Origin of the sequence: Acidovorax sp. JHL-9 (genome assembly GCF_000426205.1) — a bacterium.
Classification (GTDB): domain Bacteria; phylum Pseudomonadota; class Gammaproteobacteria; order Burkholderiales; family Burkholderiaceae_C; genus Acidovorax; species Acidovorax soli.
Window position 1 is genome coordinate 1 of sequence record NZ_AUEX01000031.1, and the last position, 47,660, is coordinate 47,660.

Annotated in this window: 60 protein-coding genes, 1 tRNA gene and 1 pseudogene; 40 read left to right on the forward strand and 22 right to left on the reverse strand. The window is 60.7% G+C overall.

Annotated elements, in window-relative coordinates; genetic code table 11:
• The 13 genes from tuf to K225_RS0116370 all read left to right on the forward strand — a co-directional run.
• The coding region (tuf, locus tag K225_RS0116310; protein WP_026436684.1) for an elongation factor Tu at positions 1–1,049 on the forward strand (1,049 nt) is incomplete at its 5' end.
• A 26-nt stretch (positions 1,050–1,075) separates the two neighbouring features.
• Entirely contained in the window at positions 1,076–1,387 is a 312-nt protein-coding gene (gene rpsJ, locus K225_RS0116315; protein WP_026437399.1) for a 30S ribosomal protein S10, read from the forward strand.
• A 212-nt stretch (positions 1,388–1,599) separates the two neighbouring features.
• A complete protein-coding gene (gene rplC / locus K225_RS0116320; RefSeq protein WP_015012188.1) occupies positions 1,600–2,274 on the forward strand; it encodes a 50S ribosomal protein L3 in 675 nt (224 codons plus the stop codon).
• Positions 2,274–2,894: a 50S ribosomal protein L4 gene (gene rplD / locus K225_RS0116325; RefSeq protein ID WP_008906425.1), complete on the forward strand. Its 621-nt coding sequence runs from the start codon at positions 2,274–2,276 to the stop codon at positions 2,892–2,894. The genes rplC and rplD overlap by 1 nt, the downstream gene beginning before the upstream one ends.
• On the forward strand, positions 2,891–3,205 hold the full coding sequence (gene rplW, locus K225_RS0116330; protein ID WP_007847815.1) for a 50S ribosomal protein L23: 315 nt from the start codon (positions 2,891–2,893) through the stop codon (positions 3,203–3,205). Before rplD ends, rplW begins: the two co-directional genes overlap by 4 nt.
• A gap of 2 nt (positions 3,206–3,207) precedes the next feature.
• Complete coding sequence (gene rplB / locus K225_RS0116335; protein WP_026437400.1) at positions 3,208–4,032, forward strand: 50S ribosomal protein L2; 825 nt, start codon at positions 3,208–3,210, stop codon at positions 4,030–4,032.
• Positions 4,033–4,042: 10 nt separating this feature from the next.
• Positions 4,043–4,321 carry a 30S ribosomal protein S19 gene (gene rpsS / locus K225_RS0116340; RefSeq protein WP_005796963.1) on the forward strand — a complete coding sequence of 93 codons (279 nt, stop codon included), beginning with the start codon at positions 4,043–4,045 and terminating at the stop codon, positions 4,319–4,321.
• A 9-nt stretch (positions 4,322–4,330) separates the two neighbouring features.
• Positions 4,331–4,663 carry a 50S ribosomal protein L22 gene (rplV, locus tag K225_RS0116345; RefSeq protein ID WP_005796970.1) on the forward strand — a complete coding sequence of 111 codons (333 nt, stop codon included), beginning with the start codon at positions 4,331–4,333 and terminating at the stop codon, positions 4,661–4,663.
• Between the two features lie 14 nt (positions 4,664–4,677).
• Positions 4,678–5,559 carry a 30S ribosomal protein S3 gene (rpsC, locus tag K225_RS0116350; RefSeq protein WP_026437401.1) on the forward strand — a complete coding sequence of 294 codons (882 nt, stop codon included), beginning with the start codon at positions 4,678–4,680 and terminating at the stop codon, positions 5,557–5,559.
• Between the two features lie 2 nt (positions 5,560–5,561).
• On the forward strand, positions 5,562–5,978 hold the full coding sequence (gene rplP / locus K225_RS0116355; RefSeq protein WP_005796975.1) for a 50S ribosomal protein L16: 417 nt from the start codon (positions 5,562–5,564) through the stop codon (positions 5,976–5,978).
• Positions 5,979–5,994: 16 nt separating this feature from the next.
• The gene (gene rpmC / locus K225_RS0116360) at positions 5,995–6,189 is read left to right on the forward strand and encodes a 50S ribosomal protein L29 (RefSeq protein WP_024813779.1); all 195 of its coding nucleotides are present in this window, start codon (positions 5,995–5,997) and stop codon (positions 6,187–6,189) included.
• A 9-nt stretch (positions 6,190–6,198) separates the two neighbouring features.
• The gene (gene rpsQ / locus K225_RS0116365) at positions 6,199–6,468 is read left to right on the forward strand and encodes a 30S ribosomal protein S17 (RefSeq protein WP_026437402.1); all 270 of its coding nucleotides are present in this window, start codon (positions 6,199–6,201) and stop codon (positions 6,466–6,468) included.
• Between the two features lie 115 nt (positions 6,469–6,583).
• Positions 6,584–7,090 (forward strand): peroxiredoxin, encoded by a 507-nt coding sequence (locus K225_RS0116370; RefSeq protein ID WP_026437403.1) that lies wholly within the window; start codon positions 6,584–6,586, stop codon positions 7,088–7,090.
• A gap of 62 nt (positions 7,091–7,152) precedes the next feature.
• Here the strand turns inward: K225_RS0116370 and K225_RS0116375 are convergent, their stop codons facing one another.
• On the reverse strand, positions 7,153–7,644 hold the full coding sequence (locus tag K225_RS0116375; RefSeq protein WP_026437404.1) for a GNAT family N-acetyltransferase: 492 nt from the start codon (positions 7,642–7,644) through the stop codon (positions 7,153–7,155).
• Positions 7,645–7,953: 309 nt separating this feature from the next.
• Positions 7,954–8,457, reverse strand: coding sequence for a peroxiredoxin (locus tag K225_RS0116380; protein WP_026437405.1), 504 nt, complete (start codon positions 8,455–8,457; stop codon positions 7,954–7,956).
• 180 nt (positions 8,458–8,637) lie between these two features.
• Here K225_RS0116380 and K225_RS0116385 point away from each other — a divergent pair, with 180 nt between their 5' ends.
• From K225_RS0116385 to ptsP, 4 genes are all read left to right on the forward strand, one after another.
• The gene (locus K225_RS0116385; protein ID WP_026437406.1) at positions 8,638–9,165 is read left to right on the forward strand and encodes a hypothetical protein; all 528 of its coding nucleotides are present in this window, start codon (positions 8,638–8,640) and stop codon (positions 9,163–9,165) included.
• An 84-nt stretch (positions 9,166–9,249) separates the two neighbouring features.
• On the forward strand, positions 9,250–9,699 hold the full coding sequence (locus tag K225_RS0116390) for a PTS sugar transporter subunit IIA (RefSeq protein ID WP_026437407.1): 450 nt from the start codon (positions 9,250–9,252) through the stop codon (positions 9,697–9,699).
• On the forward strand, positions 9,668–9,937 hold the full coding sequence (locus tag K225_RS0116395) for an HPr family phosphocarrier protein (protein ID WP_026437408.1): 270 nt from the start codon (positions 9,668–9,670) through the stop codon (positions 9,935–9,937). Before K225_RS0116390 ends, K225_RS0116395 begins: the two co-directional genes overlap by 32 nt.
• A gap of 97 nt (positions 9,938–10,034) precedes the next feature.
• The gene (ptsP, locus tag K225_RS0116400; protein ID WP_026437409.1) at positions 10,035–11,786 is read left to right on the forward strand and encodes a phosphoenolpyruvate--protein phosphotransferase; all 1,752 of its coding nucleotides are present in this window, start codon (positions 10,035–10,037) and stop codon (positions 11,784–11,786) included.
• A gap of 80 nt (positions 11,787–11,866) precedes the next feature.
• On the opposite strand, the gene K225_RS0116405 is transcribed toward ptsP, so the two are convergent.
• From K225_RS0116405 to K225_RS0116425, 5 genes are read right to left on the reverse strand one after another with little or no spacing between them, the layout of a single operon-like run.
• Positions 11,867–12,700: a DMT family transporter gene (locus K225_RS0116405; RefSeq protein WP_026437410.1), complete on the reverse strand. Its 834-nt coding sequence runs from the start codon at positions 12,698–12,700 to the stop codon at positions 11,867–11,869.
• A gap of 53 nt (positions 12,701–12,753) precedes the next feature.
• Positions 12,754–13,464, reverse strand: coding sequence for an AraC family transcriptional regulator (locus K225_RS0116410; RefSeq protein ID WP_026437411.1), 711 nt, complete (start codon positions 13,462–13,464; stop codon positions 12,754–12,756).
• A gap of 34 nt (positions 13,465–13,498) precedes the next feature.
• The gene (lipA, locus tag K225_RS0116415; protein ID WP_026437412.1) at positions 13,499–14,479 is read right to left on the reverse strand and encodes a lipoyl synthase; all 981 of its coding nucleotides are present in this window, start codon (positions 14,477–14,479) and stop codon (positions 13,499–13,501) included.
• Positions 14,480–14,502: 23 nt separating this feature from the next.
• The gene (lipB, locus tag K225_RS0116420) at positions 14,503–15,198 is read right to left on the reverse strand and encodes a lipoyl(octanoyl) transferase LipB (RefSeq protein ID WP_026437413.1); all 696 of its coding nucleotides are present in this window, start codon (positions 15,196–15,198) and stop codon (positions 14,503–14,505) included.
• Positions 15,199–15,201: 3 nt separating this feature from the next.
• Positions 15,202–15,519: a YbeD family protein gene (locus K225_RS0116425; RefSeq protein ID WP_051249025.1), complete on the reverse strand. Its 318-nt coding sequence runs from the start codon at positions 15,517–15,519 to the stop codon at positions 15,202–15,204.
• Between the two features lie 288 nt (positions 15,520–15,807).
• Here K225_RS0116425 and K225_RS0116430 point away from each other — a divergent pair, with 288 nt between their 5' ends.
• The 9 genes from K225_RS0116430 to K225_RS0116470 all read left to right on the forward strand — a co-directional run bounded on the left by K225_RS0116430 (position 15,808) and on the right by K225_RS0116470 (position 22,974).
• Positions 15,808–16,281 (forward strand): ATP synthase subunit I, encoded by a 474-nt coding sequence (locus K225_RS0116430; RefSeq protein ID WP_026437415.1) that lies wholly within the window; start codon positions 15,808–15,810, stop codon positions 16,279–16,281.
• Between the two features lie 19 nt (positions 16,282–16,300).
• Positions 16,301–17,179, forward strand: a complete 879-nt coding sequence (atpB, locus tag K225_RS0116435) for a F0F1 ATP synthase subunit A (RefSeq protein WP_026437416.1) — start codon at positions 16,301–16,303, stop codon at positions 17,177–17,179.
• A 55-nt stretch (positions 17,180–17,234) separates the two neighbouring features.
• Entirely contained in the window at positions 17,235–17,504 is a 270-nt protein-coding gene (gene atpE, locus K225_RS0116440) for a F0F1 ATP synthase subunit C (protein WP_007847749.1), read from the forward strand.
• Positions 17,505–17,538: 34 nt separating this feature from the next.
• Positions 17,539–18,009 carry a F0F1 ATP synthase subunit B gene (locus tag K225_RS0116445; RefSeq protein ID WP_024813794.1) on the forward strand — a complete coding sequence of 157 codons (471 nt, stop codon included), beginning with the start codon at positions 17,539–17,541 and terminating at the stop codon, positions 18,007–18,009.
• A gap of 9 nt (positions 18,010–18,018) precedes the next feature.
• Complete coding sequence (locus K225_RS0116450; RefSeq protein WP_026437417.1) at positions 18,019–18,561, forward strand: F0F1 ATP synthase subunit delta; 543 nt, start codon at positions 18,019–18,021, stop codon at positions 18,559–18,561.
• A 42-nt stretch (positions 18,562–18,603) separates the two neighbouring features.
• Positions 18,604–20,157, forward strand: coding sequence for a F0F1 ATP synthase subunit alpha (gene atpA, locus K225_RS0116455; protein WP_026437418.1), 1,554 nt, complete (start codon positions 18,604–18,606; stop codon positions 20,155–20,157).
• Between the two features lie 18 nt (positions 20,158–20,175).
• Entirely contained in the window at positions 20,176–21,042 is an 867-nt protein-coding gene (gene atpG, locus K225_RS0116460; RefSeq protein WP_026437419.1) for a F0F1 ATP synthase subunit gamma, read from the forward strand.
• A gap of 33 nt (positions 21,043–21,075) precedes the next feature.
• Positions 21,076–22,482: a F0F1 ATP synthase subunit beta gene (gene atpD, locus K225_RS0116465; protein WP_026437420.1), complete on the forward strand. Its 1,407-nt coding sequence runs from the start codon at positions 21,076–21,078 to the stop codon at positions 22,480–22,482.
• A 75-nt stretch (positions 22,483–22,557) separates the two neighbouring features.
• Complete coding sequence (locus tag K225_RS0116470) at positions 22,558–22,974, forward strand: F0F1 ATP synthase subunit epsilon (protein WP_026437421.1); 417 nt, start codon at positions 22,558–22,560, stop codon at positions 22,972–22,974.
• A gap of 101 nt (positions 22,975–23,075) precedes the next feature.
• On the opposite strand, the gene K225_RS0116475 is transcribed toward K225_RS0116470, so the two are convergent.
• From K225_RS0116475 to K225_RS0116485, 3 genes are read right to left on the reverse strand one after another with little or no spacing between them, the layout of a single operon-like run.
• Entirely contained in the window at positions 23,076–23,579 is a 504-nt protein-coding gene (locus tag K225_RS0116475; RefSeq protein WP_238323253.1) for a TPM domain-containing protein, read from the reverse strand.
• 23 nt (positions 23,580–23,602) lie between these two features.
• Positions 23,603–24,511, reverse strand: coding sequence for a YgcG family protein (locus tag K225_RS0116480; protein WP_026437423.1), 909 nt, complete (start codon positions 24,509–24,511; stop codon positions 23,603–23,605).
• A gap of 13 nt (positions 24,512–24,524) precedes the next feature.
• The gene (locus tag K225_RS0116485) at positions 24,525–25,118 is read right to left on the reverse strand and encodes a LemA family protein (protein ID WP_026437424.1); all 594 of its coding nucleotides are present in this window, start codon (positions 25,116–25,118) and stop codon (positions 24,525–24,527) included.
• 271 nt (positions 25,119–25,389) lie between these two features.
• Between K225_RS0116485 and K225_RS0116490 the strand changes: the two genes are divergently transcribed.
• Positions 25,390–26,436 carry a YheT family hydrolase gene (locus tag K225_RS0116490; protein WP_238323254.1) on the forward strand — a complete coding sequence of 349 codons (1,047 nt, stop codon included), beginning with the start codon at positions 25,390–25,392 and terminating at the stop codon, positions 26,434–26,436.
• On the forward strand, positions 26,429–26,959 hold the full coding sequence (locus K225_RS0116495) for a DUF2946 family protein (RefSeq protein ID WP_026437426.1): 531 nt from the start codon (positions 26,429–26,431) through the stop codon (positions 26,957–26,959). The genes K225_RS0116490 and K225_RS0116495 overlap by 8 nt, the downstream gene beginning before the upstream one ends.
• An 84-nt stretch (positions 26,960–27,043) precedes the next feature.
• Here the strand turns inward: K225_RS0116495 and K225_RS0116500 are convergent, their stop codons facing one another.
• Positions 27,044–27,841, reverse strand: coding sequence for a cytochrome c5 family protein (locus K225_RS0116500; protein WP_026437427.1), 798 nt, complete (start codon positions 27,839–27,841; stop codon positions 27,044–27,046).
• Between the two features lie 382 nt (positions 27,842–28,223).
• Here K225_RS0116500 and K225_RS0116505 point away from each other — a divergent pair.
• Positions 28,224–28,299 (forward strand) — tRNA-Arg (locus tag K225_RS0116505).
• Between the two features lie 302 nt (positions 28,300–28,601).
• Here K225_RS0116505 and K225_RS0116515 read toward each other — a convergent pair.
• The 3 genes and pseudogenes from K225_RS0116515 to K225_RS21855 all read right to left on the reverse strand — a co-directional run.
• A complete protein-coding gene (locus K225_RS0116515) occupies positions 28,602–29,090 on the reverse strand; it encodes a DUF4124 domain-containing protein (RefSeq protein WP_238323255.1) in 489 nt (162 codons plus the stop codon).
• Between the two features lie 23 nt (positions 29,091–29,113).
• Positions 29,114–30,034 carry a restriction endonuclease gene (locus tag K225_RS0116520; protein WP_026437429.1) on the reverse strand — a complete coding sequence of 307 codons (921 nt, stop codon included), beginning with the start codon at positions 30,032–30,034 and terminating at the stop codon, positions 29,114–29,116.
• A gap of 371 nt (positions 30,035–30,405) precedes the next feature.
• Positions 30,406–30,623 (reverse strand): annotated as a pseudogene (locus tag K225_RS21855) (phage integrase N-terminal SAM-like domain-containing protein); the annotation flags it as partial.
• A gap of 164 nt (positions 30,624–30,787) precedes the next feature.
• Between K225_RS21855 and K225_RS22270 the strand changes: the two are divergent.
• Positions 30,788–31,216 carry a hypothetical protein gene (locus K225_RS22270; RefSeq protein ID WP_155885295.1) on the forward strand — a complete coding sequence of 143 codons (429 nt, stop codon included), beginning with the start codon at positions 30,788–30,790 and terminating at the stop codon, positions 31,214–31,216.
• Between the two features lie 141 nt (positions 31,217–31,357).
• Entirely contained in the window at positions 31,358–31,837 is a 480-nt protein-coding gene (locus tag K225_RS22275) for a hypothetical protein (protein ID WP_155885296.1), read from the forward strand.
• Positions 31,838–32,061: 224 nt separating this feature from the next.
• Here the strand turns inward: K225_RS22275 and K225_RS22610 are convergent, their stop codons facing one another.
• Entirely contained in the window at positions 32,062–32,292 is a 231-nt protein-coding gene (locus tag K225_RS22610; RefSeq protein WP_238323256.1) for a hypothetical protein, read from the reverse strand.
• A gap of 23 nt (positions 32,293–32,315) precedes the next feature.
• Entirely contained in the window at positions 32,316–32,513 is a 198-nt protein-coding gene (locus tag K225_RS22615; protein ID WP_238323257.1) for a pyridoxamine 5'-phosphate oxidase family protein, read from the reverse strand.
• A gap of 416 nt (positions 32,514–32,929) precedes the next feature.
• On the opposite strand from K225_RS22615, the gene K225_RS21860 reads away from it, so the two are divergent.
• Positions 32,930–33,970, forward strand: coding sequence for a DUF262 domain-containing protein (locus K225_RS21860; RefSeq protein WP_081679717.1), 1,041 nt, complete (start codon positions 32,930–32,932; stop codon positions 33,968–33,970).
• A gap of 8 nt (positions 33,971–33,978) precedes the next feature.
• Positions 33,979–34,632 (forward strand): hypothetical protein, encoded by a 654-nt coding sequence (locus K225_RS22280; RefSeq protein ID WP_155885297.1) that lies wholly within the window; start codon positions 33,979–33,981, stop codon positions 34,630–34,632.
• Positions 34,633–34,989: 357 nt separating this feature from the next.
• Here the strand turns inward: K225_RS22280 and K225_RS0116535 are convergent, their stop codons facing one another.
• The 5 genes from K225_RS0116535 to K225_RS0116555 form a co-directional block, all read right to left on the reverse strand.
• Entirely contained in the window at positions 34,990–38,154 is a 3,165-nt protein-coding gene (locus K225_RS0116535; RefSeq protein WP_026437430.1) for a type I restriction endonuclease subunit R, read from the reverse strand.
• A gap of 31 nt (positions 38,155–38,185) precedes the next feature.
• Positions 38,186–38,626: a hypothetical protein gene (locus tag K225_RS0116540; RefSeq protein ID WP_026437431.1), complete on the reverse strand. Its 441-nt coding sequence runs from the start codon at positions 38,624–38,626 to the stop codon at positions 38,186–38,188.
• Complete coding sequence (locus tag K225_RS0116545; protein ID WP_026437432.1) at positions 38,623–39,948, reverse strand: restriction endonuclease subunit S; 1,326 nt, start codon at positions 39,946–39,948, stop codon at positions 38,623–38,625. The genes K225_RS0116540 and K225_RS0116545 overlap by 4 nt, the downstream gene beginning before the upstream one ends.
• Positions 39,945–41,690 carry a class I SAM-dependent DNA methyltransferase gene (locus tag K225_RS0116550; RefSeq protein ID WP_026437433.1) on the reverse strand — a complete coding sequence of 582 codons (1,746 nt, stop codon included), beginning with the start codon at positions 41,688–41,690 and terminating at the stop codon, positions 39,945–39,947. The genes K225_RS0116545 and K225_RS0116550 overlap by 4 nt, the downstream gene beginning before the upstream one ends.
• Before the next feature lie 62 nt (positions 41,691–41,752).
• Positions 41,753–41,974, reverse strand: coding sequence for a helix-turn-helix transcriptional regulator (locus K225_RS0116555; protein ID WP_026437434.1), 222 nt, complete (start codon positions 41,972–41,974; stop codon positions 41,753–41,755).
• Between the two features lie 148 nt (positions 41,975–42,122).
• Between K225_RS0116555 and K225_RS22620 the strand changes: the two genes are divergently transcribed.
• The 6 genes from K225_RS22620 (at position 42,123) to K225_RS21865 (ending at position 45,566) form a co-directional block, all read left to right on the forward strand.
• Positions 42,123–42,362, forward strand: a complete 240-nt coding sequence (locus K225_RS22620) for a hypothetical protein (RefSeq protein ID WP_026437435.1) — start codon at positions 42,123–42,125, stop codon at positions 42,360–42,362.
• Positions 42,355–43,626, forward strand: coding sequence for a site-specific integrase (locus K225_RS21040; protein ID WP_051249027.1), 1,272 nt, complete (start codon positions 42,355–42,357; stop codon positions 43,624–43,626). The genes K225_RS22620 and K225_RS21040 overlap by 8 nt, the downstream gene beginning before the upstream one ends.
• A 122-nt stretch (positions 43,627–43,748) precedes the next feature.
• Entirely contained in the window at positions 43,749–44,366 is a 618-nt protein-coding gene (locus K225_RS0116570; RefSeq protein ID WP_026437436.1) for a hypothetical protein, read from the forward strand.
• 20 nt (positions 44,367–44,386) lie between these two features.
• Positions 44,387–44,641: a hypothetical protein gene (locus K225_RS21045; RefSeq protein WP_155885298.1), complete on the forward strand. Its 255-nt coding sequence runs from the start codon at positions 44,387–44,389 to the stop codon at positions 44,639–44,641.
• Positions 44,642–44,784: 143 nt separating this feature from the next.
• Entirely contained in the window at positions 44,785–45,129 is a 345-nt protein-coding gene (locus tag K225_RS21050) for a type II toxin-antitoxin system HicB family antitoxin (protein WP_202900056.1), read from the forward strand.
• Between the two features lie 236 nt (positions 45,130–45,365).
• A complete protein-coding gene (locus tag K225_RS21865; protein WP_238323258.1) occupies positions 45,366–45,566 on the forward strand; it encodes an alpha-hydroxy-acid oxidizing protein in 201 nt (66 codons plus the stop codon).
• Between the two features lie 115 nt (positions 45,567–45,681).
• Here the strand turns inward: K225_RS21865 and K225_RS21870 are convergent, their stop codons facing one another.
• A complete protein-coding gene (locus tag K225_RS21870; RefSeq protein ID WP_081679719.1) occupies positions 45,682–46,230 on the reverse strand; it encodes an SOS response-associated peptidase family protein in 549 nt (182 codons plus the stop codon).
• A 20-nt stretch (positions 46,231–46,250) separates the two neighbouring features.
• On the opposite strand from K225_RS21870, the gene istA reads away from it, so the two are divergent.
• Positions 46,251–47,660: IS21 family transposase (istA, locus tag K225_RS0116585; RefSeq protein ID WP_034713121.1), on the forward strand; the 1,410-nt coding region annotated here is incomplete at its 3' end.

Genomic DNA, 47,660 nt, shown 5'->3' on the forward strand with positions numbered 1-47,660 from the left:
ACCAGATCGACGCGGCACCTGAAGAAAAGGCCCGCGGCATCACGATCAACACCGCCCACGTGGAATACGAGACGGCCAACCGCCACTATGCCCACGTGGACTGCCCCGGCCACGCCGACTACGTGAAGAACATGATCACCGGCGCAGCCCAGATGGACGGCGCCATTTTGGTGTGCTCGGCCGCTGACGGCCCCATGCCCCAGACCCGCGAACACATCCTGCTGGCCCGCCAGGTGGGCGTGCCCTACATCATCGTGTTCCTGAACAAGTGCGACATGGTGGACGACGAAGAGCTGCTCGAACTCGTCGAAATGGAAGTGCGCGAACTCCTCGACAAGTACAACTTCCCTGGCGACGACACCCCGATCATCCGCGGTTCCGCCAAGCTCGCCCTGGAAGGCGACAAGGGCAAGCTGGGTGAAGAAGCCATCATGAAGCTGGCCGAAGCCCTGGACACCTACATCCCCACGCCCGAGCGCGCAGTGGACGGCTCCTTCCTGATGCCCGTGGAAGACGTGTTCTCCATCTCCGGCCGCGGCACCGTGGTGACCGGCCGTATCGAGCGCGGCATCATCAAGGTCGGCGAAGAAATCGAAATCGTCGGTATCAAGGACACCGTCAAGACCACCTGCACCGGCGTGGAAATGTTCCGCAAGCTGCTGGACCAGGGCCAGGCTGGCGACAACGTGGGCCTGCTGCTGCGCGGCACCAAGCGCGAAGACGTGGAACGCGGCCAGGTGCTGTGCAAGCCCGGCTCGATCAAGCCCCACACCCACTTCACGGCTGAGGTGTACGTTCTGAGCAAGGATGAAGGCGGCCGCCACACCCCCTTCTTCAACAACTACCGCCCTCAGTTCTACTTCCGCACGACCGACGTGACCGGCGCCATCGAGCTGCCAGCCGACAAGGAAATGGTCATGCCTGGCGACAACGTGTCGATCACCGTCAAGCTGATCAACCCCATCGCCATGGAAGAAGGTCTGCGCTTCGCTATCCGTGAAGGCGGCCGTACCGTGGGCGCGGGCGTCGTGGCCAAGATCATTGCTTAATTCATAAGCAGAACAAGGAACTTGCCATGTCCCAGCAAAAAATCCGCATCCGCCTGAAGGCGTTTGACTACAAGCTGATCGACCAGTCGGCTGCCGAGATCGTTGATACCGCCAAGCGCACCGGCGCCATCGTCAAGGGCCCCGTGCCTCTGCCGACGCGCATGAAGCGGTTCGACATCCTGCGCTCGCCGCACGTCAACAAGACCAGCCGCGACCAGCTCGAAATCCGCACGCACCAGCGTCTGATGGACATCGTGGACCCGACGGACAAGACCGTTGACGCCCTGATGAAGCTCGACCTGCCCGCTGGCGTGGACGTCGAAATCAAGCTGCAGTAATGGCTGTTGCCTGAGGGGCCAGCCCCTCAGGCAATGTCTCGATAACGCGAACTTGCTTGAAAAAGCAGTTCGCGTTATACTTTAGGGCTTCGCTTGATTTGCGCCTTTCATGGGCGTTCTTCGTGTGGAGTTTTATTAACCGTCTTTCATGCACGCGAGTGCAAACGCTGCAGCCAATTGAAGTTGCGGCGGTGGAAGTTTTGGAGAAACAAATGAGTCTGAGCAACTCCCTCGGGTTGCTGGGTCGCAAAGTGGGCATGATGCGTCTGTTCACCGATGATGGGGACGCAGTGCCTGTCACGGTGGTGGATGTGTCCAACAACCGCGTTACCCAGGTCAAAACCCAAGAGAACGATGGCTACGTGGCCCTGCAGGTCACGTTCGGTTCGCGCAAAGCATCGCGCGTGACCAAGCCAGAAGCCGGCCACCTTGCCAAGGCAGGTGTGGAAGCCGGTGAAATCATCCAGGAATTCCGCGTGACCGCAGAAACCGCTGGCAAGTACGCCGCCGGTGCTGCAGTGCCTGTGGCGGATGTCTTTGCTGTCGGCCAGAAGGTGGACGTGCAGGGCACCTCCATCGGTAAGGGCTACGCCGGTACCATCAAGCGCCACAACATGAGCTCGCAGCGCGCGTCGCACGGTAACAGCCGTTCGCACAACGTGCCTGGCTCGATCGGTATGGCACAAGACCCCGGTCGCGTGTTCCCCGGCAAGCGCATGACGGGCCACCTCGGCGACGTCACCAAGACCACGCAAAACCTCGATGTCATCCGCATCGACGAAGCGCGTCAACTGCTCTTGATCAAGGGCGCCATTCCGGGCTCCAAGGGTGGGTTCGTGACCGTGCGTCCCGCCATCAAGGCCAAAGCCTCCAAAGGAGCGAACTAATGCAGCTCGAACTCCTGAATGACCAGGGCCAAGGCGCATCCAAGCTGGATGTTCCCGAAACCGTGTTCGGTCGTGAATACAACGAAGATCTGGTGCACCAGATCGTGGTGGCCTACCAGGCCAACGCACGCCAAGGCACTCGCGCCCAGAAGGACCGCGAGCAAGTCCGTCACTCGACCAAGAAGCCTTTCAAGCAAAAGGGTACGGGTAACGCACGTGCAGGTATGACTTCCTCGCCACTGTGGCGCGGGGGCGGTCGGATTTTCCCGAACATGCCTGATGAAAACTTCACGCAGAAGATCAACAAGAAGATGTACCGCGCTGGTATGTCTGCCATCTTGTCGCAGCTGGCCCGCGAAGGCCGCCTGGCGGTGGTCGATTCGCTGAAGCTGGATTCGCCCAAGACCAAGGTCCTGGCCGACAAGTTCAAGGCGATGAACCTGCAATCGGTGATGGTGATCGCCGATGAAGTCGATGAAAACCTGTACCTGGCTTCGCGCAATCTGGTGAACGTGCTCGTCGTCGAGCCCCGTTACGCCGATCCCGTGTCGCTGGTCCGTTTCAAGAAAGTGCTCGTCACCAAGGGTGCAATCGACAAACTCAAGGAGATGTTCGCATGAGCACACTCAAGTTTGACGAAGGTCGTCTGATGCAAGTATTGGTCGCTCCCATCGTGTCCGAAAAGGCCACCATGGTTGCCGAGAAGTCCAATGCTGTGACGTTCAAGGTGCTGCAGAACGCAACCAAGCCAGAAATCAAGGCCGCTGTGGAATTGATGTTCAAGGTCGAGGTCAAGGGCGTTTCTGTGGTGAACACCAAAGGCAAGACCAAGCGCTTCGGCAAGACCGTTGGCCGCCGCGACAATGTTCGCAAGGCATACGTCACGCTGCAGCCAGGTCAAGAGCTGAACCTGTCCGGGGAGGCCGCGTAATCATGGCTGTCATCAAGATGAAACCCACTTCGCCCGGCCAACGTGCTGTGGTGAAGGTCACGCGTGACCACCTGTACAAGGGTGAAGCGTACGCCCCTCTGCTGGAGCCTCAGTTCCAGAAGGCCGGTCGTAACAACAACGGTCACATCACGACGCGCCACAAGGGCGGTGGTCACAAGCACCACTACCGCGTGGTGGACTTCAAGCGCAACAAGGACGGCATCGCCGCCAAGGTTGAGCGCATTGAATACGATCCGAACCGTACGGCCCACATCGCCCTGGTGTGCTATGCCGACGGCGAGCGTCGTTACATCATTGCCCCCCGTGGCCTGGAAGCCGGCGCAACGCTGATGAGCGGTTCGGAAGCCCCGATCCGCGCAGGCAACACGCTGCCTATCCGCAACATCCCTGTGGGCTCGACCATCCACTGCATCGAGCTCAAGCCCGGTGCCGGTGCCCAGATCGCCCGCTCGGCAGGTGCTTCGGCAACGCTGCTGGCCCGTGAAGGCATCTACGCCCAGGTGCGCATGCGTTCCGGTGAAGTCCGCAAGATCCACATCGAATGCCGCGCCACCATTGGCGAAGTGGCCAACGAAGAGCACAGCCTGCGCCAACTGGGCAAGGCCGGTGTGAAGCGCTGGATGGGTATTCGTCCTACGGTTCGCGGCGTGGCCATGAACCCGGTGGATCACCCTCACGGTGGTGGCGAAGGCCGCACCGGCGAAGGCCGCCATGCAGTCGATCCTTGGGGCAATCTGACCAAGGGTTATCGCACCCGTAACAACAAGCGCACACAGGTCATGATTGTGTCGCGTCGCAAGAAGTAAGGGGTAACAGATGACTCGCTCTCTTAAAAAGGGTCCATTTGTTGACCATCACTTGCTGGCCAAGGTCGAAAAGGCCGTTGCCACCAAGGACAAGAAACCAGTGAAGACCTGGTCGCGTCGCTCCATGGTTCTGCCCGAGTTCATCGGTCTGACCATCGCCGTGCACAACGGCAAGCAGCACGTACCTGTCTACGTCACCGACCAGATGGTGGGCCACAAGCTGGGCGAATTCGCCCTGACGCGCACCTTCAAGGGTCACCCCGCGGACAAAAAAGTCCAGAAGAAATAAGGAACGACCATGTCTGAAACACGTGCAGTCCTCCGGGGCGTCCGTCTGTCGGTCGACAAAGGCCGTCTGGTCGCTGATCTGATCCGCGGCAAGAAGGTGGACCAGGCCCTGAACATCCTGACGTTCACGCAGAAAAAAGCTGCGGGCATCGTCAAGAAGGTTCTGGAATCGGCGATCGCCAATGCCGAACACAACGATGGCGCCGACATCGACGAACTGAAGGTCAAGACCATCTACGTCGAACAAGGCACCACGCTCAAGCGCTTCACCGCGCGCGCCAAAGGCCGCGGCAACCGCATCAGCAAGCCCACGTGCCATGTGTACGTGACGGTTGGTAACTGAGGCCAAGGAAGACTATGGGACAGAAAATCCATCCTACCGGCTTCCGCCTCGCGGTCAGCCGCAACTGGTCCAGCCGCTGGTACGCCAGCAACCGCGATTTCGCGGGCATGCTGGCCGAAGACATCAAGGTGCGCGAGTACCTGAAGGCCAAGCTCAAGAACGCGGCTGTGTCGCGCATCCTGATCGAGCGCCCCGCCAAGAACGCCCGCATCACCATTTACTCGGCACGTCCGGGCGTGGTGATCGGCAAGAAGGGTGAAGACATCGAGAACCTGAAGAAGGAACTCGCGTCGCGCCTGGGCGTGCCGGTCGCAGTGAACATCGAAGAAGTGCGCAAGCCTGAAATCGATGCCAAGCTGATCGCCGACAGCATCACGCAGCAGCTCGAAAAGCGCATCATGTTCCGCCGCGCCATGAAGCGCGCCATGCAGAACGCCATGCGTCTGGGTGCCCAGGGCATCAAGATCATGTCGTCCGGTCGTCTGAACGGTATCGAAATCGCTCGCTGCGAGTGGTACCGCGAAGGCCGCGTGCCACTTCACACGCTGCGTGCCGATATCGACTACGGTACCTCCGAAGCCAAGACCACCTATGGTGTGATCGGCGTCAAGGTCTGGGTCTACAAGGGTGACACCCTGGGTCGCAACGATCTGCCCGCCGTGGAAACCCCACGTCCGGAAGAAGAGCGTCGCCCACGTGGCCCGCGCCGTGATGGCCGCCCAGGTGGCGACCGTCCAGGTGCAGGCCGTGGTCCCCGTCGTCCCATGGGTGCCAACAGCGCCCCTGCCGATGGCAGCGACAAGCCCGTCGGCGCCGGTGGTGCCGATGCAACCGCCGTTAAGCGCGTTCGTAAAGTTGACGCGCCCGCTACAGCAGCGGACGGCAAAGGAGAATAAAGATGCTGCAACCTGCTCGCCGCAAATACCGCAAGGAGCAAAAAGGCCGTAACACCGGCGTCGCAACGCGGGGTGCCTCCGTTGCGTTCGGTGATTTCGGTCTGAAGTGCACCGATCGTGGCCGTCTGACGGCCCGCCAGATCGAAGCTGCACGCCGTGCGATTTCCCGTCACGTCAAGCGTGGCGGCCGTATCTGGATCCGCGTGTTCCCGGACAAGCCCATCTCTACCAAGCCCGCAGAAGTGCGTATGGGTAACGGTAAGGGCAACCCCGAGTACTACGTGGCTGAAATCCAGCCCGGCAAGATCGTTTTTGAAATCGTGGGTGTGCCTGAAGAACTGGCCCGTGAAGCGTTCCGCCTGGCTGCCGCCAAGCTGCCGCTGCGCACCACCTTTGTCAGCCGCCTGATTGGCTCGTAATTCAGGAGAACATGCAATGAAAGCTACTGAACTGCGCCAAAAAGACGTTGCCGGCATCGAAACCGAAATCAAGGCCTTGCAAAAAGCCCATTTCGGTCTGCGCATGCAGAAGGCTACGCAGCAACTGGGTAACACCAACACGCTGCGTACCACCCGTCGCGACATCGCTCGCGCCAAGACCATTCTTGCTGAAAAGCAAGCCGCCAAGTAAGGAGCCATCATGACGGAACCTAAAAAATCCCTCAAGCGCACCTTGATTGGCAAGGTGGTCAGCGACAAGCGTCAAAAGACCGTGACGGTGCTGGTCGAGCGCCGTGTGAAGCACGAGCTCTACGGCAAGATCGTTGCCAAGTCGAGCAAGTACCACGCCCACGACGAAAACGGTGACTTCCATATCGGCGACGTGATCGAAATCACCGAGAGCCGTCCGCTCTCCAAGACCAAGAACTGGGTCGCGACCCGTCTGGTGCAAAAGGCCGGCCTGCTCTAAGCCCTAAGGGCGCAAGCCTGCAAGGACCTTCAAAACGACCCACAATGTGGGTCGTTTTGCTTTGTGGGGTGCACATTGCACCCCGGCGGACTGCCCCAGTTTCTTGGAGATGAAGATGATCAAAGTCGGTGATACCCTGCCTGCCACCACCCTGATGGAATACTCGGAAGTCGAGGGCGAAGGCTGCAGCATTGGCCCCAACCCCGTGCCCGTGGACAAGGCCACCGCCGGCAAGACCATTGCACTGTTTGCCCTGCCTGGCGCCTTTACGCCCACCTGCTCGGCCAAGCATGTGCCCGGTTATCTGGCGAAGGCGGCCGAGTTCAAGGCGGCTGGCGTGGATGAGATCTGGTGCGTGAGCGTCAACGACGCCTTTGTCATGGGCGCCTGGGCCCGCGACCAGAAAACCGGCGACAAGGTGCGCATGCTGGCCGACGGTGATGCCGCCTTCGCCAAGGCCACGGGCCTGACACTGGATCTGACGGGCAAGGGCCTGGGGTTGCGCAGCAACCGCTATTCGATGCTGGTGCGCGACGGCAAGGTCGTCACGCTCAATATCGAAGCGCCTGGGCAGTTTGCCGTGAGCGACGCCGACACGCTGCTGGCGCAAGCCAAGGGTTGAAGGTTGCTATAAAATAAATAGCTGCTGGCGTTTGGTTTATAAGCGCTGGCAGTCTATTGGCTTCAAAGGATGTCCGCCTTGAGGTAATGGGCCCCGGCAATGGGGTTGTGGTAGTAGGGTGGAATGTCCTCGAAACCGAGGTCGGCATACAGGGCCCGCGCGGATTCCATGTCGTCCAGCGTGTCGAGCAGCACGCAGGCATAACCTTTTGCCCGGGCCGCATCCAGCGCGGCCTCGGCCAGTTGCCGGCCCAGGCCGAACCCCCGAAACGCCTTGCGCACATACAGGCGTTTCATTTCAGCGGCATTGGGATAATCTGCCGCGTCCAGCGGACGCAATGCGCAGCAGCCGGCAATGGATCCATCGACCTCGGCCAGCAGCAAATCCCCGCGCGGTGGGGCATATTCACCTGGCAGCTGGGCCAGTTCGGTCTCGAAATCCTGAAAGCACAGGTCGATGCCGAGGCTATCGGCATATTCCCGGAAGATGGCACGCACCGCATCCAGCTCGTGGGGGAGGGACGGGGTCAGCAGGGTGACAGGTAGCTTTTCCACAACGCAGGCTGGCTGATTCAAAGGAATCAGTGTAGCGGCACCTGCGGAAGTCACTTTTTCATCCATCAAGCCTCACGCGGCCGTGGCATTTCGCGCGGCGCCCGCACCCAAGGCCATGACGGCGAATGCCGCCACCCCCAGGGCCATTGCGCAATACCCCGCCGTAGATGCCAGACCGCGGGATGGTGACGAACGGGTCGGGATAGCGGATGCTATAAAATAAATAGCATTTGCGCTTTCCCCTCCGGCACCAAAAGCCTGTTGGACGAAGACAGTCCTTTGGCGTCAGGTGCGGGGAGCCGTGCCAGCTCAGGTTTCCGCCAGCAGCTTCTCGATCAGCCGGTGCAGTTCTGGAAAGTCGGGGGCGCCGACATAGCTCTTCACGATCTCGCCGCGCTTGTTCACGATGAACGTCGAGGGCGTCAGGCGCACATCGCCCCAGGCCTTGGCCACCGCGCCCGTGTTGTCGAGCGCCACCTTGAACGGCAGCTTGCGCGATTCGGCAAAATTCACCACGTAGCTGGGCGGGTCGTAGCTCATGGCCACGGCCAGGGTGTCGAAGCCCTTGGTGTGGAATTTGTTGTGGGTGGCGATGATTTCGGGCATTTCCGCTACGCAGGTGGTGCAGCTGGTGGCCCAGAAATTGACGAGCGTCACCTTGCCGCGCAGGTCGGCGGTGGTCTGGCTGGAGCCGTCCAGCAGCACAAACGTGGATTCCGGTGCCACCGAGCGCCCGGCGTCCAGATACACCCATGCGCCCACGCCCGCGAAAGCCACCAATGCGGCGCCGACTGCCCAATGCTTGATACCCATGACATCCTCATCCAAAAAAGCGGTGGGCAAGCGCCCAAGCCCGCATTGTGCAGGACTGCCTGCCCCGCCAGTTCCGCAGCCCTTTATGACCCTGGAAGACAGATCGCGTTGCACCATAAAAGTTCGCCTTCTGGTGCACAAGTCGTTTTGCGGCCATGCGCTGTTGCCCATAATCGGACCATGAACCGGACATTGCCCTGGGCTGCGGCCCTGCTGCTGGCGGCATGCAGCCCCGCACTGAACTGGCGCAGCGTGCCGCTAGCCGGCGCTGCGCTCACGGCCACCCTGCCGTGCAAGCCCGACCACGCCACGCGCACCGTGGAAATGGCGGGGGTACCGGTGGAGCTGGCCATGGCGGGCTGCGAAGCCGACAGCGCCACGTTTGCCATCTCGCACGCCGCGCTGCCCGATCCGGCCCGTGCCGATGTCGCGCTGGCGCACTGGCGGGCAGCGGTGCTGGCGCGCCTGGAGGCTGCCAGCGTGCTCTCCGAGCAGCCGTTTGCGTTCGCGGGCACGTTGCCATTGCCGTCCTCGGTGCGCCTGGTGGCGCAGGGCCGGCGTGCGGATGGCGCGGCGGTGACGGTGCAGGGCGTGTGGTTTGCGCGCGCGCTGGGCCAAGAGGTGCGGCTGTACCACGCCGTGGTGTACACCGACAAGCCCCGGCCTGACGTGGCCAATGCCCTTTTTGCCGGCCTGAATTTGCAGTGAGCCCGATGCCATTGCGCGCGGCCATCGGGCTGACCGTGGTGGACTCCATTCGGCCCGCCATAATGCAAGGCAAACCATCACACCATGAGCACCAGCATTCTCATCATTGCCCACGCCCCGCTGGCCCATGCCTTGCGTGAATGTGCACTGCACGTGTTTGCCGACTGCGGCGACAGTGTGGTGGCGCTGGACGTGCAGCCCAACGCGGCGCCTGAAGCCAGCCTGGCCCAGGCACGCCGCTTGCTGGAGCAGCTGGGGCCCCATTCCACGCTGGTGCTGACCGACCTGTTTGGCGCCACGCCCTGCAATATCGCCCAGCGCCTGGTGGACGGCGTGGGCTCGCGCCTTGTAGCGGGCGTGAACCTGCCCATGCTGCTGCGTGCCGTGAGCTACCGCGCTGAACCCCTCGATGCCGTGGTGACCCGCGCTGTGGTGGGTGGCACCCAGGGGGTGATGCAGGTGGCCATTGCAGCGCCGCAGAACCAGACTCGACGAAACTCCCATGATCAAGACCCGCACGACCATCAACAATAAGCTGGGCCTGCATGCCCGGGCGTCTGCCAAGCTGACCAAGCTGGCGGGCAGCTTTCCCTGCGATGTTTTCATGAGCCGGGGCGATCGCCGCATCAATGCCAAGAGCATCATGGGCGTGATGATGCTGGCCGCGGGCATGGGCACCGAGATTGAAATCGAGACCATTGGCGAGCGCGAACAGGAGGCCATGGATGCGTTGCTCGCGCTGATCGCCGACAAGTTTGGCGAAGGGGAATGACGGTGAGCCCCCTGCGCCCCGATCGCGCGGGAGGCGGTTCCTCCGGGATGCGTGCGGGCAACGCGGTGGTTGAACGCTTGCCAGAAAAGGATCTTCGATGACGTTTTCCGTCCACGGTCTTGCGGTTGCACGGGGCATCGCCATAGGCCGGGCCGTGCTGGTGGCGTCCAGCCGCGTGGATGTGGCGCACTATTTCATCCAGCCCGAGCAGGTGGCGGCGGAAATCGAGCGGGTGCGCCAGGGGCGCAACGCGGTGGCCGAGGAGTTGCAGCGCCTGCAGGCCGACATGCCGCACGATGCGCCACCCGAGCTGGCCGCGCTGCTGGACGTGCACCTGATGCTGCTGCAGGACGAGATGCTCACCGGCGGGGTCAAGCACTGGATCTCCGAGCGCCTGTACAACGCCGAATGGGCGCTGACCACGCAGTTCGAACTGATTGCGCGCCAGTTCGACGAAATGGAAGACGACTACCTGCGCGAACGCAAGGCCGACCTGGAGCAGGTGGTCGAGCGCATCCTGCGCTACATGAAGGGCGTGGCCAGCCCTGTCGCGCCGCCTGCCAGCAGCCCGCGCAAGACCCAGCAGGACCTGCTGCTCGACGATACGGTCGATGTACCGCTGGTGCTGGTGGCGCACGACCTGTCCCCGGCCGACATGCTGCAGTTCAAGCAGAGCGTGTTCGCCGGCTTCGTGACCGACGTGGGCGGCAAGACCTCGCACACCGCCATCGTGGCGCGCAGCATGGACATCCCGGCGGTGGTGGGTGCGCGTGCGGCCAGCCAGCTGGTGCGCCAGGACGACTGGGTCATCATCGACGGCGATGCCGGGGTGGTGATCGTCGACCCATCGCCCATCATCCTGGCCGAATACGGTTTTCGCCAGCGCCAGGTGGCGCTGGAGCGCGAGCGCCTGGCACGCCTGCGCCATACGCCCGCCATCACCATCGATGGCCACAAGATCGAATTGCTGGCCAACATTGAACAGCCCGGTGATGCCGCCGCTGCCGTGCGCGCGGGCGCCGTGGGGGTGGGCCTGTTTCGCAGTGAATTCCTGTTCATGGGCAAGAATGGCAACCTGCCCGGCGAAGACGAGCAGTACCGCGCGTATTGCGAGGCGATTGACGGCATGCAGGGCCTGCCGGTCACCATCCGTACCATCGACGTGGGCGCCGACAAACCGCTCGACAAAGGGGGCAAGGACACGCACCTGAACCCTGCGCTGGGCCTGCGTGCCATCCGCTGGAGCCTGGCCGATCCGTCCATGTTCCGCAACCAGCTGCGCGCCGTGCTGCGCGCGGCGGCCTATGGGCAGGTGAAGCTGCTGTTTCCGATGCTGGCGCATCGCCACGAAATCGAGCAGACGCTGGCCCAGGTCGAACTGGCGCGCGCCGAACTCGATGCCCGGGGCGTGCCCTACGGCCCGGTGCAGCTGGGCGCCATGATCGAGGTGCCGGCGGCCGCGCTGATGGTGCGCAGCTTCCTCCACTATTTCGATTTCCTGTCCATCGGCACCAACGACCTCATCCAGTACACGCTGGCCATTGACCGCGCCGACGAGGCGGTGGCGCACCTGTATGACCCGCTGCACCCGGCCGTGCTGCGCCTGGTGGCCGATGTGATTGCCGAGGGCGAGCGCCAGGGCAAGAGCGTGTGCGTGTGCGGCGAAACTGCGGGCGATGTGACCATGACCCGCCTGCTGCTGGGGCTGGGGCTGCGCAGCTTCTCCATGCACCCGGCGCAGATCCTGGCCGTGAAGCAGGAAATTCTGCGGGCCGACACCCGCAAGCTGGCACCATGGGCGCAGCAGGTGCTCGCAGGTGACGAGCCCGCCGCGCTGCTGGTGTCATAGCGTACTTCGTTGCTATTAAATGTATAGCTTTTGGCGCTTTGGGGATAAGCGCGGAATGCCCGTTTCCTTGAAATTCTTGATCAGCGTGCCCGCATCCCCATCACCGCCGCGCCGATGATCATCACCGTGGCCAGCGCAATGCTCCAGCTGAAGGGGCGGCCGCTCACCACCAGCAGCAGCGCGGTGGATGCCAGCGGTGTGATGTAGCTCAGGATGCCGATGTGCCGCGCATCCCCGAGCTTGAGCGCCTTGTCCCACAGAAAGAACGAGGCCCCCAGCGGCCCCAGGCCCAGCACTGCCAGCAGCGCCCAGTCGCGCGGCTGCAGCGCCACGGCAGGCTCCAGCACGGCGTGGCACAGCAGCGAGAGCGCGCCCGACACCAGGCCAAACAGGCCGATGGCCGTGGTCGGGAAGGTGGCCACGCGCTTGGTCAGCAGCGAATAGGTCGCCCAGATGAACGCCGCCGCCAGCGCGGGCAGGTAGCCCCAGGCCAGCGTGCCGCTCAGCTCGCGCCCGCCCACGATGGCAATGGCCGCACCGCCAAAACCCAGCAGGGCCGCCAGCACATGCGGCAGGCGCAGCGCCACGCCGGGCAGCACCACGGGCGCCAGCACCACGATGAACAGCGGCCATAGGTAGTTGACCAGGTTGGCCTCGACCGGCGGCGCGTGGCGCAGCGCGATGAACAGCAGGAAGTGGTAGGCAAACAGGCCATACACCCCCAGCGCCAGTGTGCGTGCAGGAATGCGCCACTGCGAAGGGTCGCGCAGCACAAACGGCCACGCAGGCACGCTGCCGACGATGAGCGCGATGCCCGTGAGCAGAAACGGTGGAACATGGGTGAGCGACACGCCCAGCGAGGCGAGCGAGGCCCACAGGGCGATGGCGCCCAGGGCATAGAGGTTGGCTTGCATGGGCCGAGCTTACGCGCACCGGTCGTCGCGCAACGGCGGTCTGTCGTCGCGCGTCAGGGGTTGCTGTGGCGGCGCAAAGCGGCCGTGAGCGCCGAGGGCGAACGGTAGCCCGTGCGCCGCGCTACCTCGGCCACCGCCATGCCGCTGCTGCGCAGCAGCCGGGCCTGTGCCAGCCGCTGGCCCCGCAACCAGGCCATGGCACCCATGCCCTGGTCGTCCCGGCAGCGGGCGGCAAACTGGCTGGAGCTCAGGTGCACCTGGGCCGCCAGGTCGGCTACGGTCAGTTCACGGTGCCATTGTTGCGCGGCCCATTGCTGCAGCGCGGGCCAGTCGATGGCACGGCGCCGCGTGGGGCTGCGCAGGGGGGCGTCGGGGTAGGGGCTGCCCAACCAAGCCTCCAGCAGCAGGGCGGGGCCGTGGGCTTGCGCCAGGGGGCGGCCTTGATGCAGTGCGCCGGCCAGGTAATGCGCCAGGGGTAGCGCGTCGGCTGGCGGTGTGGTCGCGCGGCGTGGGCTGGCGCAGTGCGCCCAGTCAGGGTGGGTACTGTCGAGCACCAGGCACACGCTGCCATGGGACGATTCAAAGTCGTGCCGATCTCCCGGTGCGATCACGCAGCCGCCGCCGGGCGCCACGCGCACGCCGCGCCCCGCCACCTCCAGGTCCAGCGCGCCAGAGAGACCGAGCAGGATCTGGAAGTGGTCATGGCTGTGGCTGCCCGGCGATGCGCCGTAGCGCCGCAGCGAGAGCAGACCAGTCGGGCCCATGGGCGAACTGCGGACCGGGTGGCGCGTGCGGGGCTTACACGCCGGCGGCGTGCGCCTGCTGGTCCGCGTGGTAGCTGCTGCGCACCATGGCACCCACGGCAGCGTGGCTGAAGCCCATCTTGTAGGCCTCCTGCTCGAACATCTTGAAGGTGTCGGGGTGCACGTAGCGGCGCACGGGCAGGTGGCTGTTGCTGGGTGCCAGGTACTGGCCGATGGTCAGCATGTCGATGTTGTGCTCGCGCATGTCGCGCATGACCTGCAGGATCTCTTCGTCCGTCTCGCCCAGGCCCACCATGATGCCGCTCTTGGTGGGCACGTTGGGGTGCAGCGCCTTGAACTTCTTGAGCAGGTTCAGGCTGAACTGGTAGTCAGAGCCGGGTCGGGCTTCCTTGTACAGGCGGGGCGCGGTTTCCAGGTTGTGGTTCATCACATCGGGCGGCGCAGCCTTGAGGATCTCGAGTGCGCGGTCATCGCGGCCACGGAAGTCGGGCACCAGGATCTCGATCTGCGTGCTGGGCGACAGCGCGCGGATGTTCTGGATGCACTCCACGAAGTGGCCGCTGCCGCCGTCGCGCAGATCGTCGCGGTCCACGCTGGTGATCACCACGTATTTGAGCTTGAGCGCGGCAATGGTCTTGGCCAGGTTCAGCGGCTCGTCCTTGTCCAGCGGGTCGGGGCGGCCGTGGCCCACGTCGCAGAACGGGCAGCGGCGCGTGCATTTGTCGCCCATGATCATGAAGGTGGCCGTGCCCTTGCCAAAGCACTCACCGATGTTGGGGCACGAGGCCTCTTCGCACACCGTGTGCAGCTTGTGCTCGCGCAGGATCTCCTTGATCTCGTAGAAGCGCGTGGTCGGGCTGCCAGCTTTCACCCGGATCCACTCGGGCTTCTTGAGCACTTCACCCTGTTCCACCTTGATGGGAATGCGCGACAGCTTGGCCGCAGCTTTCTGCTTGGCCAGAGGGTTGTAGGCTTCGGTGGATTGTGCTTCGCGAACGACTTCAGGGGTGCTCATGGCGTGTAGACGGCGTGTGGAGGTCAGGGAGCGAGGCGAATGCTGAGCTGCTGGCCCAGCACCTGCGCGGCTTCTTCCCAGGTGGTGTGGACCCCGATTGTAGAAAGGTCGACGGTTTTCAATCCTGCGTAACCGCAAGGGTTGATGCGTTCATAGGGCTCCAGGTCCATCCCCACATTCAGCGCCACGCCGTGGTAGGTGCAGTGCCGGCTGACCTTGATGCCCAGGGCGGCAATCTTGCCCAGGCCGTCGAAGTCGGGCACGGGGGCTGCGTCGCCGGTGCGCTTTTGCGGGCGCTGGGGCAGTAACGCATGGCTGTGCGGGTCATCCAGGCGCACATAGATCCCGGGGGCGCCGCCCACGCGGTGGCCCGTCACGCCAAAATGCGCCAGCGTGCGGATCACGGCCTCTTCCATACGGTAGACATATTCCTTGACGAAGTAGCCGGCGCGCTGCAGGTCGATCAGCGGATACGCCACCACCTGGCCTGGGCCATGGAAGGTGACCTGCCCGCCGCGATTGGTTGCCACCACCGGAATATCGCCCGGCTGGAGTATGTGATCGCTTTTTCCTGCAATACCTTGTGTGTAAAGCGAGTCATGCTCGCAAATCCAGAGCAAGTCGGGGCTTTCGGAGGTGCGGCAGGCGGTGTAGTCCTGCATGGCTTGCACGGTGGCGGCGTAGTCGACCCGGCCCAGCCTGCGGATGTCGATGGCCATGCCTTACAGCACCACTTTGACCAGGGGGTGGGACGACAGGGCCCGGTACAGGTCATCGAGCTGTGCGCGGCTGGTGGCGGTGATGGTGATGGTGACGCCGAGATAATTGCCGGCGCGGCTGTCGCGCAGTTCAATCGTGGCGGCGTCGAAGGTCGGGTCGAACTGGCGGGCCAGCTCGGTGACTGCATGCACGAAGCCGTCCACCTTGGCGCCCATGACCTTGATCGGAAACCTGGAGGGGTATTCAATCAGCGAGTCTTTGCGCGGATCGTTGGCCTGGCGGTCGATGCCGTTTGCGGGCGGTAGAGTGGAAGATGTCATGGTGCTGAGGATTGTGGTTTCTGCTGCGGATTCAATAGCTGGCAAGGCTCTGGCATTGTGCGCTACAGGCCTCGCAAGGGCATGAGGATGGTGGGTCGGGTTGTGCCCGTTGGGTGTGCGCAAGGTGTGGCGAGTCCAGGTATGGCGCGTTGGCGCATCGCCACAACGGCGCGCACCAAGCATCGATCCTGGCTCCGGAATGCAGGTTTTTTGTCTTGCCTCACGGGTTTTTACTTATAATTAGAGGCTTTGTAAATTTCTGGTCTTTAACGCGGGTGTCATTCAACAATGAAAACAATCGCGCCAGAAACTGAATCTGAGGCTGAAGAATCTGACTTCAAGCCCCTGACGGCCCAGGAGGCTGAACAGTGGCGCAGTCGCCATCCTCCCATTTCGGTGTGGAAGGTGGTGGCGGGTCAGGCGCTGGTTGGGATGCTGGTGGCCCTGGTGGCTTGGGTCTTGACGGGCAGGGCGTCGGTGGGCTGGTCTGCAGCCTATGGTGCCCTGGCGGTAGTGGTTCCGGCTGCGCTGTTTGCCCGTGGTGTGTTTCGCCGCAAGGCGTCTGGCAATCCTCGGGCGGCCATGGTGGGGTTCTTTGGCTGGGAAGTCGCCAAGATCGTGTTGACAGTGGCGCTGCTGGCGGCGGCCCCCCGGTTGGTGCCGGGATTGAACTGGATCGCCTTGCTGGTGGGTATGGTGATCACAATGAAAACGTACTGGGTGGCACTTTGGGTGCGGCCTGGTGTCCGAAAAACCGATTGATAGAGAGAAGAGTTGTCCGATGGCCGCAGAAGCGCACGCTCCGACTGCAAGTGAATACATCGTTCACCACCTGCAGCATCTTCAAAACGTCAACCAGACCAAGATTGTCGACTTCACTGTCTTCAACTATGACTCCATCATCGTGGGGTTGGTTCTGGGTGCTCTCACGCTGTTGATTCTCTGGTCGGCCGCTCGCAAGGCGACTTCCGGTGTTCCTGGTCGCTTTCAGGCGGCCGTGGAAATTCTGGTCGAGATGGTGGATAACCAGGCCAAGGCCAATATCCACAACGCCGAAAGCCGCAAGTTCATCGCGCCGCTGGGTCTGACGGTGTTCGTCTGGATCTTCCTGATGAACTTCATGGACATGCTGCCTGTGGATGCGCTGCCCGCCCTCTGGGCCCAAATCTACGGTGCGGCTGGTCACGATCCAAGCCATGCCTACCTGCGTGTCGTCCCGACCGCCGATCTGTCCACCACCCTCGGCCTGGCTTTTGCCGTGCTGGTCCTGCGCTTCTGGTACAGCGTGAAGGTCAAGGGCGCGGGCGGCTGGGCGCACGAGCTGGTGTCCGCTCCGTTCGGTACCAGCAAGAATCCCATCTTCGCCTTGATCCTGGGCGTGGTGAACCTGCTCATGCAGATCATTGAATATGTGGCCAACACCGTGTCCCATGGCATGCGGTTGTTCGGCAACATGTACGCTGGCGAACTGGTGTTCATGCTGATTGCCCTCATGGGTGGTGCGGCTGCGCTGTCGCTGTCGGGTGTGCTGCTGCCTGTGGGCCACGTCATCGCTGGCACCATCTGGACGCTGTTCCACATTCTGGTGATCACCTTGCAGGCATTCATCTTCATGATGCTGGCACTGATCTACCTTGGTCAGGCGCACAACGCGCACTAAGTTTCCCTTTCGTTTTTCTTTCCCTTAACTTTTCTTTCTTAACTCAGGAGTCATCATGGAAAACATTCTCGGTCTCGTCGCTCTGGCTTGTGGTCTGATCGTTGGTCTGGGCGCTATCGGCGCTTCCATCGGCATCGCACTGATGGGTGGCAAGTTCCTCGAATCGTCGGCCCGTCAGCCCGAACTGATCAACGAACTGCAAACCAAGATGTTCATCTTGGCCGGTCTGATCGACGCGGCTTTCCTGATCGGTGTGGCTATCGCTCTGCTGTTCGCATTCGCCAACCCCTTCGCTTCGACGTTCTTGGCCAACCTGCCCAAGTAAGTCCCGTTCAACGCCACTCTAGAAAGGTGTTGCCGTGAGTATCAATGCGACCCTGTTCGTTCAGGCCATTGTCTTCCTGATCCTGGTGTGGTTCACGATGAAATTCGTGTGGCCGCCGATCGCGAAGGCGCTGGATGAGCGAGCCCAGAAAATCGCCGATGGCCTCGCCGCTGCCGACCGTGCCAAATCCGAGCTGACTGCTGCCAACCAGCGTGTCGAGAAGGAGCTGTCGCAGGCGCGCAACGAAACGGCCTCGCGTCTTGCGGACGCCGACCGTCGTGCCCAGGCCATCGTGGAAGAGGCCAAGGCCCGCGCCACCGAGGAAGGCAACAAGATTGTTGCCGCTGCCCGCGCCGAAGCCGAGCAGCAAACGGTTCAAGCCCGCGAATCCCTGCGTGAGCAGGTGGCAGCACTGGCCGTCAAGGGTGCCGAGCAGATTCTCCGCAAGGAAGTCAATGCCGGTGTCCATGCCGATCTGCTCAACCGCCTCAAGACCGAGCTGTAAGGGGACATCATGGCTGAACTCGCCACCATTGCACGCCCTTACGCCGATGCCTTGTTCAAGGCTGCTACGGCGGGTGCGGGCGTCGATCTGGGCAGCACTGCTGCCTGGGTGGATGAACTGGCGGCGATTGCCGCCAACCCCCAGTTGCGCCAGCTGGCAGACAACCCCAAGGTGACGGCGAACCAGGTGTTTGACGTCTTCACGGGTGTGGCGCGGTCTGCGCTGCCCGACATGGCGAAGAATTTCCTGCGCACGGTCATCGACAACGGGCGTCTCAATGCGCTCCCCGAAGTGGCTGCGCAGTTTCGCGCCCTCGTGAATCGCCGCAGCGGCTCTTCGGATGCCGTGGTTTACAGCGCCTTTCCCATGGATGGTGCGGCACTGGCTGAGGTCGGTGTTGCGCTGGAAAAGCGTTTCGGCCGCAAGCTCAATCTCACCGTGCAGCAGGATGAATCCCTGATCGGTGGCATTCGCGTAGTGGTGGGTGACGAGGTGCTGGACACTTCGGTCAAGGCCCGTCTTGAACAAATGAAAGCGGCCCTCACTGCATAACGCGGCGAGGTCTTCGCGAACCAAAGAAAGAAGGAAAGAGTCATGCAACTCAATCCCGCAGAAATTTCTGAACTCATCAAGAGCCGCATCGAAGGGCTGGCCGCCAGCAGCGACATCCGCAACCAGGGCACCGTGGTGTCCGTGTCTGACGGTATCGTGCGCGTTCATGGCCTGTCGGACGTGATGCAAGGCGAAATGCTCGAGTTCCCCGCCACCGCTGACGGCCAGCCGTCCTATGGCCTGGCACTGAACCTCGAGCGCGACTCCGTCGGCGCCGTGATTCTGGGCGAGTACGAGCACATTTCCGAAGGTGACACCGTCAAGTGCACGGGCCGCATTCTGGAAGTGCCGGTGGGCCCCGAGCTGGTCGGCCGCGTGGTGAATGCCCTGGGCCAGCCTATCGACGGCAAGGGACCTGTCAACGCCAAGCTCACCGATGTGATCGAAAAGGTCGCTCCGGGCGTGATCGCCCGTAAATCGGTGGACCAGCCCCTGCAGACCGGCCTGAAGTCCATCGACTCCATGGTGCCCGTGGGCCGTGGCCAGCGCGAGCTGATCATTGGTGACCGCCAGACCGGCAAGACGGCCGTCGCCATCGACGCCATCATCGCCCAGAAGGGCCAGGGCGTGACCTGTATCTATGTCGCCATCGGCCAGAAGGCTTCGTCGATCAAGAACGTGGTGCGCGCACTGGAACAAGCCGGTGCCATGGAGTACACGATCGTTGTGGCCGCGTCGGCCTCCGAATCGGCTGCCATGCAGTACGTGTCGGCCTACTCGGGTTGCACGATGGGTGAATACTTCCGTGACCGTGGCGAAGATGCACTGATCGTGTATGACGACCTGTCCAAGCAGGCCGTGGCCTATCGCCAGGTTTCGCTGCTGCTGCGCCGCCCACCAGGCCGCGAAGCCTATCCTGGCGACGTGTTCTATCTCCACAGCCGTCTGCTCGAGCGCGCAGCCCGTGTGAATGCCGACTACGTCGAAGCCTTCACCAAGGGTGAAGTCAAGGGCAAGACCGGTTCGCTGACGGCACTGCCCATCATCGAAACGCAAGCGGGTGACGTGTCCGCTTTCGTGCCTACCAACGTGATCTCGATCACCGACGGCCAGATTTTCCTGGAAACCAGCCTGTTCAACGCCGGTATCCGTCCCGCCATCAACGCCGGTATCTCGGTGTCGCGCGTGGGTGGTGCTGCCCAGACCAAGCTGGTGAAGAACCTGTCCGGCGGTATCCGTACCGACTTGGCCCAGTACCGTGAACTGGCTGCGTTCGCGCAGTTCGCTTCCGACCTGGACGAAGCCACCCGCAAGCAGTTGGATCGCGGTGCCCGTGTGACCGAGCTGCTCAAGCAGGCACAGTACAGCCCGCTGCCCATCTCGCTGATGGCCGCCACGCTGTTCGCTGTGAACAAGGGCTTCATGGACGACATCGATGTCAAGAAGGTTCTCGGCTTCGAACACGGCCTGCACCAGTTCCTGAAGACCAGCCACGCCGCGCTGTTGGCCAAGCTGGAACAGGCCAAGGCCATGGACAAGGACGCAGAAGCCGAATTGACCGCAGCCATCGCCGCGTTCAAGAAGTCGTTCGCTTAAACCGGACGAGGAGCCATCATGGCAGCAGGCAAGGAAATACGCGGCAAGATCAAATCGGTGGAAAACACCAAGAAGATCACCAAAGCCATGGAGATGGTGGCTGCATCCAAAATGCGCAAGGCGCAGGACCGGATGCGTGCCGCCCGTCCCTACAGCGAGAAGATCCGCAACATTGCAGCCAACCTCGGCCACGCCAACCCCGAATATGTGCATCCGTTCATGAAAGTGAACGATGCCAAGGTGGCGGGCGTGATTGTGGTGACGACCGACAAGGGCCTGTGCGGCGGCATGAACACCAACGTGTTGCGTGCCGTGACGACCAAGTTGCGTGAACTGCACAGCGCTGGCGTGTCCACCGAGGCCGTGGCCATCGGCAACAAGGGTTTGGGTTTCCTGAACCGCGTCGGCGCCAAGGTGGTTTCGCATGTGACGGGCCTGGGCGACACCCCCCATCTGGACAAGCTCATTGGCCCTGTAAAGGTGCTGCTCGATGCGTACGCTGAAGGCAAGATCAACGCGGTGTACCTGAGCTACACCAAGTTCATCAACACCATGAAGCAGGAATCGGTGGTGGAGCAGTTGCTTCCCCTGTCGTCCGAGCAGATGCATGCCGAGAAGACGGAGCATGGCTGGGACTACATCTACGAGCCCGATGCGCAGAGCGTCATTGACGAGCTGCTGGTCCGTTATGTCGAGTCCCTGATCTACCAGGCGGTTGCGGAAAACATGGCGTCCGAGCAGTCGGCGCGCATGGTGGCCATGAAGGCTGCCACCGACAACGCCGGCAGCGTCATTGGCGAGTTGAAGCTGGTCTACAACAAGACGCGCCAGGCAGCGATCACGAAAGAACTTTCGGAAATCGTGGCTGGCGCCGCTGCTGTGTAAGCAGCTCAACCAACATCTTTATTGGAGCGAAAAATGGCTCAAGTGCAAGGCAAGATTGTTCAATGTATCGGCGCGGTGGTGGACGTTGAGTTCCCACGCGACCAGATGCCCAAAGTTTACGACGCTCTGAAGCTCGAAGGCTCGGCCCTGACGCTGGAAGTGCAACAGCAGCTGGGCGACGGCGTGGTGCGTACCATTGCCCTGGGTTCGTCCGACGGCCTGCGCCGCGGCATCATGGTGACCAACACCGGCAACGCCATCACCGTGCCCGTGGGCAAGGCAACGCTGGGCCGCATCATGGACGTGCTGGGCGCGCCCATCGACGAACGTGGTCCCGTGAGCCAGGAACTCACTGCATCCATCCACCGCAAGGCCCCTGCGTACGACGAACTGTCGCCTTCGCAAGAGCTGCTGGAAACCGGCATCAAGGTGATCGACCTGGTGTGCCCGTTCGCCAAGGGCGGCAAGGTGGGTCTGTTCGGTGGTGCCGGCGTGGGCAAGACCGTGAACATGATGGAACTCATCAACAACATCGCCAAGGCCCACTCGGGTCTGTCGGTGTTCGCTGGTGTGGGCGAGCGTACCCGTGAAGGGAACGACTTCTACCATGAAATGGCCGACTCCGGCGTGGTGAACCTCGAGAAGCTCGAAGAGTCCAAGGTGGCCATGGTCTACGGCCAGATGAACGAGCCCCCAGGCAACCGTCTGCGCGTGGCCCTGACCGGCCTGACCATCGCGGAATCCTTCCGTGACGAAGGCCGTGACGTGCTGTTCTTCGTGGACAACATCTACCGCTACACGCTGGCCGGTACCGAAGTGTCCGCTCTGCTGGGCCGTATGCCTTCCGCCGTGGGCTACCAGCCTACGCTGGCCGAGGAAATGGGCCGCCTGCAAGAGCGTATTACGTCCACCAAGGTGGGTTCGATCACCTCCATCCAGGCCGTGTACGTGCCAGCGGATGACTTGACCGACCCCTCGCCCGCCACGACGTTCGCCCACCTGGATTCCACCGTGGTGCTGTCGCGTGACATCGCCTCGCTGGGTATCTACCCCGCCGTGGACCCGCTGGACTCCACCAGCCGCCAGCTGGACCCGAACGTGGTGGGCGAAGACCACTACACCACGGCCCGCGCCGTGCAGGGCACGCTGCAGCGCTACAAGGAACTGCGCGACATCATCGCCATTCTGGGCATGGACGAACTGGCGCCTGAAGACAAGCTGGCAGTGGCCCGCGCGCGCAAGATCCAGCGTTTCCTGTCGCAGCCATTCCACGTGGCCGAAGTGTTCACGGGCTCGCCAGGCAAGTACGTGCCCCTGGCCGAAACCATCCGTGGTTTCAAGATGATCGTGAACGGCGAATGCGACCACCTGCCAGAACAGGCGTTCTACATGGTCGGTACCATCGACGAAGCCTTCGAAAAGGCCAAGAAGGTGGCCTGATTGCCCGGTGGCTGAGCGGCCCACGGCGGCTCAGCCCTCTGCGATCAAGCAACCCACCTTTTCCTAGGAGCAATGATGAACACCATCCACGTTGATGTGGTCAGTGCCGAAGAGTCCATCTTCTCCGGTGAAGCGCGTTTCGTGGCGCTGCCCGGCGAAGCCGGCGAACTGGGTGTGTACCCACGCCACACTCCGCTGATCACGCGCATCAAGCCCGGCTCGGTGCGCATTGAAATGGCCGATGGCAGCGAAGAGTTTGTTTTCGTGGCCGGTGGCATTCTGGAAGTTCAGCCCGACTGCGTGACCGTGTTGTCCGACACCGCCATCCGTGGCAAGGATCTGGACGACGAGAAGGCCAATGCGGCCAAGGCTGCTGCAGAAGAAGCCCTGAAAAACGCCAAGAGCGAGATCGATCTGGCCAAGGCACAATCCGAACTGGCCGTCATGGCCGCGCAGATCGCCGCCTTGCGCAAATTCCGCCAGAAACGGTGAGTTGACCGTTCGGTTGGTCACCCATGAAAGAACCCGGCTTTGCCGGGTTTTTTCATGGGCGCGTTGCCATCCACGGCAAAGCATGGCGTGATGTATCCAAGTCACTGGATATGCGGTTCGTCGGGCAATTCGTTGGGGCGATCCCTGCTGGCGCAGGCAGGGAAATGGCGGCACAGCAGCGCCGTCACCTCGTCCACGGCCTGATCCAGGCCCTGTTCAAAATGGCCCGCGCGGAAGGCGGATGACATGCGGGCAACCATCTGCTGCCATTCGCTGCTGGCGACATGCGCGTGCAGCCCCCGATCGGCGACGATGTCGATCGAGTGCTCTGCCAGCAGGAGGTAGATGAGCACACCGTTGTTGTGCTCGGTATCCCACACGCGCAGTTTGCTGAACATCATCAGGGCGCGCTCACGAACGGGCGCCTGGCGCAGCAGATAGCTCCAGGGCAGGCCGCCTTCGGCGCAGATGCGGATCTGACCGGTGTGCCGCTGTTCGCTGTCCGCGATGCGGGCAGTCAGGCGCTGCAGGGCGCTTTCCGGCAGCGCGCGGCGTACGAACTGGTCATTCCAGCGGTGTCGCAACAGGCGGGCAAGGGCGCCCATCCAGGAAAAGGGTCCAGCCATTTTCACCAGTCTCCCGAGGCGCCACCGCCCCCAAAATCGCCACCACCACCCGAGCTGAAGCCACCGCCGCCGCGGGAAGATCCGCCGCTCCAGCCACCTCCCCCACCGTGGGTCCCACCCCAGCCGCCGCCGCGTCCGCGCCCGGACATGGCGCGGGACGACGCGCTGAGCAGCGTGTAGACCAGCGCGGCCAGCCCCGCCAGGCCAGCCAGCAGCGCACTGGCCGTGGCCACATAAGCCAGGGCCCCCGCCAATGCCCCGGTCAGCACTGTGCCCAGGGCATTGCCGAGCAGGGCGCGGAGCACGGGACCAACCACCGTGACGCCCAGAAACAGGAAGATGGCCCATTCACCCCAGTCGATGGCGTTGTCCTGGGCTGGCGTGCGCGCCGGCGATGGAGGTTCGGGCAGGCCTTCGTTGGCAATGCGGGCGGCAATCTGCGTGACAGCGGCTTGCAGGCCGCCGGCAAAATCGCCCTCGCGAAAGCGCGGCTTCATGGTGGTGTCGATGATGCGGGCCGCGGCGATGTCGGGAATGGCCCCTTCCAGCGCCTTGGCAACCTCCAGCCGCATCTTGCGGTCGTCTTTGGCCACGAGCACCAGCACGCCGTCACCGACTTCGTGGCGGCCAATTTTCCAGACGTTGGCAACGCGGTTGGCATAGCTGGCGATATCTTCGGGGGCCGTGGTGGCCACCATCAGCACCACCACCTGCGCGCCTCTGGATTGTTCGAGGGCTGCCAGTTGCTGCTCCAGCACCTGCAGCTGGCCGGGGGACAGCGTGCCGGTTTGGTCCAGCACGCGCGCGGTGAGCGCCGGAACGGGTTGCAGCGTGTCGGCGCGGGCGTTATTCCCGTCGATTGCTATAGATAATATAGCTAATAGCGCAAAGCGAATAAACGCCAAGGGCATAACTGATCAAATATCAGGGTTTGGATGCCGAAAAATCCACTGCGGGGGGGGCCGCGATCTGCGCCTCGTTCTGTACGCTGAAAACGGGTTTGGGAGCGTAGCTGAACGCCATGGCGGTCAGGTTGGTGGGGAAGCTGCGCGCCAGTACGTTGTATTCCTGCACGGTCTGGATGTACCGGTTGCGGGCCACGGTAATGCGGTTTTCCGTGCCTTCCAGGGTCACACGCAAATCACGAAAACCCTGGTTGGCCTGGAGGGTGGGGTAACGCTCGGCCACCACCATCAGCCGTGACAGCGCACCCGACAGCTCTCCCTGTGCAGCCTGAAATTTGGCGAAAGCCGCGGGGTCATTGAGGGTGGCCGGAGTCACCTGGATGGAGGTGGCCTTGGCGCGGGCCTCGATCACCTTGGTCAGCGTATCCTGCTCGAAGCTGGCTTCACCCTTCACCGTGGCGACGATGTTGGGCACCAGATCGGCACGGCGCTGGTACTGGTTGAGCACCTCGCTCCAGGCGGCCTTGGACTGTTCGTCCAGGCGCTGAAAATCGTTGTAGCCGCAGCCTGTCAAGAGCAGTGCAGCCGTGAGAAGGGCAAAAAGACGTTTCATGGTGGCAGGCCTGTGTCTGAAGAAGCGGGATTGCAAAGGAGCCAAGTGCCTTTGAATTTTGCCGCAAGGCGGGCATGGCCCCAAGACCTGGGCAGCGCTGGCGCCATCCGGGACAACGCACAATACCAGCCTGGCTACTGCCGCCCCAGACCATGGAGCCGTGCAGACAGCGGTGCTGCCACCACGCGTGCCCCTGCAGTTCCCTTTGAAGCGGTGACTTGCCAGGCGCAGCCGCAACGGGTGGCCGGAATGGCTTGTGCAGGGAGAAAAAATGCCTGAAAAACCTGCTGAATGTGCCCAGGAATCCCTGAACTATGTGGCGCCACTCTGGTTGCCCGGAGGGCAGTTGCAGACGATCTGGCCGGCGCTGTATTCGCGGCGTGTGGCAGGGGCGACGCTGCCGTACCGGCGCGAGCGCTGGACGACACCCGACGCAGATTTCGTGGACGTGGACTACCTCGCAGACGGCGTGCCGCCAGGCATGCAGCGGCCGTTGCTGGTGGTCTTCCACGGTCTGGAGGGCTCTTCCCGCAGCCACTACGGCGAGGCTTTCGCCGATGTGGCCCGAGAACTCGGCTGGGCCTGCGCGCTGCCCCATTTTCGCGGCTGCAGCGGTGAAATCAACCGAGCGCCCCGGGCCTACCATTCGGGTGACTACGAAGAGGTGGGCTGGATGCTGCAGCGCCTGCGTTCAGCCCATCGTGGGCCGCTGCTGGCGGTGGGTGTCTCGCTGGGCGGCAACGCGCTGTTGCGCTGGGCGGCGGAGGCCGGAGCGCAGGCAGGGCGCTGTGCTGATGCCGTGGCAGCGGTGTGCTCACCGCTGGATCTGGCGGCCGGGGGCAGGGCGATTGGCCGGGGGTTCAACCGGCAGGTGTACACACGCATGTTTATGCGTACGCTCATTCCCAAAGCCCTGCAAAAGCTGGTGCAGCATCCGGGCCTGTTCGACCGTGACAGGCTGTTGAGTGCGCGTGATCTGCACGCATTCGACAACGTGTTCACCGCGCCTTTGCATGGCTTCAGAAACACAGAGGACTATTGGTGTCGCGCCTCTGCCAAGCCCTTGCTCCACCGCATCCGCATCCCCGCGCTGGCAGTCAATGCCCGCAATGATCCTTTTGTGCCGGCAGCAAGCTTGCCGAACGCCAGCGAGGTGGGGTCGTATGTCCGTTTATGGCAGCCGCTGCACGGCGGGCATGTAGGTTTCACACAGGGCAGCCTGCCAGGCCATGTGCGCGCCATGCCGCAGGCGGTGGCGATGTGGCTGCGCCAGCATGCCAATGGATCGCCGGACGGAGCACAATCGGCCCATGGATGACATCGTCAAACAGGCCCTTGCCAAGTGGCCCAATGTGCCCGCTTGCTACGGCTGGCTAGGTCTTGATGCGCGCGGGCGCTGGTACCTGCGTGACGATACCGTGCAGGCGGCAGGGCCGTTCCCCCAGAGTCGGGGCTCCTTGCTGCAACACGCAAAGCTCATCGACTTCATTGAGCGCAACTACGAGCAGGATGCCCAGGGGCAGTGGTTTTTTCAGAATGGTCCACAGCGGGTATACGTTGAGCTGGAATGCGCGCCCTGGGTGTGGCGGATCGAACCAGACTTTTCGCTACGAACCCACACGGGCGCCAAAGCCGTTGCGCTGGACTGTTTGCAGGATGAGTTCGGCCGGGTTTTCTTGACCTCGGCCATCGGGGTGGGCCTGGTTCACACCCTGGACATGGGGCTGGTGGCGGACGCCGTGGAACAGGGGATCTGGTCGCCGCAAACTGCGCTGAATAGCGAACTGCCGGGGCGGTACGGTTTTGTGGTGAGTCCCAAGGCGCACAGCACGCAGCGCTGACGCGTCCGTCGGGGTGGGGTTGCAGTCTCTGGCGGACACAAAAAAGCCGACCCCACGGGTCGGCTCAGGTCGAGGCGGCTGGGATTACTTGGCCGCAGCAGCCATGTAATCCACGGCAGCACGCAGGTCTGCATCCGATGCCTGGGTGCCGCCGCGCGCGGGCATGCCGCCCTTGCCCTGTACGGCATTGGCGTACACCGCATCCATGCCAGCAGCCAGGCGAGGAGTCCAGGCGGTTTTGTCTCCAAACTTGGGTGCGCCTGCGATGCCGGCACCATGGCACACTTGGCAAGCCTGCTTGTACAGATTCTCGCCATTGGCCGATGCCGTGGTGGTTGCGGCTGCCGCCGGTGCCGCTGCAGCGGCTGGAGCTGCGGGAGCACCTGCGGCCGCTGGTACTGCAAAGGTGGCGCCAGCAGCATTCGCCATGTAGACCACCGCACGGGCTATCTCGGTGTCATTGAACTCGCCGCCACCCTGTGGCGCCATGGCATTCTTGCCCTTGAGTGCAGACTGAACCAGTGCGTCCAGGCCCGTCTTGATGCGTGGGCCCCAGGCCGCAGCATCCCCCAGCTTGGGAGCACCTGCCGCGCCCGTGGAGTGGCAGGCGGCGCATTGGCCCTTGAAGACATCCTCGCCACCGCGCAGTGGGCGGTTGGCGTCGCGGATTTCCACCAATCCCACCTTCTGGATGCGCTCGGCAATGGCTTTCTCGGGATTGGCCGAGCCTGCCGCCGTCTTGTTGTCGGAAGTGACATACAGGACGAGGCCAATGATGGCGAAGATAGGAATCACAAACGAGAAAATGACCGCTACCAGCAGCTGCTTGGGGTTCTTGATCGGGCCGGTATGCGCTTCTTCGTGATGGTTGTTGTCGCTCATGACGTCCTCAGTGTATCGGGGCTTGATGAAATCAACCTTCGATTATAGGTGTGATGATGTATTGCCAGTGCAGACAGCGATGCCTTCGATGGAGGTGCATAGACTCCGGGTGGTACATGCGAGGTCGCCGGCCTGAGGCAGGTGGGCCGCAGGCGCAGCGGTGTGTCGGTGTCTCTGAACTCCTGTTGTTGCGATTGGATGCGCTCAGCGCATGATTTCGCAATGGATTTGTGGGTGTTCGAGTGCTTGCGCGTGCAATAATCGCAGGATTGGTGCAGTGCATCTAGTGCGGCTGTAGCTCAGTGGATAGAGTATTGGCCTCCGAAGGCTATAGTCATCCGGGCTGCCAGTGGAATTTTGAGTATTGGTCTTTTTCAGCGTTGCGGCTGTAGCTCAGTGGATAGAGTATCGGCCTCCGAAGCCGAGGGTCGTGGGTTCGATCCCCGCCAGCCGCACCAAAATCAAGGACTTACGTGGGTTTTTCATGGCCCAGGCAGTGGTCAAGAAACCTTCCCAACCCTGAAAATTGCAGCTTCTGTGGGCTGTCCAGCGACAGCGGCCTATGGTCGTGGCGCTGGATGCGCAGCACTTCATGGCCCATCTATGGCCCACGCGTGGCCCAGCGCCAGCATGGATTTGGCAAGTTTTAGGATTTTTTGACTATTGGCCCGTTGGCCCATGGAAATCTCTCTCGCTTAACGCTTGAGATGGCCTGATATCGCCTGTGGATCCGCTTCAGAGGCGTGTCTACGTGCCTGAGCTAACAATTCAGGTCGTTGAACAGCTTGCGCGCCTTGTACAACTCCACCTCGGCCATGGCTTTGCCGCTGGTGGGTGCCGTGGTGGCACGCTGCTTCAGTCCGGGAAGACTGTTGTCCAAGCGTGCGCACTCTGCCTTGTCTTTCGGGCTCAGTTTGAATCGGTGCCTGTGCACTCGGTGCTGATCGGGTGTCATTCCCGTCAATGGCTTGAGCGCATTTGCAATCGTTGCGTTGTATTCATCGCGCCGCACATCGGCGCCCTTGCGGCTTGCGCCAGTCATTTTGTCCATGCCCTGTGTGGGTGTCGCATCAATCTCCTTGGCGCCCACGCAAGGTTCATCCGAGTAGCTCACGCGTCCCGCAGTTTCACAGCGGTAGACGGGCTTTTGAGCGTGGGCATGGAAACCAATGCATAAAAGGGCCAGGAATGCGAACGGCCACTGAAAACGGCGATTTGGTTGCATACACAAAGACGTAAAGAAGCGCATTGGCGCACCCTGAAAACAGAACACTACCCCGCCGCCGCTGTCCCGCGACACTTCGGATAGGTTGAACAGCCCCAGAACGCGTTGCCTGCATTGGCGCCCTGGCGGGCCGTGCGCAGTTCCATGGCCGCACCACAACGCGGGCAGTCGGGCCGGGATACGGCTTGGGCAGTAGTTGCCAATTCAGTGGTTGCCGCCTTGGCTTGGACTTGTGGGACACCCGTCGCATTTGCGGATTCGCTTTGCCAGTTGGTGGATGGGCCTGGTGTCTGCCTTGCGCGCTGAATCATCGCGAAGAGCCAGGGACCGTCAACCAGTTGAATGTTGCGTCCTTGCGCGAACTCCTTGGCATCTTCGGTGAAGCGTCCCGATGTGACAACGAAACCTCCCGTCGCTCCCTTGGCCGCCATGACGCCATACAGCTCGCGCACGGTGGTTACCCCCACCTTGTAGGCCTTCCACTGCTTGCATTGCACGAAGAATTTCTCGCCGCCTTTGGCCAGCACGAGATCAACGCCACCGTCTGGCCCCTCTCCGCCTATCTCGGTGACGCGGTACCCCTGCAGTCGGTAGGCCTCCCCGACCAGCAGTTCGAATTCTCGCCAACTCATGCCGTCCAGGGCATCGGCATTGCGCGCTTGTGCAACGTCCGTGAGCAGCGATTGGCGCTGTTTTCTACGCCAGGCGGAAAGGGCCGCAGCAGCAATGCAAAGTAGTGGAACGATGTACTGACCGGCTGTTGCCAATCCATTGGTCACAGCTTTCTGCATCACGGCACTCACCATCGCGCCGCCTTGGCTTTGGAAGTCAGAGGCCGGGATGGGCGTCGCCAAGCGATGCAGCAGGAGGTAACTCAACCCAGCCAGCAACACGCAGGCCCACCAGGGGAGCATGGCAAGCAGGTCTAGGACATCCTCCAATGGACTGTTTTTCTTGCGTCTTGCCATGGTTCCCCCTCAGGTCGCGTAGTGTTTGCGCTATTTTTGTGCACAGCAATGAAGACACCATACACGGACTGCTGTGCAGCGGTTGCCGACGATGGCCTTCGGACGGCGAACTTACACTGACTGGCATAAAGCGGTCGCTGAGACTGGTGACCTCGGGCGGCGTGAAGGTCAGGTGTGCGAGGTGCACCGGCCGTAGGTCCTTCGCGACGCCATCAGCACTTTGCCGCTGACCGCTTCTGTTCAGACTGATCTCACACTGTCGACCCTGAGCCGCCATCCAGCTAGAAGCTCCAAAGCCGTCATTCAGCCAGGCTGCAAGAGCAAGGCCAAGGAGTCCAACGGACTGGAAGTTCTTCCGGCAACGACCTTAAGGACTCCCGCCGCTCGTTGGCCAGCATGCCCAGAAAACGCTCGATTTCCACTTGCCCATCTCTCGCGGATGCCGCAAACCGTGCCATTTAACAAACATGCGCTCCCATCGCACATAGGTCTGTTCGGTGCGCAGGCTATAGTGTTTGTAACGAATTCGCTCACGGACCTGATCCAGCAACCGTGTGGCGCGCAAAACACGAGGGGCGGCGGATTCCATGGCTAAATTTGATACTGTATTTTCATGCGGCATGCATGCCGCAAAGCTAGGCTACAAGCCCCTTCCCGCGTTCTTTTCGTGCCACTTTAGACCGCAAGCGCCAGATATGGCCTGCGGCTTGGTGCGGTCTACATTACGTCAAGCCCCACAGACACTCTCCCCACATGCCAAATATTGACAACGAAACCAGAGATAAGACATCGCCCGTTTGGGATATGAGTCAAGAGCGCGCGCTATTGGAGGGATTGGTTTCGCAGCGTTTGCATTTCTTCTTAATCTTTGTGTCGGCATTATTGGCTACAGCCATCAATGCCAAGCTGCAGATACAACTACAACTATTACTAACTTCGGGTGCAGCAATCAGCTGGTGGATTGCACTTGCATTTAGTCGCGTGCTTGCAAGACTTGACGTCACCTTAAAGATTTTGAGCACCGACGAAACTCACCCATTCTCACAGGTCAACCGTGAGCTTGGCAAGAGTGAAGTGGGGCGCGGATGGGTGGTATTGTTTCTTTGGGCAACATGTCTACTAATTTCAATTGCAGCGGCGCTAGTGTGGGCCAGACTTATAACAGTTCCGAGTGGGGCCTAACCATTCGCTCAACCGGACCCATTGCGGCATGCGGCCAAAGGCCCGCCATTTCATTCTGGGTCTCTAGCCGCATGCCGCAACGGTCCGGTTAGCTCAAACGTTAGATTGCAATCGCCTTATTGAGACCTTGACTAACAAACGATGAACATCTACCGGCTGCTTCACATCACGCCAATGCCGGAAGGCATGCGCCTCCGTCTTCGCAGGAATTTTATGGATCGAGAAGTTGACCGAGAGCGCCGTCGCATCGTCCAAAACGGGGGGCGTGCAGGAGACATATGGGAAGACGGTAATTGGCAATTCGAGTACCAGTTACTCGAAGAAGACGCGGCCAGCTTCCATTCTCGGCAGCTCTTGGGGCGCGCTCGTGAACTTCGCATTCCTACACCTTCGGTATTCGAGAGCAACGTTTTGTCCGCTGATTACCAGCGTAGCGGATTTGATGGTCACCGTTATTACTTGTCACTCGCTGGTGAGCAAAAGGTTCGCTCCGCCATACGCGAGGAAGAGAAATATCGGTCAGAGCGTTGGGCAAGGCGCATTCCCTATATCACTGCTCTTAGTGGCCTGATTGGTACCATCACTGGTCTTGTGGCTCTTCTAGTCAAGTGGGGGTCATAGTTACTGTGTGGCTTCGATCTAACATAGCGCTCAACCTCGCTCCTTTCAGTCGCTGGACGCTGCGCGATAAAGCTGCGCAGCGCCGGTTAGCTTCACGTTGAGCGTCTGCTTTCTCTAACTGCCACCGACTGCTCCTGGCCGTAGCCGCCATCAGCAAGATAAGACCGCTCCGGGGCACAGTACATCGAAGCCGCTGAGGGTGTTAGCCCCCGAGAATTGGGCAATCAGCTAGTGATGAGATCCGTGTGCCCGAAGCCCTTGGTGTAGTCCAGGTTGGAAATGACCAAAGGCGTTACGCGGAACAGCCTCACCTCGTCTGGGGTCGGCATTTTTATTGGAAGCGGCTTCGCCTCGGTGTATTTCAGCGGCAGCATACGCAGGATTTTCTCCGCTTCGGCGCGATCAGTCACCGCCTGAGCGCGTGCGGCCATGGACAGGCCGGTGATGGCCATCAAATCCGCAGTGTCGTGATCAATCGTCAGTGACAGTCGATCATCCCGCGCCAGGTTTTTTGCCTTCTGGCTGTCGAGTCCGCAGAGGAATTAAGGGTCAGGCCCTCATTCACGTAGCCAACCGTCGTTGCCTGTGGCCAGCCGTCCGGCCGCAGCGTCGCAACCGTCATGATGCGGTGCTGATCCAGCAGCGCCAGGATTTTCCGTCTCAGTTCGTTGTCCATGAGTTGCCTCCTCAATCGCCAACAGAAATAGCCGAACACATTGTGCGCTTGTTCAAACGTGCACCCTTGGCCCTTGCAAGGGCCAAAGACATGGCCCCAGCCCGCTATTTGGCAGGTTACATGACCGCCTGCTGCCAGGCGGGAGCGATCGACCGTTGCGTGGCGTCGGAGGTTAACTCCTGGCCGAGAGTTCCATTTCACTCATGCCTTGAAAACAGGCGCTAGCCGATTTGCTGCGCACATCGAAGGTCTACTGGGTGGCTTCGATGGAAGTCACGCTTACGGCCAGAAGCAGTCTCCGGTGGAAGGCTTCTTTCGGGTATGCCTCTAGAGCGCAGTATGATTAAACGAAAAATACCAGAATAATACAGAATCACCTGTACGCGATGTACATCGAAAAAAATTGAGGAACTCAAATGGAAATAAATCGATCGAGCATAACTATTAGCGAAATTAGGGATATGTGGCAACGTAAAGAGTTGATAGTCAATAAAAACTATCAGCGATCAGCGTCAGTCTGGCCCGAAGCTGCACGCACTTATCTCGTCGATACCATTCTCAATGGCTACGTGGTGCCGAAGGTATATTTTTATCAAGTCTTTGACAAGAGCAGGAAAAAAGTCATCCGTGAAATAGTGGATGGCCAGCAACGCCTAACAACAATCCTGAGTTATTTGGAAAATGAGTTCCCCTTAACAAGCCGATCAACAAAATTCGAGGGGAAAAAATTTGAAGATCTTGATGATGAACAGCAACAAGCATATCTAACTTATCCCATTGAAGTTGACATTATTTATTCGGCTGAACAGTCTGATTTGCTGGCAATGTTTACTCGAATGAATGCATATACGGCGCCTCTAAATCCAGCAGAAAAACGTCATGCACAATTTGAAGGACCATTCAAATGGTTTATTCTGGAAGCAAACGCAACGATCGGACCACGACTGGTCGAACTCGGAGTCATTACATCCAAACAAAGCATTAGGATGCAAGATGCAGAGTTCCTGACTGAGTTAGCTATCGTACTGGAAAACGGGATAACCAATAAGTCTGAAAAGGGACTATCAGATATATATAAAAAGTACGATAAAGAATTTTCGCGCGAGTCTGAGTACCGGAAAAAAATTGGAGAGTTTGTAGACTTACTGGACGGCGACTTCTTGCCCTTACGCGATACTTTTCTAATGAAGGCTTATGTTTGTCATTCATTGTTCTGCGCATTGATGCATAAAAAATATGGGATCCCAGGGGGCGACCAATTGCAAATTGAAACTGATGGCGTTTTCTATACTGATCTTCAAGCGACGTTAGACAATCTATCTAAACTTGCAGAAGCACATGAGCTGCATTCAATTGATGGAAAATATGCGGAATATGTGGAGGCGTGTTTGAGTACTACTCACCGAATTAAGCAGCGGCAGACTCGGTCGAAGTGGCTTGGAAATGCACTGACGTAATTTCACTTATGGCGCTGAGTACCCGCTACACCCAAATATCGGCACGACTAGCTCGCAGACGTATGCAAGCAAACACCATTTTTCTAGACCACGCAAACTCTGCGCTAACTCCCTGGAAATTTCGTTTTTTATCTGAATCTTTGCTATCAAACATATGGATTGACTGGAATAATTTTGTAAGGGATATTTTTATTGAATCTTGCAATGGGACAATTACACGCCACGGAACTGTTATTCCTCCAAGAGCAGTCGCTGACAATTGTCCAGAGCGCATCTGCTACGAAGTAAGACAGCTCGCATCTGGCAATAACGTCCAGGCAGGCAAAATTTATTCCGGTACACAAGACCCAACATGGGCCAATCCTGACAAGATCATCACATGCATTACGGGTCTTGCACCAGCAAATGCAACTACACTCCAACAAGCGTTTGGTGCAGGTAACTTAGTGGGTCACAAGAGAATCCATCTTGTACGGAACGCATGTGCACATAAAAGTCGCCTGAACAGGGCAGGCATCAAGGCGCTAACGATCATCTACCCAACAAATCATTTTTACGATCCCGTAGACATTATTTGGGGAACTAACGCAAGCACAAAATCAATCGCGATATTTGAATGGATTTCTGACTTGGAAACCATGGCTGACCTTGCTACAGAGTAAGCCGAGTGTCCGATTTATGGATAAAGATTATGTGGTACGGAGAACCGCTTTGGGTCGGCAACCGTTGTTCGCGGCCTGTTGAAGCTGTCGTTGGTGGCCGCGGCGCGGAAGTCGTCGGCGCAGGTTCAAAAACCTACGGATACAGGGACGGTATATGGCCAAAGCGGTCCACCGCAGGCGCGTCTACCGAATGGCAGTTTTTGGTGCGCGCTGACCTTCGACCCCAAAATCCGATCGACCGCAGACAGCCCTTAACGGAAATTCATCAGGACGAACTGACGGTAAATATTGGCCTTCAAACCCTGTCGGTTTCCAGTCACTGAGCATCGGCGCGTTCCGCCTAATGCAAAGAATCCGCTATCTAGTCATCTGTCTATTTGCCCCTTGCTCCCTCAACGCCTCATACAACTGCGCCGGCCCCAGCAAAACGGCCTTGAGCCCGGAGCGCACCCGCTCGCTGTCCAGCGCCTGTTTGCTCATGGTGGTGTAGGCATCAAAGGCGTCGATGATGGCATCGGTCAATGCGCTGTCCAGATCGGGCGAGTTATCGAACTGGCCCTTGCTGTTGTTGCTGGCCTGCTGCACCAGGATGTCGGACTCCAGCAGCTTCCCCCTCACGTGGTTCACATAGACCAGCTTGTCATCGTCGGTCAGCTCACCTTCAAACAGGTCGTTCACCTTGGCCACGATCTCTGACAGCAGCACTTTCATCTTGTCCTGCACCGCGCCCGCGCCGGTGTCGGTCAGGGGCTGCAGCTTGTAGTCGCCGTCACTGTCGTGCAGCGCCAGGCTGCGCTGGCCTTGTTCTTTCAGCCGGTGGTGGGTCAGCACCACCTTCGACAGATCCACGCCCTCGCGCTCGCGGCCGAAGTCCAGCAGGGGCAGCAGGCGCTTGAAGAAGATGGCGCGCTTTTCGATGGCGGTGTTGCCGTAGTCGAATACCTGCCCCAGGAAGGCGTACACGCGCACGAAGGTGCCCAGGTCGCGCTTGAACAGGGTGAGGGCCGCCAGTTCGTCCTTGGCTTCTTGCGCTGCCGGGCCATCCACGATGCCACCGCTCTCCGCGTCCTGTTGTTTTTGCCGCGCTGCCTTGTACCGCTTGAGTAGCCGGTCTGCCACGGGCTCGATGGCGGCCACCAGCATGGCCTGCGTGGCCTTGGGGTTCATTTCGGCCAGCACCACGCGCTCAACCTCGAACTCGTCGTAGTGGCCCGAGGCATCGAGCTTGGCGCGCAGGTCATAGACCAGATGCGGGTCGGTCACCCCGGCCAGCTCGGCGGTTTCGTAATAGGTCTTGAACGCGGCCAGCACATCGTCGGGCTCGTTCACAAAGTCGAGGATGTACGTCGTGTCCTTCAGGCCAAAGGGGCCGCTATAGGCGCGGTTCAGGCGGCTCAGGGTCTGCACCGCCTGGATGCCGCCCAGGCGCTTGTCCACGTACATGCCGCACAAGAGCGGCTGGTCAAACCCGGTCTGGAACTTGTTGGCCACCAGCAGGATTTGGTACTCGTCGGTGGCAAACGCCTCGCGCATGTCGCGGCCCTTGAGGTTCGGGTTGAGCTGGGTGCTGTTTTCTGTCACCGGGTCGGGCAGACTCTGCGGGTCGTTCACCTCGCCCGAGAACGCCACCAGCGCGCCCAGCTGGTAGCCGTTGTCCTGGATGTAGTTCTGGATGGCCAGCTGCCAGCGCACCGCTTCCTGCCGGCTGCCCACCACCACCATGGCCTTGGCATGGCCGCTCAGCAGGGGCTGCACGTTTTCGCGGAAATGCTCCACCACCACGGCCACCTTCTGGCTGATGTTGTAGGGGTGCAGGCGCACCCAGCGCATCAAGCCCTTCATGGCCTCGTTGCGCTCCACTTCTTTTTCGTCCCACTCCTTGCCGTTGTTGGCCAGCTTGAAGGCCAGCTTGTAGGGCGTGTAGTTCTTCAGCACATCAAGGATGAATCCCTCCTCGATGGCCTGGCGCATGGAATAGATGTGGAACGGTGCGGGCAGGTTGCCCGGCCCGGCAGGCTGGTCGGGCTGCGGGCGGCGGCCAAACAGTTCCAGTGTCTTGGCCTTGGGCGTGGCGGTGAAGGCCACGTAGGTGATGCCGGTGTCTGCACTGCCGTTGCTTGCCCGGGCCGCCATCTGCGCGGCCAGCAGGTCTTCGGTGCCCACTTCGCCACCGTCGGCCAGGTCTTTGAGTTCTTCTGCGCTCAGCAGCTGCTTGAGTTTGCTGGCAGCCTCACCCGTCTGGCTGCTGTGCGCTTCGTCGGCGATCACGGCAAAGCGCTTGCCCTGGGTGGCGGCCAGCTCCTGCACGGCCTTGAGGGCGAACGGGAAGGTCTGGATGGTGCAGACCACGATCTTCTTGCTGCCGCCCAGCGCCTCGGCCAGCTCGCCGCTTTTGCTGCCCGCGTCACCCTTGATGGTGGCCACCACGCCCTTGGTGCGCTCGAAGTCGAAGATGGCCTCTTGCAGCTGCGCATCGAGCACGTTGCGGTCGCTCACCACCAGCACGCTGTCAAACAGCTTGTGGTTGTGCGCATCGTGCAGGTCGGCCAGAAAGTGTGCCGTCCAGGCAATCGAATTGGTCTTGCCGCTGCCCGCGCTGTGCTGAATCAAATACTTGTGCCCGGCCCCCTCGGCCAGCACGGCGGCCTGCAGCTTGCGGGTTGCGTCGAGCTGGTGGTAGCGCGGGAAGATGAAGCCCGTCACCTGCTTTTTGCTGTCGCGCTGGGTGACGAGGTAGCGGCCGATGATCTCCAGCCAGCTGTCGCGCTGCCACACCTGCTCCCACAGGTAGGCGGTGCGGTGGCCTGCGGGGTTGGGCGGGTTGCCCGCGCCGCCATGGTCGCCCTGGTTGAAGGGCAGAAAGCGTGTGGCGGGCCCCTGCAGGCGGGTGGCCATCATCACCGTGCGGTTGCTCACCGCAAAGTGGACCAGCGCACCACTCGGGAACTGGAGCAGCGGCTCGGCAAACGGCCGGCCCTTGGGCTTGGGGATGCGGTCAAAGCGGTATTGGTCCACCGCCGCGTTCATGTCTTGCGTGAAGTCGGTTTTGATTTCCGCCGTGGCCACCGGGATGCCGTTCAAAAACAGCACCAGGTCAATCACGTCGTCGTGCCCGGTGCGGCACTGGCGCACCACACGCAGGCGGTTGGCGGCGTAGCGCGCCTGCAAGTCGGGGTTCATCGCCAGCGCGGGCTTGAACTGCGCCAGCTTGAGCGGGCTTTTGAGCCCAAGCAGGTCGATGCCCACGCGCAGCACCTCCAGCGTGCCCCGGTCGTCCAGCGCCTTGCGCAGGCGGTCGAGCAGCATGGCTTCGGCGGCGGCGCCGTGGTTCTTGACCAGGGCCTCCCAGGCTTGGGGCTGGGTGGTCTGCACCCAGGCCAGCAGGTCAGCGGGGTACAGAGCGCGCGGGGTGTCGTAGCCGGCGGCGTCGCCCTCACTGCCTGGTGCGCCATACAGCCAGCCGTGGGCCGCCAGGTGGTTGCAGATGTCGTGCTCGAATGCGATCTCGTTGTGCAGTGCCACGTTTGCGGTCCCTCCCTCAATTTGCGCCGGGTCAAAACCCGAACGATTTTTTTAAGAACTCAATCACGCCGGCCTCACCCGCTTCCCCCACCGCCTTCTGAACCAACTCCCACAGCTCCGAGTCGGGGTGCTCAAAGGCGAGGGTTTCGCCGGTTTTGACAGTGAAGTGCTGGGACAGGCGCTCGATCTCTTCGCGCACGCCTTTGGCGCCTTGCGCCAAGTGATGCAGCTCGGCGTACTTCGCGACGGCCAAGCTGGTTATAAACACCCCTTGAACGACAGTTTGTCGGTTTGGGTCGCCTTGCCAGTGCAAGGTGACAAAGCCGGTTTCATCCTCGGGAAGTTCGTCCACGGGGACAATTAGCGTGCCATCACTCAGACTTCGCGCGCAGCTGACGCCGTTGACCGTCTCCCCGACATACAGAGGAAGCAAGTTCGAGATGAACTGCACGATTTGGTGGCTAAGGCTCATGCCACCTCCATAAATGCCTCGGTGGCGACCGTACTGCGCACGTCGATCTGGCCGGTGACGGCGGCGGAGATCAGGGCGGTGCGGCGTTCTTGCAGCAGGGTGATGGCGGTGCGGGCTTCTGTGACTAGAACATCAAACTTGGTGTTTTTACTTGCCAGATAACCAACGATTGCATCTTGTTCATCCCTTGGAGGGAGAGCAATGCCGATGTTTTTGACTATGTCGGTGTTTAGATTCGGCTGTCCACCGCCTTGCTTCATCTCTGTTCTTAAACGATCTGTCGTTGTCGATAAAAAATGGTAAGCAAACAGAATGTCGATGGACGTTGAAAGATCGCGAAATGCTAGAACTCCGTCGTTGGCACAGCAGTCAATTGCGAGAACCTTCGGCACACCAAGTGTGGCGCCGCTATTGGTAAAAACCAAGGTTCCAGATGGAAAAAACTGGCTCGATTCAGCGCCTAAAACCGTCAGATATTCCTTGACGTCTCGCAAATAGATTTCAGCGTCTTTGGTTATTTCAGCCACTGTCACCCACGGGGTTGTCTGGCCTACAACGGGTTCAGAGGTGAAAAACTTTGGATCGCCAGCGGGCCTTGGTGAAGCGCCTCGAACAATGTTGGCGACATGGCGCAACTGCTTGACCTCCCAATGCCCCGGCACCTCCCCCAGCCACTCCACGCCCGAGTCCTTCATCGGCACGTTCGGGTCCAGCCCCTTGGTCACGGCGTGGGAGATGACGGCCTGGCGCTTTTCCTGCAGCAGGGTGATCAGCTTTTCCTGCTCGGCCACCAGCGCGTCGATCTTGGCGGTTTCGTGGTCGAGGAAGGTGGCGATGGCGGTTTGTTCTGCATGAGGCGGCGTTGGCAATTCCATGGAGCCAACAAACTCCCAACTTGCGCGAGGCATCTTGGACCCGAAGGTGGAGCCATCAACAATGTCAATAAAGCTACGGTTGAGGATTTCGTACTGGGTAAATCGGGCATGTATGCCCGGTTGCGGACGCAAGACGTGAAAGTCACCTACCGCCTCTCCTGCATCCTCAGCTAGAAGCGCCTTGGCGAGATATGGGCGTAATTTCCCAAAAAGGATGTCGCCTTTGTCGAAGGCAATGCCTTCCCCTTCAAACTCAGTTTCGGTGGGGATGAAGCGGCCAGACCAACCTTCGATGTTTTCAAGTGCGACCGGGTTCGTCCTGCGATCGGTTTTCTCCGTCAGCAGTCGCAGGTTATGTTTGAGACGCTTTACGTCCCAATGCGCCGGCACCTCCCCCAGCCACTCCACCCCACTGTCCTTGTACTCCGGGTATCGCGGAAAGCTCATGCCGACAGCCCCTTGATCATGTCCAGGATGCGGTCGGTGGTCTGCTTCAGTTCTGCATCAATCTCGGCCAGCGGGCGCGGCGGCTTGAACACGTAGAAGTGCCGGTTGAACGGGATTTCGTAGCCCACTTTGGTCTTGTCGGGGTCGATCCACGCGTCGGGCGCGTGGGGCAGCACCTCGCGTTTGAAATACTCGCCCACGTCTTCGGTGTAGGGCACGTTCTCGGTGTCGCGCAGGGCGCTGTCGGGCTGGGGCTTGCCCTTTTGCTTGCCTTTCTGGCCTAGCACGATTTGGCCGTTGTCATCGCGCAGCGGGCGCTCGACGGTGATGCTGTGGTAGCCAAAGGCTTCGTTGTCGAAGATGCGGCTGATGGGGGTGCCGTCGTCATCCTGGGCCTCGGCAAAGTCGCCAAACAGGCGGGTGATGCGCTCGATGTGGGCGTCGCTCAGTTCCTTGCGCTTGGAGCCCAGGCTTTTGCGCATCTTTTGCCACATGCCGCTGGCGTCGATCAGTTGCACCTTGCCCTTGCGCGCGGCGGGCTTGCGGTTGCTGATGATCCAGACGTAGGTGCTGATGCCGGTGTTGTAGAACATGTCGGTGGGCAGGCCCACGATGGCCTCGCACAGATCGTTTTCCAGCACGTAGCGGCGGATTTCGGATTCGCCCGAGCCCGCGCCGCCGGTGAACAGGGGCGAGCCGTTGAGCACGATGCCAAAGCGGCTGCCGCCTTCCGACGCTGGGCGCATTTTGCTGAGCAGGTGCAGCAAAAACAGCATGGAGCCGTCGGACACACGCGGCAGGCCGGGGCCGAAGCGGCCGTTGTAGCCCTGCTGCTCGTGCTCTTTGCGCACTTCCTTCTCGACCTTCTTCCACTCCACGCCGAAGGGTGGGTTTGACAGCATGTAGTCGAACTTCTTGTGGCCGTGGCCGTCGTCGCTGAGCGTGTTGCCAAAGGCGATGTTGGCCACGTCCTGGCCCTTGATGAGCATGTCGGCCTTGCAGATGGCGTAGGACTCGGGGTTGAGCTCCTGGCCAAACACCGTGAGGCGCGCCTGGGGGTTGTGCTCGGCCAGGTATTCGCCCGCCACGCTGAGCATGCCGCCCGTGCCTGCGGTGGGGTCGTAAATGGTGCGCACCACGCCGGGCTTGCTGAGGATGGCGTCGTCCTCGATGAAGATCAGGTTGACCATGAGCCGGATGACTTCACGCGGGGTGAAGTGCTCCCCGGCGGTTTCGTTGCTGATTTCGGCGAACTTGCGGATCAGCTCCTCGAACACCAGGCCCATTTGCATGTTGCTGACCACCTCGGGGTGCAGGTCGATCTGGGCGAACTTTTCGGCCACCTGGTAGAGCAGCCCGGCCTTGGCCAGGCGCTCGACCTGGGTGTGGAATTCAAATCGCTCAAACACATCGCGCACGGCGGGCGAGAACGCCTGCACGTAGCTGAACAGGTTCTGCGCAATGTGGTCCGGGTCGCCCAACAGCTTTTTGAGATCGAGCGTGGAGGTGTTGTAGAAGCTCTGGCCCGCCTTGCGCAGCAGGAAGGGCTCGGGGTTGACGCCCAACTTCTCCTTGTCGGCCAGCTCGGCCAGCACGGCGGGTTTGGTGGCGTCGAGCACGCAGTCCAGGCGGCGCAGCACGGTGAAGGGCAGGATGACTTTGCCGTAGTCGGATTGCTTGTAGTCACCGCGCAGCAGGTCGGCCACGGACCAGATGAAGGCGGAGAGGGTTTGTTGGTTCATCGATGGTGTTTATACGCAGATCTCTGAGGCAACTTCGTGATGTGCCGCAGGGGGACGGGTGGTCATTCTTGGACCGACGTACTGTCTGGGACGTATTCGAACAACTCACCTACCGGAACGCTGAAATAGCCGCACAAGGTGTTGATCGCATCCAGATCAACACGTGTGGCTGTCTCTTGGTAGAGCAGCGTGATCGTGTTCCTATGGAGACCAGTGTCCCGCGCAAGGTCGCTGATTTTGAGCTTTCGTTCTCCCATAAGCCTGGACAGGTGGCACTTGATCAAGACATTCTCCGTGTAGAAATATCGCTCAGAATGACAAAAAAGCATTGACAAGGGCGATTTCACGCTCATAATGCCATTCAGGATGACAAAAAAACGCAGTGCGTGACTTTTTTGAATCCTGATTGTCCACCATCGCAAGGAGAGAGAAATGACATCGTGTACCTACCTGACTACTGACGAGTTGTCTGACCGCATCAAGTACGACGCCAGGACCATCCGGGACAGGCTCAAGGACAGCGTCCTACTTGAGGGTCGGCATTACATCCGCCCTTTCGGTGGACGCAAAACTCTCTATATCTGGGAGCACATCGAAACAGACATGACTCAGTATTCGGCCGTATGTGCAGAGGGCATACCGCTGGCCAATGGAGGTGTGATTCATGGGTAGTATCCGCCGCCTGGAAAGTAAAGGGACGCTGTTCCTGGACTTCCGATATGCGGGGCAGCGGCTGCGGGAATACACCACGTTGACCGACACCTCCGCCAACCGCAAGCGCTTGCAAAAGGTCCTGGAGCGCATCGAAGGAGAAATCGCCCTGGGCGCCTTCGACTACCAAAAAACCTTCGGCAAACCCTTGCCTGCCGCAGAGATCGACCCCCCTCAGGAGCCCATGCTTGCCGGGCCCGCACCAGGCGCGTTGAAGCAGCCCCCCAGCACCACCCCGCTATTTCGCGACTTCGCCGAGGTGTGGTTCGCAGAGGCCGAGGTGACATGGCGGCGCAGCTACAGCATCACGCAACGCGGTGCACTGGACAAATACCTGATCCCCTTTTTCGGGGACAAGGAGGTCGGCCAGATCACCAAGGCAGACGTACTGGCTTTTCGGGCATCACTCGCCAAAGTTCCCGCCCGAAAGTCCAGCAGCACCCTATCCAACCGACGCATCAACTCCATCATGAAGCCTTTGCGACAGATCCTTAACGAAGCGGCCGACCGGCTCGAGTTTACGTCCGCCTTTCGCAACATCAAACCTCTCAAGATGAAACGTAGCGACGTCATGCCCTTCACGCTGGAGGACGTGCAGCGCATTCTGACCACCGCAAGGGCGGACTATCGCAACTACTTCACCGTGCGCTTTTTCACCGGCATGCGAACCGGGGAGGTGCATGGCCTCAAATGGAAGTACATCGATTTCGAGCGCCGTCTCATCCTGGTGCGTGAATCCATCGTTCTCAACGAGGAAGACGAGCTCAAGACGGATGGCAGCATGCGCGACATCCAGATGAACGAGATGGTCTTCGAGGCCCTGCAGGCGCAGTTCAAGATACGGCACCCGGAATCGGAGTACGTGTTCAGCTTGCGCAGTGGCAAGTCCATCGACAACCAGAACTTTCTCAACCGGGTCTGGGCACCGCTGCTGCGCCACCTGGGGCTGGAGCACCGCCGGGCCTATCAGATGCGGCATACGGCAGCCACGCTGTGGCTCGCTGCCGGGGAAGCACCGGAATGGATTGCGCGCCAGCTGGGCCACACCAGCACCGAAATGCTGTTCCGTGTGTACAGCCGCTACGTACCCAACCTGACGCGCCGCGACGGCTCTGCCATGGAGCGCCTGCTCAAGCAGCACATCTCGTTGGCGCCCGTCACGGGGAACGTGACCCCCGTGATCCTGGCGCTTGAGGCCTCGCCTGCAGTGGAAACCACGACCTGACCACCACGCTTTTTTGAACCCACGCCAAACGCCCAAAGCGCAGGGCAGGGCGCAGCCTTGCCTGCGCCCACCCTGCAAACCCGATTTCCCGAATCTGCACTTCGAGTGCCAAGGAGTTCCCTATGAACGCGTCATTTCACTTGCACCAGAACCGTACCTCCCTCTACCGCCACACGCTCCGGTCCGAGCGCGGGCAGCCACATGCCGTTGACGTAATCACGCAATGTCGCAACGAGATCTACGAGCGCATGCCCCATGCCGCACAGGGCGTGTTGAACGCATTCATCCGCAATCTGTTCAGCGACGATGACCTGGTGCATGCCTATCTTCATCCCGTGACAACGCCTGTGGGACAGCCTGCGACCATGCCTCTGGACCTGTGCGAGCGCGCCGCAAACCAGGCTCGCCGGTACCCGGGATTGCTGCATCGCCACGAAAGAGAGCTGGCCGCAGTCGCCGCCTTTGTGCAGTCCTGTGGCTACTACTGGTGTGCCTACCAACAAGCCCTGGGGCGGCCTGCTTTACAGAACGCCGAAACCATGCGCTCCTATCGCAGCCGCATCGCCTCGGCGCACAAAGCGTTCCTGGAGGAGCCCCTCCGGCAATTGCGACGCTGCCACGCGGATCTGGGCAGCACACTGGCTCAAGTGCTGGGGATGGATCAGGACGACGCGGCGGACCCGCAGCAGGTAGCGCGTATTCAGGCTGCGCTCGGCAGTGTGATGATGCAGATGCCGTAGCAATCAATGAAGGAGTGGAAATGAGAGTTCATGAATTGAAGTCGACACCGTTTGTCGCGAAACTCATTTGCGATCGCTGTGGAACGCAGGCGCGACACGATGAGGGCGACGGCCTGAACAACTTCCTGCAGCTTGGGTTCGATGCAGGCTGGGGTTCAGCCCTGGGCGATGGAACGCGGGTGGATATCGACCTGTGCCACAGCTGCCTGAAGGAAACGCTGGGCACCTGGCTGCGCCTGTCGACGTCTGCCTGGGCCTCCGCCCCCGAGGCTTGACAACGGCATCAGATCACAACAATAGAGAGTCAAACCACGGGGCGTGCTGCGCTTGCGCTCCCATCCAAACCGGAGAGCATGGGTGGAATGGTTCTGCAGGAGATCCGCTTGACAGTTCTTAATAAGATGAAAGGCAATGCACTATGGGAGGTTTGATCACCTTGTTCCTGATCGGTAGTGTGATTACCGGGTTTGCCATGTACGTCGCCACGCGCGAAACGCAACCCAGCCTCAGTGCTGCCAACTACACGCTGGAGTGCACACGGGACGATGACGGACGGTTTCTGGCCGAGATGGTCCCGGAGGTGCCGGGCGCACGGGCCTGGGGAGCCACGGCCGAGGAGGCCATGGCGAAAGCACAGGCCATAGCCCTCAGAATTCTGGCGCAGCGGCTGGAGCAAGGCGAGGTCAAGGCGCGCAGCATCCGCATCGAACTGCGAGCGCTTGCAAAAGCGGCGAATGCCCCAGCCGAAGAAATCCGCCGCTAGTGACCTGCAAGCAGTTGGGCGGATATCGTTATGAAATTCTGTGCGGAGGTCGTGCTATGGGTATGAGCTTGCTGGACGTTCTGTCCATTGCTGTGCTTGTCGGATTCGTTGTTCTTTGTCTTCTTCACTATCGGCTTGATAGCAAGAGAGCAAAAACCGATAAACGCTGAGAGGGTTCAATCCCTCCTTGAATATGGCATGTCTTGTGAACTGCACAGCTTCATAAAAGGCGCATCTTGGGATCCACCGGCTTCGTCTCCGCGCGTTGCGTTTTTGCTGGTCGTCCATTTAACTTCGCTCTCGCTGCAGGCGGGAAAGAGGGTGTCGATACGGCTATTTCTCTGCTTCAGGATGAGATCGGTCGCACTATGGCGCACATCGGCATTGCGCATCCATACGAAATCTCGAATGGACGAATCAGAAAGCGGTCTGTGTAACGAGTCTCACGCGCTCAATGCAGGTGAGGCTGGCTAAAGAGTGAAGTGATACTGGGAAGGATGGCTTGAGGAATGACCATCACAAAGCTCGGGCAGCTTGCAAGCTGTTTTCGGCCTACAACAGCGCCAGTTGCGACTTCGGAGGCTCTGCCTCTTCGGATGTGAATTGATCGACAGGCATTTCAACGAGCAAAGGTGCTGCACTTTCGGATGTAGCCGAGAGCCAGGCAGCCCATCTCGAATGTGGAATGACAACGAGACTTCGCCGCTCATCCCCAGGCCGGTGAAACCGCCCCATGATCGGATGCCCATCCGCATTGATGGTCAGCATCGAAAACGACACCACGATCTCGCCAGTTGCCCGGTCATTCCAACGGTCCCAGATACCAGCCACCGTGAACGGCTCCCCATCTTGGCGGTGGATGCTCCATGGCACTGCTTTGCCGGTCTCCCAGCATGGTTCAAAGAATCGCCCCAATGGCACAAGGCAAAACTGCCGCTGGTGCCATGCGGTCCGGTAACTGGGCTTTTCTGCCACCGTCTCGGTTCGGGCGTTATAGGTGTGTCGGCTGTTGCCGCCGACCGAAAATTGACAGCCTGAAAGGGATAGTGCCGATCCAAAATTGACAGGGGTGTTCCACTGCTCTGCTGAATTTTTCAGCAGGGATGTAAGAGGTGATCACCATGGACATGATTGGCAAGGTCAGGCGCATGAAGTGGCGCGACCAACTCTCTGATGGAGAGATTTGCAGACGAACGGGACTGGCCAGAAACACTGTCAAGAAGTGGCTCAAGGCTCCCGGCGACATAACCCCGAAATACGAGCGCAAGAAGGCCGATGGCAAGCTCACGCCATTTGTGCCGGTGCTCGAGCAAGCCCTGCGCACGGATGCTCACCGGGCCAAGAGCGCAAGGCGCAGTGGCAAGGCACTGTTTGCACAGATTCAGGCTCAGGGATACCGCGGCGGCTACAGCGCCGTGACCGACTTCATTCGCGCTTGGCGAGTGGAGAGCGCCAAGGATCCCGTCAGGGCCTTTGTGCCCCTGAGTTTCGAGCTGGGTGAGGCCTTCCAGTTCGACTGGAGCGAGGAGGGATTGCTGGTTGGCGGCGTGTTCTACAAACTGCAAGTGGCCCATCTGAAGCTGTGCGCCAGTCGTGCCTTCTGGCTGGTGGCCTACCCTGGGCAGGGCCATGAGATGCTGTTCGATGCCCATACCCGCTCCTTCCAGGCATTGGGTGGCGTTGCCAGGCGCGGCATCTACGACAACATGAAGACGGCGGTGGACAAGGTCAAGAAGGGCAAGGGGCGCATCGTCAACGCACGCTTCTCGGCCATGTGCAGCCACTACCTGTTTGATCCGGACTTCTGCAACGTCGCCTCGGGCTGGGAGAAGGGCGTGGTGGAGAAGAACGTGCAGGACAGTCGCAGGCGGATCTGGATCGAGGCCGCCAGCAGGCGCTTCGGATCGTTTGCCGAACTCAATGTCTGGTTGGGCGAGCGTTGCCGCTCAGTGTGGGCAGACACCGTGCATCCAATCCACAAGCAGTTCACGGTGGCAGAGATGCTGGACTTGGAGCGCCCCCACCTTATGTCCATGCCTGTGCTCTTTGATGGCTACGTGGAGAAGCCCGCAAGGGTGAGCAGCACCTGTCTGGTGGCGGTGGCGCGCAACCGCTACTCCGTTCCTTGCGAATGGGCAGGGCACCTGGTCAGCACGCGTCTGTACCCCAACCGGGTGGACATTGCCTGCGCGCAAACCATCATTGCCAGCCATGCCCGCACGCCGGGCAGTGGCCAAGTCACCTATGACTGGCAGCACTACATTGATTTGGTGCAGCGCAAGCCCGGGGCACTGCGCAACGGCGCACCGTTCCTGGATTTGCCTGAGCCCTTGCAGCGCTTGCGCAAATCTCTTCTGAGGCACCCCGGCGGGGACCGCACCATGGCACAGGTGCTGGCCAGCGTGCCGCAGGCGGGCCTGGATGCCGTGTTGGTGGCGGTTGATCTGGTGCTCGAAGGGGCCACGCCCAACGGCAGTGTCAGTGCCGAGCATGTACGCAATGTACTGGCACGGCTCAATGCGCCGCCCTTG

What these genes read in the sequence shown, in the direction of transcription:
- rpsJ (WP_026437399.1), top strand. Translation starts at nt 1,076, where the DNA reads ATGTCCCAGCAAAAAATCCGCATCCGCCTGAAGGCGTTTGACTACAAG.
- rplC (WP_015012188.1), top strand. Translation starts at nt 1,600, where the DNA reads ATGAGTCTGAGCAACTCCCTCGGGTTGCTGGGTCGCAAAGTGGGCATG.
- rplD (WP_008906425.1), top strand. Translation starts at nt 2,274, where the DNA reads ATGCAGCTCGAACTCCTGAATGACCAGGGCCAAGGCGCATCCAAGCTG.
- rplW (WP_007847815.1), top strand. Translation starts at nt 2,891, where the DNA reads ATGAGCACACTCAAGTTTGACGAAGGTCGTCTGATGCAAGTATTGGTC.
- rplB (WP_026437400.1), top strand. Translation starts at nt 3,208, where the DNA reads ATGGCTGTCATCAAGATGAAACCCACTTCGCCCGGCCAACGTGCTGTG.
- rpsS (WP_005796963.1), top strand. Translation starts at nt 4,043, where the DNA reads ATGACTCGCTCTCTTAAAAAGGGTCCATTTGTTGACCATCACTTGCTG.
- rplV (WP_005796970.1), top strand. Translation starts at nt 4,331, where the DNA reads ATGTCTGAAACACGTGCAGTCCTCCGGGGCGTCCGTCTGTCGGTCGAC.
- rpsC (WP_026437401.1), top strand. Translation starts at nt 4,678, where the DNA reads ATGGGACAGAAAATCCATCCTACCGGCTTCCGCCTCGCGGTCAGCCGC.
- rplP (WP_005796975.1), top strand. Translation starts at nt 5,562, where the DNA reads ATGCTGCAACCTGCTCGCCGCAAATACCGCAAGGAGCAAAAAGGCCGT.
- rpmC (WP_024813779.1), top strand. Translation starts at nt 5,995, where the DNA reads ATGAAAGCTACTGAACTGCGCCAAAAAGACGTTGCCGGCATCGAAACC.
- rpsQ (WP_026437402.1), top strand. Translation starts at nt 6,199, where the DNA reads ATGACGGAACCTAAAAAATCCCTCAAGCGCACCTTGATTGGCAAGGTG.
- K225_RS0116370 (WP_026437403.1), top strand. Translation starts at nt 6,584, where the DNA reads ATGATCAAAGTCGGTGATACCCTGCCTGCCACCACCCTGATGGAATAC.
- K225_RS0116380 (WP_026437405.1), bottom strand. Translation starts at nt 8,457, where the DNA reads ATGGGTATCAAGCATTGGGCAGTCGGCGCCGCATTGGTGGCTTTCGCG.
- K225_RS0116385 (WP_026437406.1), top strand. Translation starts at nt 8,638, where the DNA reads ATGAACCGGACATTGCCCTGGGCTGCGGCCCTGCTGCTGGCGGCATGC.
- K225_RS0116390 (WP_026437407.1), top strand. Translation starts at nt 9,250, where the DNA reads ATGAGCACCAGCATTCTCATCATTGCCCACGCCCCGCTGGCCCATGCC.
- K225_RS0116395 (WP_026437408.1), top strand. Translation starts at nt 9,668, where the DNA reads ATGATCAAGACCCGCACGACCATCAACAATAAGCTGGGCCTGCATGCC.
- ptsP (WP_026437409.1), top strand. Translation starts at nt 10,035, where the DNA reads ATGACGTTTTCCGTCCACGGTCTTGCGGTTGCACGGGGCATCGCCATA.
- K225_RS0116405 (WP_026437410.1), bottom strand. Translation starts at nt 12,700, where the DNA reads ATGCAAGCCAACCTCTATGCCCTGGGCGCCATCGCCCTGTGGGCCTCG.
- K225_RS0116410 (WP_026437411.1), bottom strand. Translation starts at nt 13,464, where the DNA reads ATGGGCCCGACTGGTCTGCTCTCGCTGCGGCGCTACGGCGCATCGCCG.
- lipA (WP_026437412.1), bottom strand. Translation starts at nt 14,479, where the DNA reads ATGAGCACCCCTGAAGTCGTTCGCGAAGCACAATCCACCGAAGCCTAC.
- lipB (WP_026437413.1), bottom strand. Translation starts at nt 15,198, where the DNA reads ATGGCCATCGACATCCGCAGGCTGGGCCGGGTCGACTACGCCGCCACC.
- K225_RS0116425 (WP_051249025.1), bottom strand. Translation starts at nt 15,519, where the DNA reads ATGACATCTTCCACTCTACCGCCCGCAAACGGCATCGACCGCCAGGCC.
- K225_RS0116430 (WP_026437415.1), top strand. Translation starts at nt 15,808, where the DNA reads ATGAAAACAATCGCGCCAGAAACTGAATCTGAGGCTGAAGAATCTGAC.
- atpB (WP_026437416.1), top strand. Translation starts at nt 16,301, where the DNA reads ATGGCCGCAGAAGCGCACGCTCCGACTGCAAGTGAATACATCGTTCAC.
- atpE (WP_007847749.1), top strand. Translation starts at nt 17,235, where the DNA reads ATGGAAAACATTCTCGGTCTCGTCGCTCTGGCTTGTGGTCTGATCGTT.
- K225_RS0116450 (WP_026437417.1), top strand. Translation starts at nt 18,019, where the DNA reads ATGGCTGAACTCGCCACCATTGCACGCCCTTACGCCGATGCCTTGTTC.
- atpA (WP_026437418.1), top strand. Translation starts at nt 18,604, where the DNA reads ATGCAACTCAATCCCGCAGAAATTTCTGAACTCATCAAGAGCCGCATC.
- atpG (WP_026437419.1), top strand. Translation starts at nt 20,176, where the DNA reads ATGGCAGCAGGCAAGGAAATACGCGGCAAGATCAAATCGGTGGAAAAC.
- atpD (WP_026437420.1), top strand. Translation starts at nt 21,076, where the DNA reads ATGGCTCAAGTGCAAGGCAAGATTGTTCAATGTATCGGCGCGGTGGTG.
- K225_RS0116470 (WP_026437421.1), top strand. Translation starts at nt 22,558, where the DNA reads ATGAACACCATCCACGTTGATGTGGTCAGTGCCGAAGAGTCCATCTTC.
- K225_RS0116475 (WP_238323253.1), bottom strand. Translation starts at nt 23,579, where the DNA reads ATGGGCGCCCTTGCCCGCCTGTTGCGACACCGCTGGAATGACCAGTTC.
- K225_RS0116480 (WP_026437423.1), bottom strand. Translation starts at nt 24,511, where the DNA reads ATGCCCTTGGCGTTTATTCGCTTTGCGCTATTAGCTATATTATCTATA.
- K225_RS0116485 (WP_026437424.1), bottom strand. Translation starts at nt 25,118, where the DNA reads ATGAAACGTCTTTTTGCCCTTCTCACGGCTGCACTGCTCTTGACAGGC.
- K225_RS0116490 (WP_238323254.1), top strand. Translation starts at nt 25,390, where the DNA reads ATGCCTGAAAAACCTGCTGAATGTGCCCAGGAATCCCTGAACTATGTG.
- K225_RS0116495 (WP_026437426.1), top strand. Translation starts at nt 26,429, where the DNA reads ATGGATGACATCGTCAAACAGGCCCTTGCCAAGTGGCCCAATGTGCCC.
- K225_RS0116500 (WP_026437427.1), bottom strand. Translation starts at nt 27,841, where the DNA reads ATGAGCGACAACAACCATCACGAAGAAGCGCATACCGGCCCGATCAAG.
- K225_RS0116515 (WP_238323255.1), bottom strand. Translation starts at nt 29,090, where the DNA reads ATGCGCTTCTTTACGTCTTTGTGTATGCAACCAAATCGCCGTTTTCAG.
- K225_RS0116520 (WP_026437429.1), bottom strand. Translation starts at nt 30,034, where the DNA reads ATGGCAAGACGCAAGAAAAACAGTCCATTGGAGGATGTCCTAGACCTG.
- K225_RS22270 (WP_155885295.1), top strand. Translation starts at nt 30,788, where the DNA reads ATGCCAAATATTGACAACGAAACCAGAGATAAGACATCGCCCGTTTGG.
- K225_RS22275 (WP_155885296.1), top strand. Translation starts at nt 31,358, where the DNA reads ATGAACATCTACCGGCTGCTTCACATCACGCCAATGCCGGAAGGCATG.
- K225_RS22615 (WP_238323257.1), bottom strand. Translation starts at nt 32,513, where the DNA reads ATGGACAACGAACTGAGACGGAAAATCCTGGCGCTGCTGGATCAGCAC.
- K225_RS21860 (WP_081679717.1), top strand. Translation starts at nt 32,930, where the DNA reads ATGGAAATAAATCGATCGAGCATAACTATTAGCGAAATTAGGGATATG.
- K225_RS22280 (WP_155885297.1), top strand. Translation starts at nt 33,979, where the DNA reads ATGGCGCTGAGTACCCGCTACACCCAAATATCGGCACGACTAGCTCGC.
- K225_RS0116540 (WP_026437431.1), bottom strand. Translation starts at nt 38,626, where the DNA reads ATGAGCCTTAGCCACCAAATCGTGCAGTTCATCTCGAACTTGCTTCCT.
- K225_RS0116545 (WP_026437432.1), bottom strand. Translation starts at nt 39,948, where the DNA reads ATGAGCTTTCCGCGATACCCGGAGTACAAGGACAGTGGGGTGGAGTGG.
- K225_RS0116550 (WP_026437433.1), bottom strand. Translation starts at nt 41,690, where the DNA reads ATGAACCAACAAACCCTCTCCGCCTTCATCTGGTCCGTGGCCGACCTG.
- K225_RS22620 (WP_026437435.1), top strand. Translation starts at nt 42,123, where the DNA reads ATGACATCGTGTACCTACCTGACTACTGACGAGTTGTCTGACCGCATC.
- K225_RS21040 (WP_051249027.1), top strand. Translation starts at nt 42,355, where the DNA reads ATGGGTAGTATCCGCCGCCTGGAAAGTAAAGGGACGCTGTTCCTGGAC.
- K225_RS0116570 (WP_026437436.1), top strand. Translation starts at nt 43,749, where the DNA reads ATGAACGCGTCATTTCACTTGCACCAGAACCGTACCTCCCTCTACCGC.
- K225_RS21045 (WP_155885298.1), top strand. Translation starts at nt 44,387, where the DNA reads ATGAGAGTTCATGAATTGAAGTCGACACCGTTTGTCGCGAAACTCATT.
- K225_RS21050 (WP_202900056.1), top strand. Translation starts at nt 44,785, where the DNA reads ATGGGAGGTTTGATCACCTTGTTCCTGATCGGTAGTGTGATTACCGGG.